Genomic DNA, 57248 nt, shown 5'->3' with positions numbered 1-57248 from the left:
CGCGCATGTTTGAAAATCTGACTGACCGTCTCTCGCAGACGCTGCGCCATGTCACTGGCAAGGCCAAGCTGACCGAGGACAATATTAAAGACACCCTGCGCGAAGTGCGCATGGCGTTGCTGGAAGCCGACGTCGCCTTGCCGGTGGTGAAGGACTTCGTCAACTCGGTCAAAGAGCGCGCGGTGGGCACCGAAGTGTCCCGCAGCCTGACCCCGGGCCAGGCGTTTGTGAAGATCGTCCAGGCCGAACTCGAAAGCCTGATGGGCGCGGCCAACGAAGATTTGAACCTCAGCGCCGTGCCGCCGGCCGTCGTATTGATGGCCGGTCTGCAAGGTGCGGGTAAGACCACTACCGCTGGCAAGCTGGCGCGCTTCCTTAAAGAACGCAAGAAGAAGTCCGTGATGGTGGTGTCGGCCGACGTGTACCGCCCGGCCGCTATCAAACAGCTGGAAATGCTCGCCGGCGAAGTGGGCGTAACCTTCTTCCCGTCCGACCTGAGCCAGAAGCCGGTCGACATCGCCAACGCGGCTATTAAAGAAGCCAAGCTGAAGTTCATCGACGTGGTCATCGTCGATACCGCCGGTCGCCTGCACATCGACGAAGAGATGATGGGCGAGATCAAGGCGTTGCATGCCGCGATCAACCCGGTCGAGACGCTGTTCGTGGTCGACGCCATGACCGGCCAGGATGCGGCCAACACCGCCAAGGCCTTCGGTGATGCACTGCCACTGACCGGCGTGATCCTGACCAAGGTCGACGGTGACGCCCGTGGCGGTGCTGCGCTGTCGGTACGTGCCATCACCGGCAAGCCGATCAAGTTCATCGGTATGGGCGAGAAGAGCGAAGCGCTCGAGCCGTTCCACCCGGAGCGTATCGCCTCGCGCATCCTCGGCATGGGCGACGTGCTCAGCCTGATCGAACAGGCCGAAGCCACGCTCGACAAGGACAAGGCCGATAAGCTGGCCAAAAAGCTAAAGAAGGGCAAGGGCTTCGACCTCGAAGACTTCCGCGACCAGCTGCAACAAATGAAGAACATGGGCGGCCTCGGCGGCCTGATGGACAAGCTGCCGAACATCGGCGGTGTGAACCTGGCGCAGATGGGCAATGCCCAGGGTGCGGCAGAGAAGCAGTTCAAGCAGATGGAAGCCATCATCAACTCCATGACCCCGGCTGAGCGCCGCGACCCTGAGCTGATCAGCGGTTCGCGTAAACGTCGGATCGCCATGGGTTCCGGCACCCAGGTGCAGGACATCGGTCGCTTGATCAAGCAGCACAAGCAGATGCAGAAGATGATGAAGAAATTCTCCGCAAAAGGCGGAATGGCCAAGATGATGCGCGGCATGGGCGGTATGTTGCCCGGCGGCGGCATGCCCAAAATGTAAAGAATTCGAGCAAAAGCCCGCTTTTGCTCCGACCCACAAGGACGTGGGATCTCCAGCAAACCCGCCGTTGGCGGGCGCTGACTCGCCGTTTTAACCGACGGCTCTATAGCAGATCTGAGTGGCACGCTGATAGGCGCCAGAAAAAGACATTTGCAAAAGTCCGGATATTCCTTAGAATATGCGGCCTTTCGGGCACCTATGCCCGCTGTGCATTTAGATTTGCAGCACCGACTACAGGAACGATGTTCACATGCTAACAATCCGTCTTGCCCTTGGCGGCTCCAAAAAGCGCCCGTTTTACCACTTGACCGTAACCGACAGCCGCAACCCGCGTGACGGTTCGCACAAGGAACAGGTTGGTTTCTTCAACCCTGTTGCTCGTGGTCAAGAAGTTCGTCTGTCCGTGAACCAAGAGCGCGTAGCCTACTGGCTGAGCGTGGGTGCACAGCCATCCGAGCGCGTTGCAAAACTGTTGAAGGACTCGGCTAAGGCCGCAGCCTGAGCAATATGAACGCGACGCCAGCTGTTGCTGATGATTTGATCGTTATCGGCAAGATTTACTCTGTTCATGGCGTTCGCGGCGAAGTGAAGGTGTATTCCTTTACTGATCCGACTGAAAACCTGTTGCAGTACAAGACCTGGACGCTCAAGCGCGAAGGGAGTGTGAAGCAGGTTGAGCTGGTCAGTGGACGCGGGAGCGATAAGTTCCTGGTCGCAAAGCTCAAGGGTCTTGATGACCGTGAAGAAGCTCGTCTTCTGGCCGGTTATGAGATCTGCGTGCCGCGCAACCTGTTCCCTGAATTGACCGACGGCGAGTACTACTGGTACCAGCTGGAAGGTCTGAAGGTTATTGATCAACTCGGGCAATTGTTCGGGAAAATCGATCATCTTCTGGAAACCGGCGCCAATGATGTAATGGTGGTCAAGCCTTGCGCTGGCAGCCTGGATGATCGCGAACGCCTGTTGCCCTATACGGCGCAATGCGTGTTGGCCGTCGACCTGGTCGCGGGCGAGATGAAGGTGGAATGGGACGCGGACTTCTAAGCGTGGCTAATTTGCGCATTGAAGTGATCAGTTTGTTTCCCGAGATGTTTTCCGCCATCAGCGAGTACGGCATCACCAGTCGGGCGGTGAAACAGGGGCTGTTGCAGCTCACCTGTTGGAACCCGCGAGACTACACGACGGATCGACATCACACTGTAGACGATCGCCCATTTGGCGGTGGTCCGGGCATGGTGATGAAGATCAAGCCCCTGGAAGACGCGTTGGTTCAGGCCAAGGCCGCCGCCGGGGAGAAGGCGAAGGTAATTTACCTGTCCCCTCAAGGCCGTCAGCTGAAACAGGCTGGGGTCCGCGAACTGGCGAATGAGGAAGCACTGATCCTGATTGCCGGTCGCTATGAAGGCATTGACGAGCGGTTTATTGAAGCTCATGTCGATGAAGAGTGGTCGATTGGGGACTATGTCCTGTCTGGCGGCGAGCTGCCGGCGATGGTCCTGATAGATGCGGTTACACGACTGCTGCCTGGAGCTTTAGGGCATGCGGACTCCGCGGAGGAAGATTCCTTCACGGATGGTTTGCTGGATTGCCCGCACTACACCCGACCGGAGGTGTATGCGGATCAGCGTGTTCCCGACGTATTGCTAAGTGGCAATCACGCACACATCCGGCGTTGGCGTTTACAGCAGTCCCTTGGTCGGACCTATGAACGACGCGCCGATCTTCTGGAAAGCCGCTCGCTTTCTGGAGAAGAGAAGAAGCTGCTCGAGGAATACATCCTCGCGCGGGACGATAGTTAACAACGTATCGATGGTAGGTCCATTGACTTACCTTAGGAGCACAGCATGACTAACAAAATCATCCTTGCACTCGAAGCAGAGCAGATGACCAAAGAGATCCCTACCTTTGCCCCGGGCGACACCATTGTCGTTCAGGTGAAAGTGAAGGAAGGCGACCGTTCGCGTCTGCAAGCGTTCGAAGGCGTGGTAATCGCCAAGCGTAACCGTGGTGTGAACAGTGCTTTCACTGTTCGTAAAATCTCCAACGGTGTTGGCGTAGAGCGTACTTTCCAGACCTACAGCCCGCAAATCGACAGCATGGCCGTCAAGCGTCGCGGTGACGTACGTAAAGCCAAGCTGTACTACCTGCGTGACCTGTCCGGTAAAGCAGCTCGCATCAAGGAAAAACTGGCTTAAGTCCAGCTTCCCGATGCAGAAAAAAGCAGCCTACGGGCTGCTTTTTTGTGCCTGAAATTTGTCTATCTGCCGGTATTTGTCCATGACCACCCGCCTCGAAGAAATCCAGCGCCGCACCGACCTGTCCGTGACCCACGTGACCAAGGCCGTGTTCCCGCCGACCACCAACCACCACAACACCTTGTTTGGCGGCACTGCCTTGGCCTGGATGGATGAAGTGTCGTTCATCACGGCCACCCGTTTCTGCCGCCTGCCGCTGGTGACGGTCTCCACCGACCGCATCGACTTCAACCACGCGATCCCGGCCGGCTCCATCGTTGAGTTGATCGGCCGCGTGATCAAGGTGGGTAACACCAGCCTCAAGGTTGAAGTGGAAGTGTTCGTCGAAAGCATGAGCGCCGACGGCCGCGAGAAGGCGATCCAAGGTGTGTTCAGTTTTGTGGCGATTGATGCCGATAAGCGTCCGGTGCCTGTGCTGCCTGGGTTTGTAGACTGATCCTGGACCGAGCCGCGGCCATCGCAGGCAAGCCAGCTCCCACATTTGATCGGTGGAGGGTACAAATCAGTGACCCGACACAAAACCCCTGTGGGAGCTGGCTTGCCTGCGATAGGATCTAACAGACACTACAGTAATCCGCCTGAGCCCCCATGCCCGCCATCGACAACCCTCTGATCGACCGCTTCCTTGACGCACTGTGGCTGGAAAAAGGCCTGTCAGACAACACGCGCCAGGCCTACCGCAGCGACCTGGCGCTGTTCAACGGCTGGCTACAGGAAAAAAACCTCGAATTGATCAACGCCGGCCGCGAGCTGATCCTCGATCACCTGGCCTGGCGACTGGAGCAGAACTACAAGCCACGCTCCACCGCGCGATTCCTTTCCGGTGTGCGTGGGTTTTATCGCTATCTGCTGCGGGAAAAGCTGATCGCCCTCGATCCCACCCTGCAAGTCGACATGCCACAACTCGGCAGGCCATTGCCCAAATCCCTGTCGGAAGCCGACGTGGAGGCCTTGCTCGCCGCGCCGGATTTAAGTGAGGCCATCGGCCAGCGCGACCGTGCCATGCTGGAGGTGTTGTATGCCTGCGGCCTGCGGGTGACCGAGTTGATCAGTCTGACCCTGGAGCAAGTCAATCTGCGCCAGGGCGTGCTGCGGGTGATGGGAAAGGGCAGCAAGGAACGGCTGGTGCCCATGGGCGAGGAGGCGATTGTGTGGGTCGAGCGTTACATGCGTGATGCCCGCAGCGAGCTGCTGGGCGGACGGCCCAGCGACGTACTGTTTCCCAGCCTGCGCGGCGAGCAGATGACCCGGCAAACGTTCTGGCATCGCATCAAGCACCAGGCCAAGGTCGCCGGGATCGGCAAGACCCTGTCGCCGCACACCTTGCGCCATGCCTTTGCCACACATTTGCTCAACCACGGTGCGGATTTGCGCGTGGTGCAGATGCTGCTCGGCCACAGCGACTTATCCACAACCCAGATCTACACCCATGTCGCGCGCGCACGTTTGCAGGATATGCACGCCAAGCACCACCCACGGGGCTGAAAACCGCCAATTTATCCCACCACGGGCTGCCCTGCGGCCCAACTGTGGTAGGCTTTGCCGGTTAGCAAAGGGGACGGCCCATGCCCGAGTTTCCACATCGGTGCTACTGCTCCCGTCCCTGCATCTGCCTTCAGGAGTTCCCATGCGCTTGACCCAGATTATTGCCGCCGCAGCCATTGCGTTGGTTTCCACCTTTGCGTTCGCCGATGACGCTGCCGAGCAGACCATCCGCAAGAGCTTGGCCAACCTGCAACTCGATACCCCGATCGAAAGCATCAGCGCCAGCCCGATGGCCGGCCTGTATGAAGTCAAGCTCAAGGGCAGTCGCGTGCTGTACGCCAGTGCCGACGGCCAGTACATCGTCCAGGGTTACCTGTTCCAGTTGAAGGACGGCAAGCCGGTCAACCTCACCGAGAAAGCCGAGCGCCTGGGTGTGTCCAAGCTGATCAATGGCATTCCGGTAGCCGAAACCGTGGTTTACCCGGCCATTGGCGAGACCAAGACCCACATCACCGTGTTCACCGACACCACCTGCCCGTACTGCCACAAGCTGCACGCTGAAGTGCCGGCATTGAACAAGCTGGGTGTGGAAGTGCGCTATGTCGCGTTCCCGCGCCAGGGCCTGGGTTCGCCGGGTGACGAGCAGTTGCAAGCCGTGTGGTGCTCGGCCGACAAGAAAGCCGCCATGGACAAGATGGTCGATGGCAAGGAAATCAAAGCGGCCAAATGTGCCAACCCGGTTTCCAAGCAGTTCGCCCTGGGTCAGTCCATCGGCGTGAACGGTACACCGGCCATCGTTTTGGCTGACGGCCAAGTAATTCCGGGCTACCAGCCGGCACCACAAGTTGCCAAACTGGCGCTCAGTGCCAAATAAACCAGTATCGTCGAAACGTCGACGATCAAGGCTCGCTGACACGTCGGCGGGTCGTTAATTGCAAGCCGCAGTCGTGCGGCTGTTTTCCACGGCCGACCTAGCGTCGGCCGTTTCATGGGGAGTTCTTCAGTGAAACCGGTCAAAGTAGGCATCTGTGGGTTAGGGACCGTCGGTGGCGGCACCTTCAACGTACTTCAGCGTAATGCTGAAGAAATTTCCCGCCGTGCAGGCCGCGGGATTGAAGTGGCGCAAATTGCCACGCGTTCGCCAAAGCCTCAGTTCGAAACGACCGGTATTGCGATTACCAACGATGTCTTCGCTGTTGCCACCAACCCTGAAATCGATATCGTCATCGAGCTGGTCGGCGGCTACACCGTGGCCCGTGAGCTGGTGCTCAAGGCCATCGAGAACGGCAAGCACGTGGTCACCGCCAACAAGGCGCTGATCGCCGTGCACGGCAACGAGATCTTCGCCAAGGCGCGCGAGAAGGGTGTGATCGTCGCGTTCGAAGCCGCCGTGGCCGGTGGCATCCCGGTAATCAAGGCGATCCGTGAAGGCCTGTCCGCCAATCGCATCAACTGGGTGGCCGGTATCATCAACGGTACCGGTAACTTCATCCTCACCGAAATGCGCGAGAAGGGCCGTACCTTCGAAGACGTGCTGGCCGAAGCCCAGGCCCTGGGTTACGCCGAAGCCGACCCGACCTTCGACGTGGAAGGTATCGATGCGGCGCACAAGCTGACCATCCTGGCCTCCATCGCCTTTGGTATCCCGCTGCAGTTCGACAAGGCCTACACCGAAGGCATCACCAAGCTGACCACCGCCGACGTGAACTACGCCGAAGCCCTGGGCTACCGCATCAAGCACCTCGGCGTGGCGCGTAGCACACCGGCCGGTATCGAGTTGCGTGTGCACCCGACGCTGATCCCGGCCGACCGCCTGATCGCCAACGTCAATGGCGTGATGAACGCGGTGATGGTCAACGGTGATGCGGCCGGTTCGACCCTGTTCTACGGCGCCGGCGCCGGCATGGAGCCCACCGCCTCGTCGGTGATCGCCGACCTGGTGGACGTGGTCCGCGCCATGACCAGCGACCCGGAAAACCGTGTGCCGCACCTGGCCTTCCAGCCGGATTCGCTGTCGGCCCACCCGATCCTGCCGATCGAAGCCTGCGAAAGCGCCTACTACCTGCGCATTCAGGCCCAGGACCATCCAGGCGTGTTGGCCCAGGTTGCGAGCATCCTGTCGGAGCGCGGTATCAACATCGAATCGATCATGCAGAAGGAAGTCGAGGAGCAAAACGGCCAGGTGCCGATGATCCTGCTGACTCATCGCGTGCTCGAACAGCACATCAATGATGCCATCGCCGCCCTGGAAGCCCTGCAAGGCGTGGTCGGCCCGGTGGTGCGGATCCGCGTCGAACACCTGAACTAATGGTTTTGCTGCAAGGGCCCCGCAGGTTCGGCGGCCCTTGTTCAAGAATGCTCTAGAGGAGCCAGTCATGCGTTATATCAGTACCCGCGGCCAGGCACCGGCCCTGAATTTCGAAGACGTCCTGCTGGCAGGCCTTGCCACTGACGGCGGCCTGTACGTGCCGGAAAACCTGCCACGCTTCACCCAGGAAGAAATCGCTTCCTGGGCTGGCCTGCCGTACCACGAGCTGGCGTTCCGTGTGATGCGCCCGTTCGTCACCGGCAGTATTCCGGATGCGGATTTCAAGAAGATTCTGGAAGAGACCTATGGCGTGTTTTCCCACAACGCCATCGCCCCTCTGCGCCAGTTGAACGGCAACGAATGGGTACTGGAGCTGTTCCACGGCCCGACACTGGCGTTCAAGGATTTCGCCCTGCAACTGCTGGGTCGCCTGCTCGACTACGTGCTGCAGAAGCGTGGCGAGCGCGTGGTGATCATCGGCGCCACCTCCGGTGATACCGGCTCGGCGGCCATCGAAGGCTGCAAGCACTGCGAAAACGTCGACATCTTCATCCTGCACCCGCACCAGCGCGTGTCGGAAGTGCAGCGTCGCCAGATGACCACCATCTTTGGTGAGAACATCCACAACATCGCCATCGAAGGCAATTTCGATGACTGCCAGGAAATGGTCAAGAACAGCTTCGCTGACCAGAGCTTCCTGAAGGGCACGCGCCTGGTGGCCGTAAACTCGATCAACTGGGCACGGATCATGGCCCAGATCGTTTACTACTTCCACGCGTCCCTGCAGTTGGGCGGCCCGGCGCGTTCGGTATCGTTCTCGGTGCCGACCGGCAACTTCGGCGACATCTTCGCCGGTTACCTGGCGCGCAACATGGGCCTGCCGATCAACCAGTTGATCGTCGCCACCAACCGCAACGACATCCTGCACCGCTTCATGAGCGGCAACCAGTACGTCAAGGAAACCCTGCACGCTACCTTGTCGCCGTCCATGGACATCATGGTCTCGTCGAACTTCGAGCGCCTGCTGTTCGACATGCACGGTCGTAACGGCGCAGCGATTGCCGGCCTGATGGACACCTTCAAGAGCGGTGGCGGTTTCAGCGTGGAAGAAGAGCGCTGGACCGAAACCCGCAAGCTGTTCGATTCCCTGGCGGTGGACGACGCGCAGACCTGCGAAACCATCGCTGAAGTCTACGCCCAGACCGGCGAGCTGCTGGACCCGCACACCGCTATCGGTGTGAAGGCCGCCCGCGAATGCCGTCGCAGCCTGGACATCCCGATGGTGATCCTGGGCACCGCCCACCCGGTCAAATTCCCGGAAGCGGTCGAGAAGGCGGGTGTTGGCAAGGCGCTGGAGCTGCCGGTGCACTTGGCAGACCTGTTCGAGCGTGAAGAGCGTTGCACCGTGTTGGCCAATGACCTGAAGGCTGTGCAGGCGTTTGTGAGCCAGCACGGCAATCGTGGCAAGCCGCTCTGATTCAACGGCTTCGCGAGGTTGCTCAAGCCCGTCTTCGTGACGGGCTTTTTCATTGGGGCAAGCCATACTCCAACGGGCAACCGACAACAAAAAACAAGGAAACCAATACGGTGCGTTTATTGAGCCGAAGATGCAGGTGGCTGGTGTGTCTGCTCTTGTTCGGTCATCTGTCGGCAAGCCTGGCAGCCGTTAGCCTGCCCTTCAAACTGGTCCCGGCATTTACGCCTCTGGCACCCTTGCCTTTGACGGCGGCCGAGCAGCAATGGCTGGCGACTCATCGAACGCTGAAGGTCGGTATCTCCATTGATGATTACCAGCCGATTGATATTACCCGCGACCATAATCGCTACCAGGGCATCAGCGCTGACTACCTGAGCCTGATCGGCGCGCGCCTCGATGTGCCCATGCAGGTGATGGGCTTCGCTGAGCGGGCGCAAGCGGTGGAAGCCTTGCGCAGTGGGGCGATTGATATTCTGACCAGCGCCAATGGCTATGAGCGGGATGTGCCTGGGTTGCGGTTTACCCGCGACTACATGCCGGATCGTTCGGTGGTTGTCGTGCGCCGCGACGACGCTACGCAGAACGAGGACCTCGCGGACAAGAAGGTGGTCTTGCTGGAGGGATATGCCAATGTCGGCAATGTGCATCGGGCCTATCCCGCCAGCCATATCATGCTGGCTCCGAACCTTTACAGTGGCTTGGAGGCGTTGAACCAAGGGGATGCCGATGCCTTTATCGGCAATGAAGTGATCGTGCGTGCCTACAAGTCGCTGCGTCCTTACCTGGGTTTACAGATAAAAGTGGAGAGCCGGCTGGCGCCGATTGGCTTTGCCTTTGCCTCCCGCGCGGCGGACCCTTTGTTGGGGGGCATGCTGGACCGTGCCTTGTCGAGTATCGACGAGTCGATACAGCGTGAAATCCTGGCGCGCTGGACCACCGGCCTGGGGGTGGGCATCGCCGCAGACCGCATTGTGTTGTCGGCCCAGGAGCAAGCGTGGCTGTTGCACCATCCTCATGTGGTGGTGGCGTCCCAGCAACAGTCGCCGTACATCTTCAAAGACAAGGATGACCAATGGGTCGGCCTGAACGTCGATCTGCTAAACCGGATTTCACGCATGACGGGCTTGCAGTTCGTGATGGAGGAGGTGTCGTCAACCGCGCAGACCCTGGAGTTACTGGCAGCGGGCAGGGCGGATATGAACACCACGCTGGCCGAGAATCAGGAACGCCGGCAATTCCTGGATTTCAGCCATGGTTTTGGTGGCGCCGGGTGGGTGTTTATCCAGCGCAGCGACACGCCATTACTGGTCAGTTTGAGTGAACTGTCCGGCAAAGTATTGGCGTTGCCGGCACGCCATGTACTGGAAAACTTTATTCGTCGTGAACACCCAGACATCGAAATTCTCTCTGTCGATAACTATACCCAGGCCCGTGATCAAGTGATCCAGGGGCATGCGGCGGCAACTATCCAAAATGAGGTGGAGGTGCAGAGTTACCCGTCCGACGGCTTGCGCATCGGGCGCAGTGTCGAGGGCAAGTGGTCGTCCAGTAGCCTTGTGGTGCGCAAGGATCAGCCCGAGCTGCTGAGTATTGTGAACAAGGCCTTGGAAGCGATGCCGGTGGCAGAGTTGAGCGCGTTGCGCTTGCGCTGGCTGGGCGCGGTGCCCATCCCTACATCGGCGTGGCAGCGTGTGCCGCCATGGGCCTATTGGACGGTCGCCATGGCGCTGTTGTGTGTGTTGCTATCGCTGGCCTGGAATAGCCGGCTCAAGCGTCAGATCCAGCAGCGCTTGGTCGCCGAGCAACGACTGAGCGATCAGTTGGCCTTCAAGCGTGCCCTGCTCGATGGCATGCCCAACCCGGTCTTCGTGCGTGACCTGGCTGGGCGGCTGGTGACCTGTAACACCAGCTATGAGCAGCAGTTGGCCACGCGGCGGGAGCACATCCAGGGCCTGACCTTGATGGAGAGTGGCTTGATGCCAGAGGCTACTGCCGCACGCCTGCATGCAGGGCACATGGAGCAATTGGCAACGCAGCGATCGTTATTTGTTGATCGCCAGTTGGAGTTCAACGGCGGCACTTTCCACGTTTATCAATGGACGGTGCCGTTTTTCGACGCGCGCGGCCAATTACAGGGGTTACTCGGAGGGTGGATCGACATCAACGAGCGCAAAGTCCTGGAACATCAGTTGATGGACGCACGCCAGGCTGCTGACGAAGCGAATTACGCAAAAAGTGCGTTTCTCTCGACACTCAGCCACGAAATTCGTACACCGATGACCGCCATCATCGGCTTGCTTGAGTTGGAGCAAGAGCGGGCCTTGGCTGAGGGCAAGCGCGTGTCCGAAGCGTTGCAGGTGGCCCATCGTTCGGCACGAGAGCTGATTGAGTTGATGGGCGATAGCCTGGACCTGGCCAAGATCGAAGCAGGCCATTTGCAACTGGCGCCGCAGACCACCGACCTGAAGAGTTTTTTCGAAGGAATCCAGCGCCTGTTCGAGGCCATGGCGCGTAAAAAAGGCCTGCATTTGACCCTGGCATTTGACCCGGCGGCGCAAGGCAGTTATTGGTTCGACCCGCTGCGCTTGCGGCAGGTCATGCATAACCTGCTGGGCAATGCGTTGAAGTTTACCGAGCAGGGTGAGGTTCGCCTCAGCGTCGTCACCCAGTGCGATGGATCCGGTACGGAGTTCCTGCACCTGTGTGTCGAAGACACTGGGCCGGGGATTGGCATTGAACAACAGGCTCGGGTATTCAAGCCTTTTGTGCAGGTCAGCCCGTTGACAGCCGCCCAATATGGCGGGACGGGACTGGGCTTGAGCATTTGTCAGCAACTGGTGGAGTTGATGGGCGGCACGATCTCCCTGAGCAGCGCGGCGGGCGAGGGCACGACGGTGTGCATTGACCTGTATCTGGAACGGGTCAGTGGTGAAGACATGCCTGTTGTGCCTGCGCTGGCCCTGCCGACTGTCGGTCGGCGTTTGTCGGTGCTGGTCGTGGATGACCTGCCTGCCAATCGTCTGGTGCTGGCTCAGCAGCTTCAGTTCCTCGGTCATCGGGTGGTGGCCCTCGACTCGGCTGAGTTGGCCTTGCAGCATTGGCGAGATGACGCCTTTGACGTGCTGGTGACCGATTGCAACATGCCGGGTATGTCCGGCTACGCCTTGAGCGAAGCGGTCCGCGGGATTGAAGCGCAGGAGCGACGACCGCGCTGTGCGTTGGTGGGTTGTACCGCCAATGCCATGGAGGATGAGCACCGGCGTTGTCTTGAGGTCGGCATGGATGAACTGTTGGTCAAGCCGGTTACCCTTGAACACTGGGCCAGGGTACTCGCCCGCGTGGCGCCGTTGCGCACCTTCAATATCCAGACCTTGCATGCGATGACCCAGGCCGATGGGCCGGTGCTGCAGCGAATGCTGGAGGAGTTGGCAAAGAACCTTGAGCATGAGCACGACGCGATCAGGGCGGCGTTGGCGGAACAGGATTTTCCCCGGGTGATGGCCTCGCTGCATCGCCTCAAGGGCATTTGCTGCCTGGTGGATGCGCTGCCCCTTGCCAAGGCGTGTGTAGGGCTTGAAAGCTGCCTGCGTGAGCAGCGTATTGAAGAAGTTCAACCCCTGTGGTTCGTGCTGAATGAAGCGTTGGCAGAGTTTAGAGTTGAGCTGGGGGCTCATTTGAATCCGCAAGAATAGGACGTGTCCTATGGGGTGCGCAGGGCCTTTTGAGTAGCCTGCGCCACCTCGCTTTTACGCCGTAGAGTTTGCCATGCGCTCCCTCAATGTCTTGATCCTCGAAGATAACCCGTTCCAACTGATGGCCCTGCACCAGATGCTCAATGCCAATGGTGTATTCAATGTAATGACGGCCGAAACAGTAGAGGCCGCCCGGCAGTCGCTGGCGTGCAAGGGGCCGGTGGACATTGCTATTTGCGACCTCTATCTGGAGCAAGGCGATGCCCTTGAACTGATTCGCGAATTGGGTGAGCTGAGGCAAACGCAGGTGCTGATTCTGTTAAGCAATGCTGAGCCCAACGTATTGGAAGGGGTCGCCAGCATGGCGCGTCAGGCCGGGTTGAATGTGCTTAGGTGTTTGCCCAAACCCGCCTCGGCACAGCTGATCGGGCAACTGCTGACGATTTGCCAGCAACACTTACGGCCAGGGCCGCAGGTAGTGTCCTGGGCGAGGGTACGCCAACTGTTGGGGGTGAATGAACAGGATAAATTGCCGCCTTCGGTGGATGCCTGTCAGGAAGCCATCTCGCGCTACGCCAGCGCCAGCTTTCAGCCTATCGTTTGCCAGGCAGGCGTATTGCAAGGGGTTGAGGTGCTGGCGAGGTGGTACCTACCAGAGGGAGAAGTGTTGCTACCGCATGAATTCCTGCCGGTGCTGGAGTTTGCCGGTATGGAGGAGGCATTTACCTGGCATGTGTTGGAAGAGGCCCTAGGCCTTGTCAGCCAGATAGCGTGGGATACGGGCGAGATCTTGCCAGTGGCGGTGAACGTTCCCGGGCGGATGCTGGAGCATGCGCATTTTCCCCAGAGGCTGCAGCGCCTGCTGCAACGCTATGCCGTGCCCGCCCATAGCCTGACGCTGGAACTGGTCGAAACCACCCGCTTGAACACCGACAGTGCGCATGTCAGCAGCTTGCTGCGTTTGCGGATGATCGGTTGCAAGTTGTCTATCGGTGACTTCGGCGTCGGCGGTACCAGTTTGCAGCGTTTGCTGGAACTGCCTTTCACCGAGCTGAAAATACCACCGGCCTTTGCCTGTGGAATGGCGGGTGATGAGCGCAAAATGGCCGTGGTTGCAGGCGCCATGAGTATGGCCAGCCGTATGGGCATGAACGTGGTGATGGCGGGCATTGAAACGACAGCCGATCGTGATGCGGCTTGTGCACTGGGCCCTGCCTGGTTGCAAGGCCGCCTGATTGCGTCGCCGATGGATGCTCAGGCACTGAAACAGTGGATCGGTTGTGAGGCTAGGCCAATCCATGCTCCTGCACGTAGATAAACAGTGATGCGTCGGTACTGAGCCCGAGCTTGCGCATGGCGCTCACTTTTTGCGCACTGACTGTCTGCTTGCTGCGATGCAGATGTGCCGCGATCTCGCCAACGGTCAGCCCTCTTGCCAACAGGCGAATCACTTCCAGCTCGCGGGGCGACAGCTGCTCGTGGGACTGCAATCGGTCAGTGCCCATGGCGCTCAGCGACTGGCGAATGGTGTGGGCTACATAGCATCGCTGCTGGCGTACCCGCCGTACGGCTTCAGGCAACTCATTCGCGAGGCTGGCTTTGCTCAGCAGACCCATGACACCCAGCTCCAGAATGGCGTGAAACAACCCCGCGTTGTTGAGCATGGTCACCACGACGATGGGCAGCCTCGGGTGGTGCCGGCGCAGTTGCTCGATCAGTCTCAAGCCGTCGGCCTGGGGTTCGGCGGGCATCATGAAGTCGGTGATCAACAGGTCGCAGGCACAGTGTTGCAGCAATTGGGTTAGGGATTGGGGTGAGTTGGCTTCGCCGACAATTTCCAGCTGTTCATCGCGCTCCAGGACTGCTCGCAGACCAATCAGGAAAATAGGATGGTCGTCGGCAAGGATGATGCGCAATGGTTTTTCAGGAGCGCTTCTCAAGATAGGTTCCCCGGACAATTCGGGGATTCTAGCCTGTTAACCCAGTGATGGTTGAAAGTGGCGGTTCACGGCGCTCAAAAACGCCGCTTTCCCTTCCTTGGGTCAGCGGCGTTTTTTGTTTCTGGAAGGCCCGGCAGGAAGTGGCTTAGGTCAGCAGCTTCTGCGCCAGCGCCATTACCGTACCAACAGCGGTAAAGAAACCTATCGCGATGCCTACGGGATACCAGAAGACCTCACGGGTTATCTTGTGGACTTCAGCGTTGAACTTGCGCTGCTCGGCATAAATGCGTGATATGTCGGCGTGAATTTTTTCAATCGATGCCTGCTGTTCATTGTGTTCCAACATCGTGTTCATCCTTTGCAATAAGGGCCTTTTGACATGCGCTTGCGCCTACACGGCAGAGTGATCGGCGCTCACCGAGTATAGGGTTCACCTTTGGTCTCAGCCCTCGGTCAACCCCAAAACAGCCGCCCATTGCGTAAGCAGTTATGTGCCGCCGTTTTTTCCCTGTCATGTTGCAAGCGCATGCTGGAATCCGTCACCCCCTGACGGCCCCATAAAGACGATAAAGCGAACTTTCCTACGTCACAAACAGTCACTTAGGATAGATGCAGCTCCCGTTGAAACGATTGTTCCCGAACTATTGAGTGGTGATCGAGATGGAAAGTATCAGCCTATTGCTCGAAGAAGCACTGAGCCCTTATCAGGTTACGCTGACCACCTCTGGTGTGCAGGACGAGTGCCTGGTAACCGTGAAGAATCCTGCTGGCGCCATCGTGGTCGAACGTGAAGTCGACCGCGCCCAATTGATGGACAAGCGCGTGCTGGTGGATGTGGTGGACTGTCTGCTACGCGACATTAAAATCGCTGAAGGGCGTCTGGAACCCTCGGTCATCGCGGCCTTGCGTAATGCCGCCCAGACCCGTAACGCTACAGCCGCATGAAGAATTGTTTAGCTGTGGAAACTTCCTACACCGTGGCCGGTCAGATTTCGTAACAGCAAGAGCAAACATTGTGCTCCGGTGTTTGTGCCTTGTTGTACTGGTCTTTGTAGGCCACGTTTAACCCCGAAGTGTCTCCCCACGCTTCGGGGTTTCTTTTTGCCCGTGATTTGTCAGGGCTCCGGCGAGTCCCGGAAAAAGTTTGGGTTATCCCGCAGATACTGTTCACGCATGACCGGGTCCAGCCATGAGGCATACGACTGCTGCACCTGTTCCAGGGGAAGATCGTGCAGTGCCTGATTGATCCGCTCGATAGCCAGGTGCCCTTGGGGCGTGTCCGAGCAACCGATATGGATACGCTGATACGGCGCCGAATCTTTGATCGGATAGAAGACCAGATCGTCCGAGGCGATGCCCTGTTGCATCGCGTGATAACGGATTTCCGGCCAATAACCCAGCACCGCCTCCAATCTACCCAGACGTTGCATTTGCAACAGGCTACCCAGCGCGTCATTGCCGTAATGCAGTGCGAGCTTGTGCGCATCGGCATGTTTGAGCCGCTCATCGATGACAGGTCCGTAACTGCGCTCTGCCACGGCACCCACCCTTGCCCTATGAGCATCGAAGAACGCCTGCAGGTCAAACTGGCCTTCTCTGATGTAGGCTGCCAAACCCTCCTGCGTGTCGCGCCGGATCGTGATGCCATTGCTGGCGACCACAAACGCCTGGCTGGAAAATACGACGTACTTGGCCCGCTCTGCCGTCCATAGCAATGACGGATCACAGGTGAACGTGGGCTCGCGCAGCATTTGCATGCCCCGTGCGCGATTGACGTGCAGCACCTGGTGCCGGTACTCCGGCAGGTGTTCGATGAGGATCGGCAGTAACTGGTCCAGTGCACCCTGACCTTTGCGTGGGCCTTCGAAAATGGTCAGGGGAGGCAAGTCACGGAGTAGCCAGACCAGCGTGTCTTCAGCGTTGGCGGTCGAGCCCCAGGCGAGCATGACGCTGAGGCAAAGCTGAGCAAGCCTGCGAACCATCAGATCGCGCCTTCCTCACGTAAACGCACAATGGCGGCAGCGTCGTAACCCAGTCCGCCCAGCACCACGCTGTTATGTTCACCCAGTTGCGGTCCGACCCATTCGCAGCTGCCCGGCGTGTCCGACAACTTGGGCACGATACCCGGCATCTTGAAGTCCTTGCCGTCGGGAAGCTGGGCCTTGAGAAACATCTCCCTGGCCAGGAATTGCGGGTCGCCCAGCATGTCTTCGGCGCTGTAGATGCGGCTCGCGGGCACTTCGGCTTTATTCAGAATCTCTACAACCTGATCCAGCGGCAGTGAATTCACCCACCGATCAATCACCCCATACAGCTCATCACGGCGGCTATCGCGACCATCATTGCTGGCGAGTGCAGGATCGTTGGCCAGGTCCTCGCGGCCGATGGCGGACATGAAGCGCTTGAAGATCGCATCGCCGTTGGCGCCAATCTGTACATGCTTGCCATCGGCGCTGGTGTGGATCGAGGAGGGCGTGATACCGGGCATGATGTTGCCGGTGCGTTCGCGAATAAAGCCAAACACGTCGAACTCCGGGATCATGCTCTCCATCATGGCGAAGATGGCTTCGTACAGCGCCACATCCACCACTTGTCCCAGGCCGCCGTTGACTTCGCGGTGACGCAGCGCCATCAACGCACCAATCACCGCCCACAACGCGGCAATCGAGTCGCCGATGGAAATGCCGGTGCGTACCGGCGGGCGGTCTTCAAAGCCGGTGATGTAGCGCAGGCCGCCCATGGATTCGCCCACGGCACCAAACCCTGGCTGGTCTTTCATCGGTCCCGTCTGGCCAAAGCCGGAGAGGCGCACCATCACCAGCTTGGGGTTGAGGGCGTGCAGGGTTTCCCAGCTCAGGCCGAGTTTCTCCAGCACGCCGGGGCGGAAATTCTCGATCAGGATGTCGGCGTCGGCCAGCAACTGCTTGAGGATGGCCAGGCCGGCCGGGTGCTTGAGGTTCAGCGTCAGCGACTGCTTGTTGCGCGCCTGTACGAACCACCACAGCGACGTGCCCTCGTACAGCTTGCGCCATTTGCGCAGGGGGTCGCCGCCGTCGGGAGATTCGACCTTGATCACTTCGGCGCCGAACTCCGCGCAGATACGGGCGGCAAACGGGCCGGCGATCAGGGTGCCGAGTTCGATGACTTTCAGTCCGGCAAGCGGTTTGGCGTTGAACGACATGAGGTTCCTTGTCTGCGCAGGGCGTTGGTGTGATGCCTTTTAACATAGGCGCGTAGCCCAGGGCAGCGCAGGATTCGTTGAATCGCCTCGCCATCGGTTAGACTGGCCGCCTTTCCCTGTCTCTAGAAGCCCGTTCATGGCCCAGCCGTCCACGACCTACAAATTCGAACTCAACCTCACCGACCTCGATCGTTCGGTGTACGAGAGCGTCAAACAGACCATCGCCCGCCACCCGTCGGAAACCGAAGAGCGCATGACCGTGCGTCTGCTGGCCTACGCCCTCTGGTACAACGAGCAGCTGTCGTTCGGGCGTGGCCTGTCAGATGTAGACGAGCCAGCCCTGTGGGAAAAAAGCCTGGATGATCGTGTTCTGCACTGGATCGAAGTCGGCCAGCCCGATGCCGACCGCCTCACCTGGTGCTCGCGCCGCACCGAGCGCACCAGCCTGCTGGCCTACGGCAGCTTGCGCGTGTGGGAAGGCAAGGTGGTGCCGGTGGCGAATAACCTGAAAAACGTACATATCGCTGCCGTGCCCCAGGAAGTCCTAGAGACCCTGGCCAAGGACATGCCCCGCGTCATAAAGTGGGACGTGATGATCAGCGAAGGCACGATGTTCGTCACCGACGACCGTGGCCAACATGAAGTGCAGTTGCAGTGGTTGGTCGGCGAACGCGGTTGAAAATGTGGGAGCTGGCTTGCCTGCGATAGCGGTGGGTCAGTTTGTACTGCTGTAACTGATAAACCGCTATCGCAGGCAAGCCAGCTCCCACATTTGATCTGTGTCGCTTTTAGCATTGCTAACTAACCGTCGTATTGAAGAGAAGTCTCCGTCACCCCATGCGTATTGATCCTCGCCCGTTACCTGCCGTCCTGCCGTTTCTCGGTGAACTGCCACCGCTGTTGACCCGTCTCTACGCCGCGCGCGGGGTGCAGTCCGAGGCCGAGCTGGATAAAAGCCTGGCGCGGTTGATTCCCTACCAGCAGCTCAAGGGTATCGACGCGGCGGTGGACTTGCTGGTGACCGCGCTGGAGCAGCGCCAGCGCATCCTTATCGTGGGTGACTTTGACGCCGATGGCGCCACGGCCAGCACCGTGGGCACCCTGGGCCTGCGTTTGCTCGGTGCGGCCCATGTTGACTACCTGGTGCCCAATCGTTTCGAGTACGGCTACGGCCTGACCCCGGAAATTGTCGCTGTGGCACTGCAGCGCGAGCCGCAGTTGCTGATTACCGTGGACAACGGCATTTCCAGCGTCGATGGCGTGGCGGCGGCGAAAGCGGCGGGGTTGCAGGTGTTGGTGACGGACCACCACTTGCCCGGCGATGAGTTGCCGGCGGCGGATGCCATCGTCAACCCGAACCAGCCTGGCTGCGAATTCCCCAGCAAAGCCCTGGCCGGCGTGGGCGTGATCTTTTATGTGCTGATGGCCCTGCGCGCGCGCCTGCGCAGCTTGGGCTGGTACGACAACAAGCCTCAACCCAACATCGGTGAATTGCTCGACCTGGTTGCCCTGGGCAGCGTCGCCGACGTGGTGCCCCTGGACGCCAACAACCGCATCCTGGTGCATCAAGGCCTGGAGCGTATCCGCGCCGGTCGCGCGCGGCCGGGGATCAAGGCGATTCTGGAAGTGGCCAAGCGCGATGCTGCGCGTATCACCTCCACCGACCTGGGTTTTATCCTCGGGCCACGCCTGAACGCCGCTGGGCGTCTGGATGACATGAGCCTAGGCATCGAATGCCTGCTCACTACCGACGTTGTCGCCGCGCGGGAAATGGCCGCGCAGCTGGACGGCATGAACCAGGACCGCAAATCCATCGAGCAAGGCATGCAGCGCGAGGCCCTGGCCCAGCTCAAGGACTTGCCGGTGGAGTCGATGCCTTACGGTTTGTGCCTGTTTGATCCGGAATGGCACCAGGGTGTGATCGGTATCCTGGCGTCGCGTATGAAGGAGCGCTACTTTCGCCCGACCATCGCCTTCGCCGACGCCGGTGATGGTCTGCTCAAGGGCTCAGGGCGCTCCGTGCAGGGGTTTCATATCCGTGATGCGCTGGCGGTGGTTGCGAGCCAGCATCCCAACCTGATCGCCAAGTACGGCGGCCACGCCATGGCGGCGGGGCTGACGTTGCCCGAAGAAAACTTCCCGCTGTTTGCCGAAGCTTTCGATGCCGAAGTGCGTCGCCAACTGCGTGAAGAAGACTTGACTGGTCGTCTGCTGTCAGACGGCACCCTGGCGGTGGAAGAGTTTCACCTGGAACTGGCCCGCGCGCTGCGGCATGCCGGGCCGTGGGGGCAGCACTTTCCCGAGCCGGTCTTTCACGGTGTATTCCAGTTGGTGGAGCAGCGCGTGGTGGGTGAGCGGCACCTGAAGGTGGCGCTCAAGACTGAATGCGGGTCAGTGAAACTCGATGGCATTGCCTTTGGAGTGGACCGTGAGGTCTGGCCGAACCCGACCGTGCGTTGGGTGGAGTTGGCGTACAAGCTGGATGTGAACGAGTTTCGTGGGAATGAAACTGTGCAGTTGATGATTGCGCATATCGAACCGCGCTGAATCTCAGCGGTTTTTTTGTGGTGAGCGGGCTTGCCCCGCGTTGGGTGGCGAAGCCGCCCCAATAAGAACGCCGCATTCTGTCAGGCAGAATGCGGCGTTTGGTTTTAGGGCTGCTTCGCAGCCCAACGCGGGGCGAGCCCGCTCGCCACAACAAGCCTGCTCGTCAGATGGGAAGTTTATTCGGTTTTGGCTTGGTGTTTGACGATGATATCCACCAACCGCTTCGCCAGCGCCGGGTAGTTCTCATCGAAGTGATGCCCACCCGGCAACTTCAACGCTTCACCCACGGCTGTCTTGTCCGTGCAGCCGCTCTCGTCGACCTCTTCCGCTCCGTAGATGCACACCACTTTCTCAGGTGGCAGCTTGGCCATTTCCGGCCCGGTGGCGGCTTCCTTACCCGCGTTGCCCAACCAGCCTTCCACTTCAATCTCGAAGCTGCCCGTGCGCGCGAAAGCCAGCAGAATGATCGCGTCCACGCGCTGCTGCTCGTTTTCCGGCAGGCGGTTGTAGATGGCCGGCAATACATCGGCGCCGAACGAATAACCGGTCAGTACGAAGCGCTTGGTGCCCCATTTCTGACGGTAGTGCTGCATCAGTTCGGTGAGGTCCTTGGCGCTTTGTTCCGGGGTCTTGTGCTGCCAGTAATAACGCAGAGTATCGATACCGACCACCGGGTAGCCGATCTTGGCCATTTCACCCGCCACGTCACGGTCCAGGTCGCGCCATCCACCGTCACCGGAGAGGAACAGCGTGACGGTATCTTTCGCTTGGCCGGCCGGGACTTCAACCACCGGAATCGCCAGGCCGCCGTTGTCCGAACCTACCAGTTGCTTGCGCAGCTCGTTGTTCAGCACTTGCGGGTAGTGAATGTCGTAGTCGCTGATACTGGTGGTGGCGCGCGGGGTGTCACGTACGAAGCTGGCGCTTTCATCGTCAGGGTTGTCGTTCCAGGCCACCAGCCAATTGCCGTGTGCGGCTGTTTTTGGCAGTGGATCCTTGCAGCCTTCCTGTACCAAGGCGAAGCCGACGGAGATGGCGTTGGCCTTGTCGTCGTTCTGGGTGGCCAGCCAGCGCCAGGCGAGGGCGGCGCCAGGGCCGATGCCGCTGACCAGCGTCGCCGGGCCTTTCAGTTGGCCCAGGGCGCTTTGCAGCGCTTGTTCCTGCAGCTTGCAGTCGTCCTTGGGCAGGATCACCTGGACAATCTGCGCCTTGCCGCCTTGGCTCAAGGCGACCAGTTGGCTGTCGGTCAGGGTTTCATCGGGCATCACGGCCACGGCCACACGGGCTTTCGGCGTTCCGTACGGGGTTACCCGGGTCATCACCGAACCATCGGCCTGAGGCAGTTGCTCCAGGGTCGGCTGCGGGGCAGGGCGGTTCCAGTACCAATAGCCGCCACCCAGGACCAGGGCGAGCAGCACTACAAAGGCCAATACATACCGCCAGGAGCGTCGAATCATCAGCGTTTCACCAATCCAGTCAAGCCGCCCGCGATCAGGGCGGCGGTATCGGCCAGTGCCACCAGCGGATCAAGTCCTGCGGGCACGGCCATGTAACGGGGTTCCCAGTCAGGCTGGAACTTGTCTTTGAAGCGGCGCAAACCTTGGAAGTTATACAGTTGCTCGCCACGGCGGAACACCATCGAACCCAGGCGTTGGGTCAACGGGGCGCCGCGTCGTGGTTGCAGGCCCGACAACGGCACCATGCCGAGGCTGAAGCGGGCGTAGCCGTGACTCTTATAGTGTTGAATCAGGCCGACCATCATGAACTCCATGGTCAGCTTGGGCGCGTCCGGGTGGGCGCGCATCAGGTCGAGACTGGCCAGGTCGTGGTTGTAGGTCTCGAGCAGGTTGGCGAAGGCCACCGGGCGCCCTTCGAAGCGAATGATCGCAATGCGAAAGTGCTTGAGGTAGTCGTCGCTGAAGCGTCCCAGGGAAAAGCCTTTTTCCCGCACGTTCTTGCCGGTCAGCCAGGCATCGGAGATCACCTTCAGCTCGTCCATCGGCGCGGTGCCCGGTTCGCAGATCTCCAGGGACAGGCCGTCCCGCGAGCCACGGTTCCAGGTGTAGCGCAGGTCCTTCATCTCTTTGCCCTTGGCTTCCAGGTCAAAGCGTTTCAGGTCGACGCGGGCTTCTTCGCCCAGCTTGATGGCGGTGAGGCCGATGTCCATGTAGTACGGCAGGTTCTCGGCGCGGACCTGGTAGAACACCGGGCGCGCATGGTGAATGTCGCACAGGTCACGGAACTGCCAGATCATCTCGGCCCGTGGCTGGGTCGGGCCAATCGGGTCGTACAAGGCTACCAGGCTGCGGCCACGACGGGCGTACATGAGGAATGCTTCATCATTAGGGTGGAACAGCAGCGCTTTGTCACCGGTAAGCGCCAAGCCTCCGTCGGGCTGGGACGAGGCCATCAGGATCTTGCTGGCGCGCTCCAGTTCGTCCGGGGTTGGCAAGTGGATCACCGGGCGTGCGGTGCGCAGCAGCCAGGTCAGCGACACAACCACCAGCACCACAGCGGCACCCAACAGCGAACGCAGGCCGCGTGGGGCGTTGGCGTCCAGGGTGAACTGCCACCACAGCTGATGGCTGTACGGCACGTCTTGATAGGCGAACAGCAGCAGCCAGATCGAGGCACCCAACACGCAGACACTGGCCACCAGGTACAGCGGCGAGAAGGGCAGTTCGGTAAGGCGGCTGGCACGGTAGAAAGAGCGCCGGAAGATCGCCAGCAGGATCGCGGTCATGGTCATCAGGCTGGCTTCTTCCCAGTCGAAACCCTTGAGCAGCGAAAGCAGGGCGCCGACCAACAGCAGCACCATGGTCAGCATCCAGGCCGCCGACAAGCGTCGGCGCAGGCCCTGGGCCAACAACAGGCACAGCACGCCGATCAGGCTGGCGCCAAAGTGCGAGGCATCAATCAGGCGGTGTGGAATCAGGAAGCCGATGTTTTCCAGGCGTGAGTCGATTTCGGGCGTGGCGCCAGAGAACAGCAGGACCACGCCGGACAAAAAAACCAGTACGGCCAGCACTGGCGCGGCCAGCCCCGAGGCGACCCGCAGGCTTTGCTGGGTCTGGAACAGGCGCTGTGCTTCGTTGACCAGCAGGAACACGCAGGCGATCAGCAGCGGCAACACCACGTAGATCATGCGATACAGCAGCAGGGCGGCGGCTAATGGCGCGGCCCCGAGTTTGTCGGCGAAGGCCGCCAGCAGGATCGCTTCGAATACGCCCACACCGCCCGGCACATGGCTGAGCACACCAGCGGCCAGGGCTAGCAGGTACACCAGCAGGAAGGGACCGAACGGGGGCGCTTCCGGCAGCAGCATATAAAGGACAGTGGCGGCAGCGGCCACGTCCAGCGCGGTAATGATCAGTTGCAGGAAGGTCAGGCGGCGACCCGGCAGGCGCAGGGTACGACGACCGGCTTTTACCAGCAGGTTATCCGCGTAGGGTTGTTCCGGCAGGCGACGGCGATAAATGCCGATGCACAACACCGCCGACAACAGCAGCACCGCGCCAGCAATACCGCCCAACACAGCCTGTGGCAAATGCAGGTAGGTCGATGCGGCGGGTAGGTTGCTCAGTGTCGCCAATGCAGCCAGTGGCGGCAGTGCGGTGCCGAGCGCCAGGCTGGCGAACACCGTCATATGGGCGACTTCCGAAGCCCCGATGCCATGGCGTGCATATAAACGGTAACGCACTGAACCACCGGAGAGCATCGACAGGCCAATCGCATTGCCGATGGCGAAGGCGGTAAAGCCACCGAGGGCCAGGGTTTTGGCGGGCAGGTTCACGCCTGCATATCGGGCGCCGGAGAATTCATAGCCCAATAGAATGACGAAACCGGCGACGGCCGCCGCAAACGCGCCGAGCAAGGCGGGCTTGGGCACTTCCAGGATCGAATCGTGGAGGGCGTAGAGGTCCAGCTCCAGCAGCAGGTGGCGGCAGGCGATCAGGGCGATGGCGAACAACAACAGGGTGACGGCCAGCCCGATGGGTTGCCGGTACTTGCTCACCAGATCCAGCCAACGCAAACGGGTGGGTGTGATCGGTTGTTCTGCTGTGACAGTGTCTTGTGGTTCAGACGAGTTGGCGCGCATCAATCACCTCGTGGATTGTGCGCGACAGGATGGAGGTATCCAGCCAAGTTACCAATCCCTATGGACAAAATAATTACAAATATTAACGCGTATCACCGGGTGCGGCGACTGCGGCCATTGGTCGTAGAGGGTAGCGCTTGAGCATTGAGCATAGCTTGCAATGAGATGGACTCTACAAACCGCGAGCGGTTTCATGAAAGATGCCATGCCATTGTTTCAGAAGAACTTTTTCACCGGATACAAAAAAGGCCACTCTTTCGAGTAGCCTTTTTTGATGTTTGGTTGCGGGAGCCGGATTTGAACCGACGACCTTCGGGTTATGAGCCCGACGAGCTACCAGACTGCTCCATCCCGCGTCTGTGGGCGGCATTCTACAGCCCAACGGCGGGGTGTCAACCGTTAATGGGCCGATGGGTCAAATAAGTGCGAATTATTCTGAAATCAAAGCCTTGGCGACATTCCTGTAGGAGCGAGCTTGCTCGCGAAGAGCGTCAACCATGACGCGGGCAACCTGAATAATCGCGGTCCCTTTGGGTTTTTCGCGAGCAAGCTCGCTCCTACAGTGGAGGGGTAAAACAGGCGCGCACAAAAAAGGCCACTCTTTCGAGTAGCCTTTTTTGATGTTTGGTTGCGGGAGCCGGATTTGAACCGACGACCTTCGGGTTATGAGCCCGACGAGCTACCAGACTGCTCCATCCCGCGTCTGTGTGTCGGCATTCTACAGAGGAACGCAGGTGTGTCAACCCGTGAATAGAAGAAAAGCGCTTGTGGTTCAATCGGTTAGCTCTCCAAGGTGGCATCTCGATACCCCGCCAGCCCAGTCTGGCCGAGGGTTTCAGCTCTATCAACAGTCCAAATTCGATTGAGAAAATAAATTCATCCGGGATTTTTCCTACCGCTCAAGCGGAAGAATCAAACTACTGGTGCTATATACAGGTGTGAATGCGATACTGGCCACCCGTAGGTACACACCCCCGTTTATATGACGCAGCGCAAAATCATCCACGTCGACTGTGATTGCTTCTACGCCGCCATCGAGATGCGGGATGACCCGAGCCTGGCGCAAAAACCGCTGGCGGTGGGTGGCTCGGCCGACCGGCGTGGGGTGATCGCCACCTGCAACTACGAGGCGCGGGCCTATGGCGTGCGCTCGGCCATGTCGTCACGCCATGCCTTGAAGCTGTGCCCGGACCTGACCATCGTCAAGCCGCGTATGGATGCTTATAAAGAAGCGTCGAAGGAAATCCAGACGATCTTTCGCGACTACACCGACCTGATCGAGCCGTTGTCACTGGATGAAGCCTATCTGGACGTATCCGACAGCCCGCATTTCGGCGGCAGTGCCACGCGCATTGCCCAGGATATTCGTCGGCGTGTCTCCAACCAGTTGCACATCACCGTGTCCGCCGGCGTGGCGCCGAACAAGTTCCTGGCCAAGATCGCCAGCGATTGGAAAAAACCCAACGGATTGTTTGTGATCACCCCGGACCAGGTTGAAGACTTCGTCTCGCAATTGCGCGTGAGCAAGTTGCACGGTGTGGGCAAGGTCACGGCCGATAAACTGGCGCGCCTGGGAATCGAAGACTGCCTGCAGTTGCGCGAGTGGAACAAGCTGGCGTTGGTGCGCGAATTCGGCAGTTTTGGCGAGCGACTGTGGAGCCTGGCCCGTGGGATCGATGACCGCGTGGTGCAGAACGAGAGTCGCCGCCAGTCGATCAGTGTGGAAAATACCTACGACGTGGATTTGCCGGACCTCTCAAGCTGCCTGGCAAAACTCCCCGAGCTGATGGAAACCCTGGCCGGACGCATGGCGCGCATCGACAGCAGTTACCGGGCAGGCAAGCCGTTCGTTAAGGTGAAATTTCATGACTTTACCCAGACCACCTTGGAGCAGGCGGGGGCAGGGCGGGATCTGGAGAGTTATCAACAACTGCTGACGCAGGCGTTCAATCGCGGCGGGAAGCCAGTGCGGTTGCTGGGGATTGGGGTGCGGTTGCTGGATTTAAGCAATGGCAACGAGCAGCTCGAGTTCTCCTGGTAGAAACCGAGAACCACATGTGGGAGCGGGCTTGCTCGCGAATACGGAGTGTCAGTCACCAGATGCATTGACTGATCTACCGCATTCGCGAGCAAGCCCGCTCCCACATTAGATCTACAACATTTTTGAAGTCTTAGCGAGCTCCAGGATCCGCCACCAACCGCCCCGCATCCTTGGTCAGCGCTTGCAGGAATTCCTGCTGCAACTCGGGATCATTGCGGGTCAGTTCGATCAGGCTTTGCTCCAGCTCGCTGGCTTCCTCTTCCAGGCCAAGTTCAGACAAGCGCTTGACCCGGTGCACCCACTGGCTGACTTCGTCGTCTTCTAGGTCGTCGTAGATCAGGCCGTGGGCTTCGAGCAACTTGTTGCGCAAGGTGCTGCTGACCGCCAGCGTGGAGTCCGAATGTACGTCGTCCTGACCATCTTCCACACTGATCTTCAAGGTCGTGACGCGGTTCAGGTCCTGCTCGGCAAACGGGCTGTCCAACAGGTTCAGGCGCAATACGCCGTTACGGTCGGTGGTCAGCTCATGGACTTGCTTGCCGGCGGTGACTTGCACCGGGCGTTCGCTCCAGGGCAGGCTCGAATACTCCACGCGCTTGTCGCGCTGGACTTCATCGATCCCCGCCAGGTTCTGTTGCGCACGGCCATGGGACTGCACGTTCATGAACGGATTGAGGCCGTCCACGCCATAGATCAGCCAGTCACGCGTCACGCTGGTCGGCAGGTTGCCAAGGGCGAATACGTTCACCACATTGGCGCCCGCGCCGGCCACCAGGGCTACGGCACCCAACGGCATCTCATAGAGTTTGCGCCAGGGCTGGTAAGGGGTGTAGCGGTCGTAACGACGGGTGACTTCGAACTCGGTGACCTCGAAGGTCTTCTGTTCGTGAATGCGGACCCGGCGTTGCGGCAGCTCCAGCACTTTGGGTTCGCCTACATCGATCTGCAGGCTGTGGTCGAGCAACTTACGCTCGACCCGCTCCTCGTGCTCACTGCGTTGCGACATTTGGTTGGCGCAGCCGCTGACCAGCAGGGCGCCGCACAAGGCGGCGCCCCCCAGGGCTCTGGTGTTTCGCTTGAACATGACTTCTCTTGATCTGGTTTTCAGCGACGAATACGCGCCTGAAGGAAAGACAGCACGTCAGCCACCGGCAACGGTTGGGCTTCGGCTTCGGTCCGGCTCTTGTATTCCAGATTGCCATCGGCCAGGCCGCGGTCACTGACCACGATCCGGTGCGGGATGCCAATCAGTTCCATGTCGGCGAATTTGATGCCCGGGCTGGTTTTCTTGTCCCGGTCATCCAACAGCACTTCAAAACCGGCGGCCGTCAGATCGGCATACAGTTTGTCGGTGGCTTCGCGTACTTGTTCGGTCTCATAACGCAGTGGCACCAGTGCGATCTGGAACGGCGCCAAGGTGTCGCTCCAGATGATGCCGTTCGCGTCGTTGTTCTGCTCGATGGCAGCGGCAACCACCCGCGAAACGCCAATGCCGTAGCAACCCATTTCCAGGATTACCGGCTTGCCGTTCTCGCCCAGCACTTTGCAGTTCATCGCCTGGCTGTATTTGTTGCCCAGCTGGAAGATGTGCCCGACTTCGATGCCGCGCTTGATTTCCAGGGTGCCCTTGCCATCCGGGCTTGGGTCACCGGCGACCACGTTACGCAGGTCGGCCACGGTCGGAACCGGCAGGTCACGCTCCCAGTTCACGCCGAAGTAGTGCTTGTCGTCGATGTTCGCGCCGATGCCGAAGTCGCTCATCAGCTCGACCGAACGGTCGATGATGATCGGCAGCGGCAGGTTCAGTGGGCCGAGCGAACCGGCGCCGGCGCCAATGGCGTCACGCAGTTCGGCGTCGGTAGCCATGACCAGCGGGCTGGCCACGCCAGGCTGCTGGGCCGCCTTGATTTCGTTGAGTTCGTGGTCGCCACGGATCACCAGGGCGATCAGCTTGCCTTCTTCTTCGGCGCGCACGATCAGGGTCTTGATGGTCTTTTCAATCGGCAGATTGAATTTTTCCACCAGGGCCGCGATGGTCTTGGTCTCCGGTGTGTCCACCAGGCGCAGCTCTTCAGCCGGTGCTGGACGGGAGGTTTCCCGTGGCACGGCTTCGGCTTTCTCGATGTTCGCCGCGTAGTCGGAGCCGTTGCTGAACACGATATCGTCTTCGCCGGACTCGGCCAGCACGTGGAATTCGTGGGAGCCGGCGCCGCCGATGGAACCGTTGTCCGCTTCAACCGGGCGGAACTTCAGGCCCAGACGGGTGAACACGTTGCAGTAGGCCGTGTGCATGCGGTCGTAGGTGACCTGCAGCGACGCCTGGTCGGCATGGAACGAATACGCATCCTTCATGATGAATTCGCGGCCGCGCATCAAGCCGAAGCGTGGGCGGATTTCGTCACGGAATTTGGTCTGGATCTGATACAGGTTGAGCGGCAGCTGCTTGTAGCTGCTCAGCTCGTTGCGCATCAGGTCGGTGATCACTTCTTCGTGGGTCGGGCCGGCGCAGAAATCGCGGCCATGACGATCCTTGAAGCGCAGCAACTCAGGGCCGTACTCTTCCCAGCGCCCGGATTCCTGCCACAGTTCAGCCGGTTGGGTGCTCGGCATCAACACTTCCAGAGAGCCGGCGGCGTTCATTTCTTCACGAACGATGGCTTCGACCTTGCGCATCACCTTCAAGCCCATGGGCAGCCAGGTGTACAGGCCAGAGGCCAGTTTGCGGATCATACCGGCGCGCAGCATCAGCTGATGGCTGATCACGACCGCGTCGGAAGGCGTTTCTTTCTGTGTGGCGAGCAAATATTGACTGGTACGCATGGTAGGCCGTTGTCGGTTGCTTGGACTTGAAATGACTCTGGATTGTACGGGCGGTTGTCGCTCGCGTACAGGCATGAGCGCTGTAGGAGCGAGCTTGCTCGCGAAGATCGTCAACGATGACGTGGGAAACCGGGGAGAACGCGGCGTCTGCGAGTTCTTCGCGAGCAAGCTCGCTCCTACAAGGGATCCGTTTCTTCGGAGGGATTCAACCGAGCCCGCCGATTCTCTTGATACCAATGTAGCGCAATCAGCACCAGCGTCGGCACACCCAGCATGCAGGTGATCAGGAAGAAATTGTGATACCCGAACTTCTCCACCATCACCCCCGAATACCCGCCGATCAGGCGCGGCAGCAACAGCATGATCGAGCTGAGCAGCGCATATTGGGTGGCGGAGAACTTCAGGTTGGTCAGGCTCGAAAGGTAGGCCACGAATGCCGAGGTCGCCAGCCCCGAGCTGAAGTTATCCAGGGAAATGGTGAAGATCAGCATCTGCAGGTCCGGGCCCATGTCGGCGAGCATCACGAACAGCAGGTTGGTGCCGGCCGAGGCCACGCCGCCGATGAACAGGATCGGCAGGATGCCGAAGCGCACGATCAGCAAGCCGCCCATGCCAGCGCCGACCAGAGTCATGATCAGGCCGAAAATCTTGCTGACCCCGGCGATCTGGTCCTTGGTGAACCCCTGGTCGATGTAGAACACGTTGGCCATCACGCCCATCACGGTGTCGGACATGCGATAAGTGGCGATCAGCCCCAGCAGCAGCAACGCCTGCCAGCGGTAGCGCAGGATAAAGTCGTTGACCGGTGTCAGCACCGGCGCCAGGCCACGGCGGCCCATGGCCGAGAGACACAGGGAGGTCAGGGTGATATAGAGGATGGCGCGCAGGAATGCGCGGTCTTCCATCAGCAGGTCCCACAAGCTCATGCCATGGAACAGCACACTTTCGAAATCGGTGTTGAACAATTGGGTGAACATCGCCGGCACCGAGACCAGCAACACGATCAGCACAAATACAGAGACAAGTTGGTGCACGAAGCTGTAGCGCCCGGCCTGCAATTGAGTGCGCAGTGGCACATTCGGTTCGCGCATGAAGAAGGTGGTCAGCAGCGCCGGGACCATCAGGACGCCGAACAGCACATAGGTGCCGGTCCAGGCCGAGTGTTTATAGTTGAAGCCGGTGGAGCCGAAACCTTCGGCAAAAAACAGTGCGCCCGCTGTGGCGAGCAGGGCTGCAATGCGATAGCCGGACATGTAGCTGGCGGCCAGAGCAGCCTGGCGGCTGTCGTCGGCGATTTCCAGGCGATAGGCGTCGACCGCGATGTCTTGGGTCGCGGACGCGAAGGCGACGATGACCGCGATAGCGATCAGCCAGGACAAGTGTTTCTGCGGGTCGCAAAAACCCATGCCGATCAATCCGAGGATCACCAGCGACTGGGCCAGCACCAGCCAGGAACGACGGCGTCCGAGTTTGCCGAGCAGCGGCAGGCGCCATTGGTCGAGCAGCGGCGACCACACCCATTTAAAGGCATATGCCAAACCGATCAGGCTCGCATAGCCGATGGTCTCGCGCGCCACACCGGCTTCACGCAACCACACTGAAAGCGTCGAGAACACCAACATGTAAGGCAGGCCGGCGGCAAAGCCGAGCAACAACAGGACTAACGTCGAGGGGCTGGCATAGGCGGCGAGCGCGGCGCGCCAGGTTTTACGGGGCATGGGCTGGAGTCTGCCTCAGATTTGCGGAAACAAAGCGCGCACTCTAACCGCTGTGCTCTACCGGGCGCCAGCCATGGCGCTGAATATCCACGCGATTGTTGCGGACAGCGACGCCTTCATCGCGCAAACGCGCGCGTTGTTCGTCACCCGAGGCACTGCCCACCGGCAGACTTATCCGACCGCCGGCACCCAGCACGCGGTGCCAGGGCAGCTTGGTGTCTTCGGGAAGCTGGCTCAGGGTACGTCCCACCCAACGCGCCGCACGACCGAGGCCCGCCAAGTGAGCCAGCTCGCCGTAGCTCACCACGCAGCCTGCGGGCACTTGGGCCAGGGTCAGGTAGAGCGCCGTGCGGCGCATTTCGGCGGGGCTTTGTGGGGTTTCGGCGGGCTGATTCACGGTGGGCATATCCATTGATACCGACGGCACAATTGTAGGAAAGGTCTGTAAGTGTGTTGATGAGAATTGAACTCAACATAAATCCTTGAGTCAGTTCTAGCTATCTAACACGATAATCGCCCTTTTTCGCCAACCTTGAGCTCCCGATCCGCTTATGTTGTCCAGAACCCTGCTGTGCCTCGCTGTTTTCAGCGCCTCCACGCCCTTGCTCGCTGATACCGTCTGGTTGAAGAACGGTGACCGCCTGACCGGCAAGATCAAGGTCTTCGACGGTGGCAAGCTGCTGATCCAGACCGATTATGCAGGCGCCATCCCGGTGGACTGGAAACAGGTGAAAACCCTGGAGAGCGACCAGGAGCTGCTGGTCAAGCAGGACGCCTACACCGGCGAGAAGGCCAAGTCCCTGAAAGCGGCGGATGACGGCAAGGTGGTGCTGGCCAACGGCGAGGCGCCCAAGACCGTCGAATTGGCCAGCATCCAGCAGATCATCAAACCCAAGCCTGTGATTGAAGACCTGGTGTGGAAAGGCAACGTGGACATGGCGCTGGACTATAAACGCGCCGACAAAGATACCAACGACTACGACATCGACTTCAAGACCACCGCCCGCCATGGCCAATGGCGTCACACCGGGCAGGGCGAGTACAACCGCGAGTTCCAGGACGATGTCACCACCACCGACAACTGGGCCCTGGAATACGACCTCGACCGCTTCCTGACCGAGCATTGGTTCTGGCAAGGCCGCTTGACCTACAAGCGCGACAAGGTTGAAGACTTGTCCCGTCAGCGCACCGTCGGTACGGGCCCGGGCTATCAGTTCTGGGACGATGAGCTGGGCGCGTTCTCCCTGGGCTCGCTGGTCAACCGCACCGACTATGAATACGCCGACGGCGGCAAGGACAACTTCTATTCCCTGGCCATGAAGTGGAATTACAACCGCTACCTGGTGGGCAAGACCGTCGAGTTCTTCACCAACGGCGAAGTGGGCAAGCCTATCGGCGGGCCGGCGGAGTATTCGTTGGATGCAGAAATGGGCCTGCGCTACAAAGTCACCGAATGGGCCTCCCTCAACCTCAAGGCCGAGCGCGACATCATCAGTGGCGACTCCGACAGCAGCCTGAGCAAGACCCGCTACACCGCAGGCTTCGGCGTGGCCTGGTAACACGGCCGAACAAAACCTGCTTGGCAACCTTTGCCGATAATGATTACCTTGCGTTGAGATTCATTCCCATAGGCACCATAGGCCATGGGCGGCTGATTATCCGAGGAGTCATACGTTGAGCGCACAGGTTGCCAAGAACGCCCGAGAGCTGTTGCTCAAGGAATACCGTGGGGCTCTCTCCACACTGTCCAAAGCCATGCCCGGCTTCCCTTTTGGTTCGGTCGTGCCCTATTGCCTCGACGAACAGGGCCGTCCGCTGATCCTGATCAGTCGCATTGCCCAGCACACCCACAACCTGCAGAAAGACCCCAAGTGCTCGCTGCTGGTGGGTGAGCGCGAGGCGGATGACGTGCAGGCCGTCGGGCGCCTGACCTACCTGGCTGAAGCCGAAAAACTGGAGGAGGGCGCTGCCATCGAGGCGGCGGCTGAGCGTTATTACCGCTACTTCCCCGATTCAGCCAACTACCACAAGGCCCACGATTTCGACTTCTGGGTGCTCAAGCCAGTGCGTCACCGTTACATCGGCGGTTTTGGCGCGATTCACTGGGTCGATCAGTTGACCTTGGCCAACCCGTTTGCGGGCAAGGCCGAGCGCAGCATGATCGAACACATGAACAGCGATCACACCAAGGCCATTGCCCATTACGTCGACCTCACCGGTTTGCCGACTTCCGAGCCTGCCCAGTTGGCCGGCATCGACAGCGAAGGCATGCACTTGCGTATAGGCCAATCCTTATATTGGTTGCCGTTTGCGGAGTCTTGCAACACGCCGACACAAGTACGCGAAGCCCTGGTTTCATTGGCTCACGCGGATGTCTGGCCGAAAAAAGAAGCCGCTGACGCTTGAATTCACGAAACGGCGACGTCATCTAAGGTGGACTGGCAAGGCATTCTTGCGTTGAGGAACCATTTGATGCGCCCTTTTTTGTTGCTCTTTCTGCTGTTCCCGGTGTTGGAGCTGTTCGTATTCGTTCAAGTCAGCAGTGCGATCGGCTTTTTCCCGGCCCTGTTGCTGATCATTCTCGGCTCGATGCTCGGCGTCCTGGTGCTGCGCGTCGCCGGCCTGGCCACCGCGCTGCGTGCCCGTGAAAGCCTGAACCGTGGCGAACTGCCCGCCCAGACCATGCTCGAAGGCCTGATGATGGCCTTGGCCGGCGGCCTGTTGATCCTGCCTGGTTTTATCAGCGACGTGGTCGGCCTGGTCATGCTGCTGCCGTTCACCCGCAAACTGCTGGCCGGCAAGATGCGCCAGCGTGCCGAAGAGGCTGCGATTCGTCAGCGTGCGTTCGCCGACGACCTGCAACCCCGTGGCGGCCCGGCCCCGCGCCAGCCGTTGGGGCGTGAAGGTGATGTGATCGAAGGCGAGTTCGAACATCGCGACAGCAAATAAACGCTTCATTGGCACGGCACCTCAGGGTGCCGTGTTGCTTTCAGCCGTCGGCACACGCAAAAAATTTACGCCGAGGCCCCTTGTAATAAGCTTATGCGCCCTTATGTAACGGTCACCGCAAGGTTTCTGGTGGCGACACCAGACAGACTTCCGCGTCTTGCTTGGCGAGGCGCGACCGGCTCAGCCGGAATACAACCCGCCGGTATTGACACCGGCCGATGAAAAACACAATTAGGAGAGATCGACAATGAGCAAGCTTCGTCCTCTGCACGACCGCGTCGTAATCCGTCGTAGCGAAGAAGAAAAGAAAACCGCTGGCGGTATCGTTCTGCCAGGTTCGGCTGCTGAAAAAGCCAACCACGGTGTGATCGTCGCTGCGGGTCCAGGCAAAACCCTGGAAAACGGTGAAGTGCGTGCTCTGGCCGTTAAAGTCGGTGACAAGGTTGTATTCGGCCCTTACTCCGGCAGCAACACTGTGAAAGTTGACGGCGAAGACCTGCTGGTCATGGCTGAGAACGAGATTCTCGCCGTACTGGAAGCGTAATTTTCCCGCTCATTTTCCCGTTACTCCAAAGTATTTAAGGATTATCGATCATGGCTGCTAAAGAAGTTAAATTCGGCGATTCCGCCCGCAAGAAAATGCTCACCGGTGTCAACATCCTGGCTGACGCAGTAAAAGCGACCCTGGGCCCGAAAGGCCGTAACGTGATCATCGAGAAGAGCTTCGGCGCTCCGACCATCACCAAGGACGGCGTTTCCGTAGCCAAAGAAATCGAACTGGAAGACCGTTTCGAAAACATGGGCGCGCAGCTGGTCAAAGACGTTGCCTCCCGTGCCAACGATGACGCAGGCGACGGTACCACCACCGCTACCGTCCTGGCTCAATCGATCGTCAACGAAGGCCTGAAAGCCGTCGCTGCCGGCATGAACCCGATGGACCTGAAGCGCGGCATCGACAAGGCGACCATCGCTGTTGTTGCCGAGCTGAAAAACCTGTCCAAGCCATGCGCTGACACCAAGGCTATCGCTCAGGTAGGCACCATCTCCGCCAACTCCGACAGCTCCATCGGCGACATCATTGCCGAAGCCATGGAAAAAGTCGGCAAAGAAGGCGTGATCACCGTTGAAGAAGGCACTGGCCTGGAAAACGAGCTGTCGGTTGTAGAAGGCATGCAGTTCGACCGCGGCTACCTGTCCCCGTACTTCGTCAACAAGCCAGAAACCATGGTTGCCGAGCTGGAAAGCCCGCTGATCCTGCTGGTCGACAAAAAGATCTCCAACATCCGCGAAATGCTGCCAGTGCTGGAAGCCGTCGCCAAAGCCGGCCGCCCACTGCTGATCGTTTCCGAAGACGTTGAAGGCGAAGCCCTGGCGACGCTGGTAGTGAACAACATGCGTGGCATCGTGAAGGTTGCAGCCGTCAAGGCTCCAGGCTTCGGCGACCGTCGCAAGGCCATGCTGCAGGACATCGCTGTTCTGACTGGCGGTACCGTTATCTCCGAAGAGATCGGCCTGAGCCTGGAAAGCGCCACCCTGGAAAACCTGGGCAGTGCCAAGCGCGTGACCATCTCCAAAGAAAACACCATCATCGTTGACGGTGCTGGCGTAGAGCAGGACATCCAGGCTCGCATCACCCAGATCCGCGCCCAGGTTGCCGAGACTTCGTCCGACTACGACCGTGAAAAACTGCAAGAGCGCCTGGCCAAACTGTCCGGCGGCGTAGCAGTGATCAAGGTTGGCGCGGGTTCCGAAGTTGAAATGAAAGAGAAGAAAGCCCGCGTTGAAGACGCCCTGCACGCTACCCGTGCAGCCGTTGAAGAAGGCGTGGTACCTGGCGGTGGCGTTGCGCTGATCCGTGCTCTGGAAGCTCTGGTTGACCTCAAAGGCGACAATGCTGACCAGAACGTCGGTATCGCAGTTCTGCGTCGCGCCGTTGAATCCCCACTGCGCCAGATCGCTTCCAACAGCGGCGATGAGCCAAGTGTTGTGGTCAACGAAGTGAAGAACGGCAAAGGTAACTACGGTTACAACGCTGCCACCAGCGAATACGGCGACATGGTTGAGATGGGTATCCTGGACCCAACCAAAGTGACCCGTTCCGCGTTGCAGGCAGCTGCTTCGATCGCTGGTCTGCTGCTGACCACCGAAGTGGCCATCGCTGACAAGCCGAAGGCTGAAGGCTCGGCTGGCGGCGGTATGCCAGACATGGGCGGCATGGGTGGCATGGGCGGCATGATGTAAGCCAGCCTTACCCGGCTAACTGAAAAGCCCCGCCTGCAGTGATGCAGGCGGGGCTTTTTTGTGGGCGACTGTTACTCAGCCAATCGCGCGTCGACGCAACAGCTTCTTGAATGTCATCCCGCGGGCCAGTGTGGGTTGGCCGATAAAGAGCACGCGTGCAGCGGACCACGGTGCAGTCGTACTGTCGAGTGGCTCTTCGGTAGGCACATGTGCGGTTGTGCTGGGTATGGGCCGCCCCCAGTGGCAGGCCAGCAGTGAACTGGCGGCAATACACAGCGACAGCATCAACGTGGGCAAATGCTTCTTGGGGGGACGCATGAACGGGCTCTCCAACCGGATCCAAAGGATGGGACCCAGGGTGCAGGGGCTCTCCTGGATCAGGTGGCGAGGTTACGCAGAATGCCGGCGGTTCATTGTCACAGGCTGTAACACGCTGGTTATTGAGGGCGCAGGGGCAGGATCAGGGTCAGGCGCGCACCGCCCAAAGGGCTGCGCGTAACGGACAACTCACCGCGGTGCCATTGGGTCGCGCGCTTGGCCAGCGCCAGGCCGAGGCCGAAGCCGCCGGACTCATCGCCGCCCATGGCCAGCCGTACGAAAGGTTCGAATACCTTTTCGCGGTTTTCAGCGAGGATGCCGGGGCCGTCGTCGTCCACATGCAACACAAGATGCTGGTCATCCTGGCGAGCGGCGCTGACGCACACCTGGTCGCGGGCATAGGTGATGGCGTTGCTCAACAGGTTGCGCACGATCAAATGCAGCAAGGCGCGGTCGCCGATCAGTTGCAGATCCGCAGGCTCAGTGTCCAGGCTCAGGCGGCGATGGTGTCCGTCGAGCAAGGCGAACTCCTGATGCAGCCAGTCGCGGATAGGGATGGGTTCATGTTGCAGGTCGGTGGGCGCACCGGCCATCCGGGCAAAGGCGAGGCTGGCGCGGACCAGAGCTTCGAGTTCTTCCACATCGGTTTGCAGGCGTTCCTGCAAGCGGGTACGGGTGGGTAAATCGTCACTCTTGCCCAGCAGGGTCAAGGCGAAACGCATCCGTGCCAGAGGCGTGCGCAGTTCGTGGGAGACGGCTTGGGAAACCTCCCGGTGACGTTCGCTCATCGCCATAATGTCCTGCGCATGTTGTTGCACGGTTTGCAGCAGCGGCGTCCATTCCTTGCCCATGGCCGGCAACATTGCATTGGGCGTGCGAGCCAGGGTGCCCAGGCAGGCATTGAGTGCTTCCACCTCGGCGGTACGCTGACGGCGTGCACGCAGCCCCAGCCACATCCACAGCCCCAGAGGCAGGCCGGCCACGCACGCGGTGATCCCATAGACCGGGAATTTCAGCAGGTCCTTGACCTCGGCTGTTCCCCACATGGGCCCGAACTGAATCAACGTCTTGTCGTCGAGCGGGAAATAGCTAATGTCTTCATCGCTGTTTTGCGCCGGTTGCTGGTGTTTGAGCATGATCAGCGCCTCGGGCGGTAACTCGATCTCATCCAGGGTGACCAGGCTGATCGGGTACTGGAAGCGCGCACGCAGCGCCTCCATGCGCGCTTCACGCTGCTCGGCCGGCAAAGGCTTGAGCTGCTCCGCCACCAAGTAGCCCGGCCCGGCCATCAAGCGCAAAAAACTGTACTCGCCGACGAACACCGAAGCGTTGGCGCACAGCCACAACAAATAAAGCGTCAACGCGCCCCAACTGGTGCCCGCCACGATCGCCATCCAGGGCCGCACTTTAGAGAGCATGCCGAGCGCCTTGCGGGATTTCGACAAACAGATAGCCCTGGGCCGTGATGGTCTGGATGGTCACCGGGCAGTCCAGGCTCATCAGCTTCTTGCGCAAGCGTGAGACGCGCATGTCCACGGAGCGATTGATCCCGTCGTATTCCAGGCCACGCAGGCTTTGCAGGAGTTTTTCCCGGGTCAGCAACACCCCGCAATGGCGGGCGAAGATCGTGAGCAACTCGAACTCGGCCACCGAAAACTGCAAGGGCACCTCATCGAGCCAGGCGAAGTGGTTGTTGAGGTCCAATCGAAAGGTGCCCCACTGGTAATAGGCGCGGGGGGCTTGTGGATGGCGGCGCAGCAACGAGCGGATCCGGGCCAGCAACAGCAGCGGGTCGACGGGCTTGACCACATAGTCGTCCGCGCCGACGTTGAACCCGGTCAATTGCTCGGCGTTCTCGTCCAGCGCCGTCATCATCAGGATCAAGCCGGGGTACTGGTCGCGAATCTGTCGGCACAGCGTGAAGCCGTCAATGCCCGGCAACATCACATCCAGGATCAGCAGCGCCGGCTGTTCGTCACGGATACGCTGGGCTGCGCGATCGCCGCGGTGTTCCACCGCCACGGTAAACCCTTCGGCGCGCAGGAACTCGGCGGTCAGCGCGGCCAGAGGGAGGTCATCTTCGATCAGCAGCAGGGTGTCGGGCATGAAAGAGCGTCGTCGCCAGAGGATGGGCGCAAGTGTTACGCCCTTCAGGAGGGCAGGCAAGGGGCGTTCGTTTGGCGGCCATTTTTGCCTGGGGCCTGTCGTCGGTGTGTGAAGCTATAGTGAAAAACTCGTTGGTTGATCCAATCAGTTGAAAAGCGTAATCGCTGCGCCCTCCAGGTCTATCCCTGAGCCACACTTGGCCTTAAGCTGCGCGAGCCAACACGGCCGTTACCGCGTACGGAGACACTGCCCATGCGAATTTTATTGGTTGAAGACAACCGCGATATTCTGGCCAACCTGGCGGATTACCTGGGGCTGAAGGGCTATACCGTGGACTGTGCGCAGGACGGTTTGTCGGGCCTGCACCTGGCCGCCACCGAGCATTACGACCTGATCGTGCTCGACATCATGCTGCCCGGCATCGATGGCTACACCCTGTGCAAACGCCTGCGCGAAGATGCGCGCCGTGACACGCCGGTGATCATGCTCACCGCCCGCGACCAATTGGATGACCGGCTGCAGGGCTTCAAGTCCGGCGCCGATGACTACCTGCTTAAACCGTTTGCCCTGTCGGAGCTGGCCGCGCGTATCGAAGCCGTGCTGCGCCGTGCCCAAGGTGGCGGTCGTCGCGCCCTGCAAGTCGCCGACCTGCATTACGACCTCGACACCCTGGAGGTGACCCGCGAAGGCCGCTTGCTCAAGCTCAACCCGGTCGGCCTGAAGCTGCTGGCGGTGTTGATGCAGAAGAGCCCGCACGTGCTGCGCCGCGAAATTCTTGAAGAAGCCCTGTGGGGCGACGACTGCCCGGACAGCGACAGCCTGCGCAGCCACGTTCACCAATTGCGCCAAGTGATCGATAAACCGTTCGCCAAGCCGTTGCTGCAAACGGTGCACGGCGTCGGTTATCGCCTGGCTGAGGGTAGAGATGGAGTTTAAGCAAAGCCTTGCCCAGCGGATCATCATCGCCTTTGCGTTGATGAGTGCGTTGGTGGCGGGGGCCTTCGCCATGGGTATCGTCGCGACGGTGCACCTGGTGGAAGAGAAGCTGATCTCGGCAGGCTTGGGCGGTGACCTGCAACGCCTGTTGCTGATGGACACGGTCGAAGACTGGCGGCACCGGCCCGAGCCGGACCAGTTGTTTTACTTCAGCGGTGGCCCGGGCGATTTTGAGTTGCCCAAGGATCTGCGTCACCTCGAACCTGGCTTCCATGAAGTCTTCCGCGAAGCGTTGTCGTACCACGCCATGGTCGAAGTGGTCGACGGTCGGCGCTACGTGTTGCTGCAGGATCAGAGTGATTTTGAAGAGCGTGAGCGGGTGCTGTTTGCCGTGGTGCTGGTGGGTTTCGTACTCAGCCTGGCACTGGCGGTATTCCTCGGTTGGGTTCTGGCACGCAAAGTGATGGCGCCGGTCGTGCGCCTCGCCCGCCAGGTGCGTCACCGCGACCAATTGCTGGGTTTGGCGCCGCCGCTGGCACCGGACTATGCGGCCGACGAAGTGGGTGAGCTGGCGGTGGCGTTCGATGCCACCCTGGGGCGCCTGCGTCAGGCATTGTCCCGTGAGCAATTGTTTACCAGTGACGTCAGCCACGAATTACGCACGCCGTTGATGGTGCTGGCAAGCTCCTGTGAACTGCTGCTGGAAAACCCGGCCATTGATCAACGTGGGCGCAATCAAGTGCAACGCATTGCCCGCGCTTGTGAAGAAATGCGCGAGCTGGTGCAAACCTTCCTGATGCTGGCCCGTGCCCAGCACAATGACGCGGCGATGTCGCCCCAGGTGACGCTGGCGCAGGTGGCGGATGACTTGCTCGGTATCTGGCGTGACCCCATCGAGCGTAAAGGCCTGGAGCTGATCTACCAGCCTGGCAACCCCCTGGACACGCGGTACAACACCACCTTCCTGCACGCCGTCATGGGCAACCTGCTGCGTAACGCCCTGCACTACACCGAACACGGGTTTATCCGCCTGACCCTGGAGCCCGCAGGCTTTGTGGTGGAGGACAGTGGTGTGGGTATTCCCGAGGACAAGCGCGAAGCGATGTTCGAGCCGTTCGTGCGCGGCAGCGAGAAACGTGGTGACGGCCTGGGCCTGGGGTTGTCACTGGTCCAGCGCATCTGCGAAAACCAGGGCTGGACCGTGAGCCTCAGCACCATGGAGCCCAACGGCTGCCGCTTTCACGTGCAATTGAGTCAGGTCAACGCCTGACTCCACCCTCTGCCGCTATCCTGCCAGAGATCCCCGTCATTCGGCGAAGATGGCCCCATGCCATTGCTTGTGTCTGTAAAGTCTTGAAATGTATGGGGTTGGACAGGACAAGATTTTCACAACGGGTTGACCTGTTGATCACAGAGTGCTGCTTAAGGTTGTAGGCATCAGCAACTGGAGATCCGTCGATGTCTACCCCGATCAAGCTCGAATTTTCCGAAAAGTACGACGACGAACACGCCCACGAATATTTGCTCAAGCATCAGGACAATCTGGCGCGCCGGTTGTCCCACAAACGCGACGAGCAATTGGCCCGTGGCGCGCTGGCGATGGCCGGTGAGCCTGGCCTGGTATTGGACCTGCCGTGCGGCGCAGGGCGTTTCTGGCCGCTGCTGGCGGAAAAGCCCAACCGCGTCATTATCGGTGCCGACAATTCGGCGTCGATGTTGAAGGTGGCAACGGTCGCCCAGCCCGCCGATGTGGTGAAACGGGTACGACCCTTGCAGACATCTGCCTTTGATATCGATCTGCCGGATAACTCGGTCGACAGTATTTTCTGTATGCGCCTGTTGCACCACATTGGTGATCCGACGCACCGACTGGCGATATTGCGGGAGTTTCAGCGCGTTACCCGTGACAGCGTCATTGTTTCGCTGTGGGTCGATGGCAATTTCAAAGCCTGGAAACGCAAGCGTCTCGAAAGCCAGCGTCGCAAGAAAGGTGAGCAGGAAGGTTACCAAAACAGGTTTGTGTTACCGGCTGCTACTGTTGAAGCAGAATTCGAAGAAGCCGGTTTTCGTGTTCAGGAATCCCTGGACTTCATACCGCTCTACGCCATGTGGCGAGTGTATGTATTGCGCAAGAGGTAACAGGATGGCAGTTGAGTGCGTAGCAGGCAGTCATGTAAAGCCCGAAGAACGATTCGATTATTTCTGGCGCCAGCAAGGCGAGTGGGTCGAAGAGCCCAATCGCCGGCGCGGGGGTGAGAGTGGTGTGCAACGCGTAATGAGCGCCAATGGACGCCTGCTCTACAGCAAGCGCCAGACCGGGCACATCTACCGCAGTTGGCTGCATCCTTTTGGCCGCCCCACGGTATTGCGTGAGCGAGATGCGATCAAGGGCCTGCGCCTGTTGGACGTACGCGTGCCGGAAATGGTCTTTTGCGAGGCACGCCGGGACCCCGAGCACCACTGGCAGGCTCTGCTGGTGACCGCAGCCCTCGACGGCTTCGACGAAATCGAAAACTGGTACGCCGCCGGTGGCCGCGAGCAGTACGGCGAGTTAGTGCATGAGCGCGTGCTCAAGGAGCTTGCCGGCACCTTGGCGCGCATGCACCGTGGGCGCTGGCAGCATGGCTGCCTGTACATCAAGCACATTTTTGTAAGGGTGACCGGCCAGGGCGACTCGGCCAACGTCGAGGTGGCACTGCTGGATTTCGAGAAATGCCGCCAACGCTTGACCGCTTATCGGGCCGCTTCCCACGACATGCTGCAACTGCGCCGCCATTCGTCGTGGAATGACACGGACTGGAAGAAACTCAGCTACTTTTACGAGACGGCGTTTGGCAGCGCTATCAAGGGTTTAACCAGATGAAGCTAGAAATAGCACGAGGTTTGTTCCTGGTCGGGGCGTTGGGCGTTGCAGCCTTGGCGCTGGCGGCCTGGGAACAGCCTCGCACACAGGTGCTCAGTGCAACGCAGGGTGGCGCGCAATGCCTGTTGCCGCGCGTCGCCAAGGCGAGCACCGCGGCCAAGCCTGATCATGAGTTGTTGCTGTTCATGTTCGGCATGTCTCAAGGGATGAGGCCACAGAGTTGAAACGATTCAAACCCCCAGGAAAGGGCCTTGCGATGCGAGGCCCTTTTTTTTGCTGTGCGCCAGCTCAGATCAGATGCAGGTGGTTATCCCAGAGCCCGGCGGGCAATTCCAACGGCTTTGCCACCAACGGTTTCTGACGACAATCGTAGAACCGGCAACGACCTTGGCCCGAGGTCACGACAAAGCCATCCTCGACGGCCCCGACACCGGCACAGTCGGGCAATGGTCCATCCAGACGCAGCTCGCCACTGTCCATGTCCCAGATAAAGAAGCGATTGCCACGCGGTGCAGTCAACGCCACCAGGCGCAACTCGCTGTGCACTGCGACGCTGGCGGTGTAGTGCCCCATCGCCTGCAACTGCTCATCCGCCACCGGGAACGCCACGAACGGCTGGCCCGGTCGCTTGATCGCCAGCAACTCGGAACGCTCCTGTGACGCCCCCATGAACTGCTGCCCGGTGAGGATGGTGCCATCGCTGGCAATCCCCATATGGCGCACGCTGTTCATCTGCTGGCCGAGGGTTTCTTTGCTGATCAAGGTGCCGTCGCGCTGCATCAGCACTAGGCTCGGCTCCATGGCGTTTAGGTTCATCTCCACGCGGCTTTCGGCTTCGGTGCGAATGCCACCATTGGCCACTACCAGGGTTTCCCCGTCGGGCATCCACGACACCTGATGCGGGCCGATGCCGTGGGTGGCAATCTCGCCGGTATGCACCAGCCGCTCACCTTCGAACTTATACACACCGAGTAGGCCGCGGCCGGGGTCGGTCGTGTCGTTCTCGGTGGCGTACAACCAGTCGCCGCTCTTGTGGATGACCGCGTGGCCATAGAAGTGGCGATTCGCCTTGGAGGTGATGGTTTGCAGCAGCGCACCATCACGCAGGTCGATCAGGTAACTCTCGGTGCCCGGGCGACGGGCGACAAACAGCGCGATCGGCAGCGTCGGGTGGTTGATGATGTCGTGGCAGCGTTGGCCGACCTGGGTGGCAAACACTGGCTTGCCGTCCAGGCGATAGCCCACGGCGTAGTGCTTGCCGTCTGCATCATCCCGCGCTGACAGCAGCAGCGGGCCTTTATCCTTGCCTTTGAACAGCGTCCAGCCGCCCAACGTGAACGCACTGAGCAGCACGCTGCCAACCGCCAAAGCCTGTCGCCTGAGCATCATCAGTCACCGTCGTTGGCGTTAAAGCCCAGTTGAATGCCCAGCGCCTTGGCCAACTCGCCTTCGTGCAGGCGGTGGACGACGTTGAGGCTGTCGTAGATATCGTTGAGCTGCTGGCGCCCGGCGTCGTCGGCCAGCAGTTCATTGAGGGTGCGTTGGTTGCTGGCGAACAGTTTGAGGGACGCGGCATAGGCGGCGTCGATCTTGTCGGCCAACGGCTTCTGTTCGGACGGCAGCAGGCCACGCAGGCCTTTGTTGTCGACGCCAACCCATACGGTCTGGGCGGCGGCGAGGCTGGCTTCGAGGCTTTGCAGGGACGACTGGCTGCGCCATGCATCGGCCTGGAATGGCTGCGGGATGCCCTTGGTCTGGCGACCCATCGGCGTGCCGAGTTTTTTCTTCAGGGTGTCCAGTGCGGTCACTTGGACGCGCAGCAGATCGGCAATGGCTTCGTGGGAATCGGCGTAGCGCTGGTTCGGAAACTTGGTCATCTGCGCCAGCATGCCATCGGTGCTGTTCCAACTGGCCAGGATTTCTTCGGCCAGGGCCTTCTGACGGTCGCCGATGGCCACCAGCAGTGGGCAGTAACGGGCCTTTTGCGCGTCGTCGGCAATGTCGGTCTTGGCGTCGTAGAGGATGTATTCGTAGGCCGACAGGCCTTGCACCACCACGCTGGACTTGGCCAGGGCGGCGCCATCGATCTGCGGCTGGCTGGCGACCAACTGCTCGACCTGGCGGCCGACCAGATTCTTCTTGTCTGGCCAGAACTGTACCTGCCACGAACGGTTGCCTTCAGCCAAGGGGCCGATCAACAACGGTTGCAGCTCGGCCCAGGCCTTTTGTGCGTGCAGGAAGTCGGCACGGGCGGTGTCCAGGCTCTCTTTGCCCTGGCAGTAGGCCAGGGCGCTGACGGCCAGTTGGCGGTCGGCTTCGACCCAACGGCTGTAGGTCGGCAGGATCACTTGCTTGGCGATGGCCGCCGAGGTCACCGCTTGCGGGTCTTGCGGTGAGCAGGCGCCGAGGGCGAGGGCGGCCAGGCTGGTGAACAACAACTTGGGACGGAACATGTCGAGCTCCCTTCTGTAATTGGGGCGAAGCTTATAAAGAATTCAGGAACGCCAGCAACGCAGCGCGCTGCTCGGCATTAAAGGACAACACATGCTGCTGCGCCGCTTTTGCTTCACCGCCGTGCCACAGCACGGCCTCCAGCAGGTTGCGGGCGCGACCGTCATGCAAGAACTGGGTGTGGCCACTCACGGTTTGTGTCAGGCCAATGCCCCACAACGGCGGCGTGCGCCAGTCGCGGCCACCGGCCTTGAATTCGCTGCGGTTGTCGGCCAGGCCTTCGCCCATGTCGTGCAACAGCAGGTCGCTGTACGGACGAATCACTTGGTTGGCCAGCTCAGGTTCAGCGGCATTGGCCGCCGTGGTGAACGCGGGTTTGTGGCAACCCTGGCAACCGGCCTGGTAGAACAGGTTTTTGCCGGCCAGCACCTGCGGCGTGTTGACGCCACGGCGCGCCGGCACGGCGAGGTTGCGGGTGTAGAACAGCACCAGGCGCAGGATGTTGTCGCTGACTTCCGGCTCGCCATCGGGGCCATTGCCGTTGGGGGCTTGTTTGCAGGCGACTTGGGCATCGGTGCAGTCATCGAAGGGTCTCAAAGAGGTAGTGAGGCCCATATCACCAGAAAACGCGTGAACATTTTGTTGATTGAGGTTGGGTTGCCCAGCCTTCCAGCCAAAACGCCCGAGCACGGTTTTTTGCTGGGCGTCGTCCCAGACCCAATTGGCACGGCCGACGATGGCTTCTTTGTCGGCGGTCTTCGGGTCGGTGTTGCGCAGGATATCGGCGTCACTGATGGCTTCGAGCAGGCCCAGGCCGATCATCGGTGGGGCGATGCGGGCGGAGAAGCGCGTATCCGGGTGCATCGGGCCGTAGCCGAGCTGGGTGATCTGCAGGTCCGGCTTGCGCAGCTCGACCACTGTGCCGTCCTTGAAGGTCACGTGGACGGGTGTGTAGTCGACCCGCACCTTGCCTTCAGGCAGCACGCCTGGCACGGCCATGTCCTGCAGTTGCCCACCGTAGACCGGCTCGGGCACCACGCCGACCTGTTCGATGAGCTTTGCATACGGCGCTGCATCCGGAATCGACAGGCGCACCAGCATCGACACCGCATTCGGTGCGTCGGGTAACGGCGGGTGCCCACGGCCATCTTTTATATGGCAATTCTGGCAGGCATTGGTGTTGAACAGCGGGCCGAGACCGTCACGCGCCGTGGTGGTAGAGGGCGCGATCACCCAAGGGCTGCGAAAAAAGCTGTTGCCGACGCTGAAATCCAGGCGACGGGTGGGCGACAGGTTGGCCGACGGCAGGGAAAATGCGTTCTGGTCACGCTTGTTCACCGTCGCCGCGCCGCCCGCCCGTGATTCACCCGGCTCGGCCTTGGTGAAACGTGGCGCGTCATCGCAGGCAGTCAGGCTCAGGGCCATCAATGCGGCGGACAGGCAAAGAAGCGGACGGAACATCGAGTTTCCTGACGCGAAGGCTGAAAATAAGGTCGCAAAGTCTAACAGGGCAGGGCCGAATGAATAAGAGCAATTATCGTTTGGTGGAGGGCGATGCATTCCCGCTAGAATGGCCGCACATTTTTCTCTGGAGGTGGCCAATGCAGGCTCTCGACGCTTTGCTCAACCGTGTTTCCGTGCCGCGTCTGCTGGAACCGGCGCCGACCCAGGAGCAGCGCGACGTGCTGTTCGCCGCCGCCATGCGCGCGCCCGACCACGGGCAATTGCGCCCTTGGCGCTTTCTGACCGTTGAAGGTGCCGCCCGTGAACAGATGGGCACGTTGCTGGCTGAAGCTGCACGCCTGCAAGACGCCGATGCGCCACAAGCCGCCATCGACAAGGCCCAGAACGGCCCATTGCGCGCGCCGTTGGTGGTGGTGGTGATTGCCCGTTTGCAGGAACATTTCAAGGTGCCGAAATCCGAGCAATTGCTGGCCGCCGCCTGTGCGGCCCACGGCATCCTGCTGGCGGCGTATGCCCAGGGGATTGGCGCCGTGTGGCGCACCGGTGAACTGTCCTACTCGGCCCACGTTGCCAAAGGCCTGGGCCTTACGGCTGACGAGGAAGTGATTGGCTTCCTCTACCTGGGCACGCCGCAGAACCCGCCGCGTACCGCGCCGAAAGAAGACGTGGCGGCGTTTGTCAGCGCCTGGACCGGCGTTTAAACCCTGAACTGATCCATCAACTTCATCTGCTGAGTAGCCAACGCATTGAGTTGGCTGCTGATGGCCGCCGACTCGGTGGCCTGGCCGGTGAGGGTTTCGGTCACGGTGCGGATCGCCGAGACGTTGCGGTTGACCTCTTCGGCCACCGCGCTCTGTTGTTCGGCGGCGCTGGCGATTTGCAGGTTCATGTCGCTGATCACGGTCACCGCATCGCTGATCTTGCCCAAGGCCTGCACCGCTTGATGGATCTGCCCGGCATTGCTCTGGGCTTGGCTCTGGCTTGAATGCATAGTGGCCACCACGCCACGGGTGCCGCTCTGGATGCGTTCGATCACCAGGCGGATTTCCTCCACGGAGTCCTGGGTGCGCTTGGCCAGGTTGCGCACTTCGTCGGCCACCACCGCAAAGCCACGGCCGCTTTCCCCGGCGCGCGCGGCTTCGATGGCGGCGTTCAGCGCCAGCAGGTTGGTCTGCTCGGCGATGCTGCGGATCACTTCCAGCACCGAACCGATCTGTTCGCTGTTGACCGCCAAGGCTTCGACTTCGCCCACGGCCTTGCTGACTTCTTCGGCCAGGGTGGTGATGTCGCGAGTGCTCTGCTCGATGATCGACATGCCTTCGCGCGCCGACTGATCAGCCCCGCGTGCCGCGCTGGCGGCGTTGGAGGCGCTGTTGGCGACGTCGTGGGCGGTGGCGCTCATCTCGTTGGACGCGGTAGCCACTTGGTCGATTTCGCGGAACTGCACTTGCATGCCTTCGCTGGTCTGGCGCGCGATGGCCGATGACTGATCGGCGGTGCCACGGGCTTCGGTGATGCTTTGCTTGATCTGGGCAATGGTCGGTTGCAGCTTGTCGAGGAAGCGGTTGAACCAGTTGACCAGTTCTCCGAGTTCATCCTTCTTGGTGTAGGCCAGGCGTTGAGTGAGGTCACCGTCGCCGCTGGCGATGTCTTTGAGCATGGCGGCCACGCTATTGATTGGGCGAGTTACGCCGGTGGCGGTCAGCCAGATCAGCAGCAAACCTAGCAGCGCAGCGGCGGCGCCGACCAGCAAGGCCTTGAGCGTACCGGCGGCCTGGGCTTTGTCGAGCACGTCTTGCAGCTTCAAGGTGTCGGCCAGCATCACGTTCTTGGGCAGCTTGATCACCACGCCCCAGGATTTTGCGTCGGCAATCGGCTTGACCGGGAAGACGGCGCGGATGGTGTCGTCCTGCTCGCGGATCATCGGTGACTCGCTGGCCAGCAGTTGCACGATTTCCTTGCCTTCGGCGCCGATAATGTCGATCAGGTTTTTGCCGACCTTGTCCGGCTGGCCGCTATACGCCGCGATCAGGCCGGTACTGGACAGGATCTCCAGATGCGCCGCGCCGTCGAACAGTTCTTTTTGCGCCGCGTCCGTCACTGCTTGCAGGGTGTTGAGGGCGATGTCGATACCGACCACGCCGATGACTTTGCCGTCCACGATCAGCGGCAAGGCAATGGTGGTCATCAGCATCTGCTTGCCGGCCACTTCATCGGCATAGGGATCCAGCAGGCAAACCTTGCGCGTGTCCCGTGGGCAGGTGTACCAGATGTTGTAGGGCGTGCCGCTGAGGTTGGGGGTGGTCTTGGTCAGGTCTTCTTCCACCATGATGGTATTCAGCCCTTCACCGCCGGCGCGGCTCCAGTAGCTGGAGAAACGGCCTTTTTCGTTGGACACGCGGGCCTTGTCGTCGACGAATTCGTTGTCCTTGCCATCCAGTCCATTGGGCTCGAACGACAGCCAGATACCCAGCACTTTGCTGTTGCGCTCAAAGGTGGTCTTGAGGCTCTGGTTGAGTTCTTCCCGCAGTGCGCCAGGTTCCATGGAGCGCTTGGCTGCCAGGGCGCGCAGGTCCTTGACCTGGTCGGCGAGGGCCGTCACCACCAACAGGTTTTCGCCAAAGGTTTTCTGCAATTGCACGGCCTGTTCGGCGGCTTTGGATTGCAGCAGGTTCTGCACGCTGTTGGTGAGCATTCGCGAGCTTGAATCGCTGATCAGCTGATCGTTCTGATTGGTTTCGTAGAGATTGATGCTGATGATCAGTGCGATGACCCCCAAGAGGCAAAGGCCTGACAGCAGCACGATTTTCAAGCGAATGGAGAGGGTGTCGAACATAGGTTCACTCACGAATGGACTTGTTGGAAAGCACGCAGTGCAGGCCAAGTCCATTCAGCGCTATGTCTGAAACATCGGCGTCATGAAGCAATTCATGAGAGAGAGGCGATGAGCGGTAGGAAAAACCCTACACGCTACGTTATACGGGCGCTGCAAGCCGCTCCGGACGTGACCAGATCCACAGATTGCCCAGGCTCATCCCGGCAATCGCCAGGTAGATCGGCCAACCGTGGTCGAGCATCACCAGCATCAGCATGGCGCACAGCAGCATGCTCACGGTGGCGCTGACTTTGGCCCGGCGGGCGATGATCTTGCCGTTGCGCCAGTTGAACAGGATCGGCCCGAACAGCCGGTGGTTTTCCAGCCAGGCGCTCAGGCGCGGTGAGCTTTTGGTGGCGGCCCAGGCGGCCAGCAGGATGAATTCGGTGGTGGGCAACCCCGGCACGACAATCGCTATCAACCCGATGCCCAGGCTGACGTAGGCCAGCAGGCCGAAGAGGATTCGGGCGATTTTCGAGGTGGATTGGGTTTTGCCGGTCATAGGTAGAGATATCACAGAGAATCAATATGAAATGAGATCTAAATGTGGGAGCGGGCTTGCTCGCGAATGCAATGTGTCAGCCAACACATCTCTGACTGATCTACCGCATTCGCGAGCAAGCCCGCTCCCACATTTTTATCGCATTCCAGCCAAGAGTCAGGCCAGTTCAGGGGCGCTAGCGTACGCTTGTTCCAGCAAAACGGTGAAGCGTACAAACGCGTCGATTGCGCCTTTTTCCACCGCAGCCTCTTCTTCAGCGTTGAATTCCAGGGCATCGAGCGTACGCGTGAAGCTTTTCCAGCCTTCAGCGCGGCCACCGGCCGGCTCACCCAGGTGACGGGCACCGAAGGTTTCGCTCAGGCCCAGGCCCACGGCGCGCTTGATCAGGAACGCAGCGCCCAGTTTGGAGCCTTCGGACACGAACAGCCAGCCCAAGGCTTCGGCCTTGCTCGGGTTCTTCACGGCGCCAGCGACCGGTGCAGGCACTTCGGTGTCGAGGTCGCCCAGGTCCAGCTTGGCAGCTTCGGCGCGGCAACGTGCGGCCAGGTCCGGTACGATCTTGATCAGTTCGGCATCGTTGTACAGCGCTACCAGCTCCGACTGGAACAGGTACTGCGCCACTACAAAACGCGCGAAGTTGGCCTGGGTTTCAAACGGGGCGTGGGCTTTGACCAGGGCGTCGAGCTTGGTATGCGGCTCGTTGGTGATCTGGTTCAGGCGCTGGGAGCGTAGGCTTGGGCGTTCTGCGGTTGGAGAAGCGGTCATGAAAAAATCCTTGAGAAGGGGAGCGCCTGGGTGCCCTAAAGAGAGCTGTTATCAACTAGACGAACAAGAAGACGCGGCACAGTAAAAAATCCTCACCTCGTCGATAACATTTCGACGAGGTGAGTGGGGCGGATCAGATGTCCCAGATCACGTTGATCGCAAAGTTGCGACCCGGCTGGGTCAGGCGGTCGAGGTTGGCCGGGGAGGTCACGCCAGCTTCGCCGACGCCGTCGTAGCTGCGTACGTCGTCCCAGTTCCAGTACTTCTTGTCGGTCAGGTTGTAGAGGCCGCCATTGATGGTCACGTCGTTGGTGACTTTGTAGAAGGCCGTCAGGTCCAGGACGCCAAAGCCCGGTGTCTTGAAGGGCGCGCCGGTGCTGCCGTCGGGCGCGTGGAAGGTGGTGCTGTCGACGCGGTCCTGTTTCTTGACCAGGGTCCAGCTGACCAGACCGCCGTACTGTTCCTGCTCATAACCCAGGCCGAATACGCCCTTGAGCGGGTTGACGCTGTTGAGCGGCTCGCCCGTGTCGTCGTTACGACCGTAGGTGTAAGCCACCGAACCCAGGGTGTACAGGCCTTGCGGCGCGCCGAAGGCGTCCAGATTCAGGCGACCCTTGGCTTCAACCCCCTTGATGGTGGCGTGCTTGATATTTTTTGCCTGGAATTGCTCGACGGTACTGCCTGCAGCTACTGAGTCTTCGTCGATGAAATCACGGTATTTGTTGTAGTACACCGCCACATCAAACGAGCCGGAATCAAAGTTGCCACGAATCCCGGTTTCAATGCCTTTGCTGCTTTCCGGCTTGAGGTCCGGGTTGGGTGCAACGGTATAACCCTGTTGGATGTTTTCGAAACGACCGAACAATGCCTTCGCGGACGGCGTACGGAAACCTTCGGCGTATTGGCCGAACCAGGTGTAGTTATCGGTCAGCGCGTAAGTCAGGCCGAATTTTGGCGTGACACGGTGCCAGGTCTTTTCAGAATCGCTGTGATCGTAGATCCGTGTTGGGTCGACGGTATTGAGGAAGTCTTGGGTCAGCTTGGGCTTGAGTTGGGTGTAGTCATAACGGACGGCGGGCAGGAAGGTCCATTTATCCCAGGCAATCTGGTCCTGGGCGAACAGCGAGTAGGTGTTGATGGTCGGATCCGGGAAGTCGCTGGCGCGGACTACCCGGTCATTGATATTGGTACTGGGCGCGCCAACGGCGGTACAGCCCGTGCCACCCACTGCCAGGCAGGTGGCGCCACCGTCACGGGAGCCGGTGACCTTGGCTTGCTTGAGCGTCGTGCCGTAGGTCACCAGGTGGTCGGTGTCGCCGATCGCGAAGGCTTTATCGAGCTGTGCGTCAAAGACCCACTGCTTTTCCTGATACAGCGTCTCACGGTCACGCAACACGCGGCGGCCACCGGACACGTAGACTTCTTCGGTGGTCTGGTCGGTCTTGGCGATCTGGTAGTTGAGGCTGGTCTTGATGTGATCGGCAATCGGCGAGTCGAGGGCGAAGCGGTTTTCGATGCCGAAACGCTCACGGGTAATGGTGTCGTTGCCGCTGCGTGCGCGGTACAGGTTGCTGACGAAGGGGCCTGCGTTGAAGGGGCCACCGACGGCACTTTTCTGGTTGGTGTCGCGATCGTCCTTGTACTTCTCGTAAGTTAGGCCGAGGCGATTGTCTTCACCATAATTCCAGCCCAGCTTGGCCAGGATGTTGGTGGTGCGCGCATCTTCCGGGTTGGCGCCGGTGCGGGCCAGGCCGGTGGCGTTGTTGCCGTCGTAGGACTCCATTTCATGACCGTTGCGCTGGCTCAGGTGCAGCAAACCGTCGAAGTCCTGCACGCGGCCAGCGAAGGTGCCAGAGGTCAGCCAGCTTTCATCGGCGGAGCTGTAGCCGGTCTTGAGGCGGGCGCCAACGTCCTTGCCGGGCTTGATGATGTCGTCAGGGTCGAGGGTGAAGTAACTCACCGCGCCGCCAATGGCGCTGCTGCCGTACAGGGCCGAGGCCGGGCCGCGCAGGATTTCGACGCGCTTGACGATCTCCGGGTCGACGTAGTTGCGACGGGTCTTGGCGTAGGGGCCGTTGAAGAAGTTGTCCGGCACTTCCACACCATCGACCTGAGTGAGGATACGGTCACCGTCGATGCCGCGGATGTTGTAGCCGGCATTGCTGGAGCGGTTGCCGGCGCCACCGACCGAGACGCCGGGCTCGTAGCGCACCAGCTCGCGGATGGTATTCACGTTCTGGCGGTCCAGCTCTTCGCGATCATGCACGCTGACGGTGCTCGGTACGCTGCTCACGTCCTGCTCATTGCGGGTGGCGCTGATGGTCACCTGTTGCAGGTTGAGGGTGCTGCCCGCTGCGCGTTTTTCCAGGACGATATTGTTGCTGCCCAGTTTGCGATAGCTCAGGTTGGTCCCCACCAACAGCCGGTCCAGGGCTTTTTCCGGCGGCAGCGGGCCGCGCACGCCAGGCGACGACACACCCTGGCCCAATTCTGCGGGCAGGCCGACTTGCCAGCCGGTCACCGCGGTAAAGGCGTTGAGGGCCGAGACCAGCGACTGCTGCTCGATGCTGAAGTTGTAGTTGCCGTGACTGCGTGCAGCAGGTTCGGCGGCGGTGGCGGTCATTACTGGCGCACCGGCCAGCAGAATGGCGGCCGTCAGCAAGGACAGGACGGGCGAAGAGGACCGGCGGTTGAAACAAGAGGACATCGAGAGCGCTCCGGGGTACGAATCTTATAGTTGCGAACTGAAACAAATAGGAATCAGTTGCATTGGCTAAGACGAGACGTACCACCCTCAGCTATCGAGTAAAAATAATTCTCATTTAGTTCAAGATCACCAGCGCCGGGTATTCCGACAGCTTGGCCGAGGTGATGTGGGCCAGGGAGCGCACCACGTCCAAGGGCTGGTCGAGGCGGTAATTGCCGGTAACGGCGACACTGGCCAGTTGGTCATTGGTGTTGACGATCCAACCAGGGTAATAGCGACGCAGCTCGGCGAGCACTTCGCTCATCGGGCAGTTTTCGAAGATCAGCCGGCCTTGCACCCAGGCCAAGTCCTTGTTGGCGTCCAACTTGGCCGGCTGGCCGAAGCCCTTGGGCCCGATGCGGATACTTTCCCCGGCGCGCAGGCGCACGCGGGCATCATCGAAAGTGTTGCTCAGGTCCACATCGCCGCGTTGCACCTGCACTTGGGCTTCGCCATTCAGGTAACGCACGGCGAAGGCGGTGTCGCGCACGCTGGCGCGCACGGGGCCGGCGTCGATTTCCAGGGGCAGGCCGTGGCTGGGCACGATTTCGAAAAACGCCTCGCCCTGGTACAGGCGGGCGATGCGCTGGTGGTCCTTGATGCTGCTGGAAAACGCTGAGTTGGTGTTCAGCAGCACCTTGGAGCCGTCGTCCAGTTGCACGCGCTGGCGTTCGCCCACCACGGTGAGGTGGTCGGCCTGCAGGCGTACCGGCAGGTTGCTGAAGCTGAACAGGCCGATCAGCAGCACGGCGGCGGTAGCCAGCGGTTTCCAATGCGGTTTGATTCGACGCCAGGCGCTGGGCTTGCGCGGTACGGCCAGTGCGACGGCGGCGCTGTGCACCGGCGCTCCACCCCAGGCGGCCTGGGCCTTGGCAAAGGCATGAATGTGGGCGGGATCGCTGGCCAGCCACGCTTCGAATTCGGCTTGCTGCCCGGGTTGCGGGCACTGCAAGGCGATCAGCCAGTCGAGGGCTTGGTCCATAGCCGTGTCTTGCAACACCTCATGAGCCAGCTCATGGGGGCGCAGTTTATTCGGGTCCGTCACGGTGTTCCTCGGGTCTTCGCCACGTTCTATTCAACTTTCCTACAGCCTGGATCGACGCTTCTGTCGGGTGAAGCTTAAGGCCGATCCAGCCGTTCGGCCACACCTACGCAGATGGCCATAATCAATTTGAGTTCCTTTTGCACGGTGCTCAAGGACACTTCCAACTGATCGGCGATCTCCTGGTAACTGCAACCATGCAGGCGACTGAGGATGAAGATCTGCTGTTGGCGGGCGCTCAACTGGCCCAGGCTGACGCTCAAGGCTTCAAGCATTTGCTCGGCCTGGGTGGCATCTTCGGGTGTGCTGATGGGGGCAGCGACGCTTTGCAGGACATCCAGCGGAACATCTTCCTGCAGCGTGCGGGCCTGGATCCTGCGCGCACGCAGGTGATCCAGCGCCAGGTTGCGCGCCGTCTGATACACGAAAGGTTCAAGGTGATCGATCGGCCGCTCGCTCAGGGCCCGAGTGACGCGCAGGTAGGTTTCCTGCAGCAGGTCCTCGGCGGTGCTGTGGTTATTCACCATCCGCTGCAAGGTGCGAAGCAGAATCACCCGTTGGGTGAGAAAGACGTGGTTGAAGCGAGATTGGCTCACAGTGATACCAGACCGGTTTGCAGTTAATGATAATGCTTATCATCAACGCAAATGGCAAGTAGCACGTTTAACTGTAGGAGCGAGCTTGCTCGCGAAAGTCGTCAACGATAACGCTGACAACCTGGATGAACGCGGTGACGGTGCGTTTTTCGCGAGCAAGCTCGCTCCTACAGGAGGTTGGGGATTATTCCGCGTTGCAGAGCGCCAGGCAGTTATCCAGCATACGGTTGGAGAAGCCCCACTCGTTGTCATACCACGCCAGCACTTTCAGCAACTTGCCACTGACTTTGGTGTGATTGGCATCGAAGATCGACGACAACGGGTTGTGGTTGAAGTCGCTGGAAACCAGCGGCAAGGTGTTGTAACCCAGAATCTTCGAATGCTGGCTGGCATCCTTGAGCAGCGCGTTGACCTGTTCGGCAGTGGCTTCTTTCTTCAACTGCACGGTGAGGTCCACCAGCGACACGTTGATCACCGGTACACGCACCGCCATGCCGGTCAGCTTGCCCGCCAGTTCCGGCAGTACCAGGCCGACGGCTTCAGCGGCGCCGGTCTTGCTCGGGATCATGTTCTGGGTGGCCGAACGCGCGCGGTACGGGTCGGTGTGGTAGACGTCGGTCAGGTTCTGGTCGTTGGTGTAGGCGTGGATCGTAGTCATCAGGCCACTTTCGATGCCCAACTCGCGGTGCAGCACCTGAGCCACAGGCGCCAGGCAGTTGGTGGTGCACGAGGCGTTGGAGATGATCTGGTGGGATTGGCGCAGAATGTCATGGTTCACGCCGTAGACCACGGTAGCGTCCGCGCCCTTGGCCGGTGCGGAAATGATCACCTTGCGCGCGCCAGCGGTAATATGGGCAGCCGCCTTGTCACGGTCAGTGAACAGGCCGGTGCATTCAAACACCACGTCGATCTTGTGCGCAGCCCACGGCAGGTCGGCTGGGTTGCGAATGGCACTGACGGCAATCCGGTCACCGTTGACGGTCAGGCTTTCCTGATCGTGGGCGACCTCTGCTTCGAAAGTGCCATGCACGGTGTCGTATTTGAGCAGGTGGGCATTGATCGAACTGTCGCCCAGATCGTTGATGGCGACGATCTGCAAATCCTGGCGGTAGCCTTGGGTATACAGTGCGCGCAGGACATTACGGCCGATACGGCCAAAACCATTGATTGCGATACGAAGAGTCATTGGAGAGTGCCTGTCGTCGATTTGTTGTAAGAATTACAAGATTATTCGCATAAAAATAGAAAACAAGCCTTTTTAGTGGCAATATTTTGTTCAATCTACAACGAGTGACCTGAATCAACTGGTCCGATGATCCAAACGACTCCCTGCCATCCCATGCGCTGCGGGCGTTTGATCAGCATAGACACTCAGGTCGCCACATCCGTTAGCCTGGAGTTCTACACATGCATCCCCGCGTTCTTGAGGTCACCGAACGGCTTATCGCCCGTAGCCGCGCCACCCGCCAGGCCTACCTTGCGCTCATTCGCGGTGCAGCCACCGACGGTCCGATGCGCGGCAAGCTGCAATGCGCCAACTTCGCCCACGGCGTGGCCGGTTGCGGCACTGAAGATAAAAATAGTCTGCGCATGATGAATGCCGCCAACGTGGCAATTGTTTCGTCATATAACGACATGCTCTCGGCGCACCAGCCGTACGAACATTTCCCTGAACAAATCAAGAAAGCCCTGCGCGAAGTCGGCTCGGTCGGCCAGTTCGCCGGCGGCACCCCTGCCATGTGTGACGGCGTGACCCAGGGCGAGCCTGGCATGGAGCTGAGCCTGCTCAGCCGTGAAGTCATTGCCATGTCCACGGCGGTAGCGCTGTCCCACAACATGTTCGATGCCGCGCTGATGCTGGGCATTTGCGACAAAATCGTCCCCGGCCTGATGATGGGCGCGCTGCGCTACGGCCACCTGCCGATGATCTTCGTGCCGGGCGGCCCGATGCCGTCGGGCATCTCCAACAAGCAGAAAGCCGACGTGCGTCAGCGCTACGCCGAAGGCAAGGCCACCCGCGAAGAGTTGTTGGAATCGGAGATGAAGTCCTACCACAGCCCTGGCACCTGCACCTTCTACGGCACCGCCAACACCAACCAGTTGCTGATGGAAGTGATGGGCCTGCACTTGCCGGGCGCCTCGTTCGTCAACCCGTACACGCCGCTGCGCGATGCACTGACCCGCGAAGCCGCGCACCAGGTCACGCGCCTGACCAAGGCCAACGGCAGCTTCATGCCGATCGGCGAGATCGTCGACGAGAAATCCATCGTCAACTCCATCATCGCCCTCAACGCCACCGGTGGTTCGACCAACCACACCCTGCACATGCCGGCGATCGCCATGTCGGCGGGCATTATTCTCACCTGGGACGATATGGCTGACCTCTCCGAGGTGGTGCCGACCCTGTCCCACGTGTATCCGAACGGCAAGGCCGACATCAACCACTTCC

51 protein-coding genes, 2 tRNA genes and 1 pseudogene (1 of these 54 cut by a window edge) are annotated in these 57248 nt (G+C 60.2%); 28 read left to right on the top strand and 26 right to left on the bottom strand.

What is annotated here, in order from left to right:
* Positions 1-5: 5 nt before the first annotated feature.
* The 12 genes from ffh (at position 6) to HX793_RS03030 (ending at position 13917) form a co-directional block, all read left to right on the top strand.
* Positions 6-1382 (top strand): signal recognition particle protein, encoded by a 1377-nt coding sequence (ffh, locus tag HX793_RS03085; RefSeq protein WP_003193965.1) that lies wholly within the window; start codon positions 6-8, stop codon positions 1380-1382.
* 250 nt (positions 1383-1632) lie between these two features.
* Positions 1633-1884: a 30S ribosomal protein S16 gene (gene rpsP / locus HX793_RS03080; RefSeq protein WP_003175899.1), complete on the top strand. Its 252-nt coding sequence runs from the start codon at positions 1633-1635 to the stop codon at positions 1882-1884.
* A 5-nt stretch (positions 1885-1889) separates the two neighbouring features.
* Positions 1890-2426, top strand: a complete 537-nt coding sequence (gene rimM, locus HX793_RS03075; protein WP_016977713.1) for a ribosome maturation factor RimM — start codon at positions 1890-1892, stop codon at positions 2424-2426.
* Positions 2408-3181, top strand: coding sequence for a tRNA (guanosine(37)-N1)-methyltransferase TrmD (gene trmD, locus HX793_RS03070; protein WP_016977714.1), 774 nt, complete (start codon positions 2408-2410; stop codon positions 3179-3181). Before rimM ends, trmD begins: the two co-directional genes overlap by 19 nt.
* A 45-nt stretch (positions 3182-3226) precedes the next feature.
* Positions 3227-3577 (top strand): 50S ribosomal protein L19, encoded by a 351-nt coding sequence (rplS, locus tag HX793_RS03065; RefSeq protein WP_003175895.1) that lies wholly within the window; start codon positions 3227-3229, stop codon positions 3575-3577.
* Between the two features lie 82 nt (positions 3578-3659).
* Positions 3660-4073 carry an acyl-CoA thioesterase gene (locus HX793_RS03060; RefSeq protein WP_003193963.1) on the top strand — a complete coding sequence of 138 codons (414 nt, stop codon included), beginning with the start codon at positions 3660-3662 and terminating at the stop codon, positions 4071-4073.
* Between the two features lie 152 nt (positions 4074-4225).
* Positions 4226-5122, top strand: coding sequence for a site-specific tyrosine recombinase XerD (xerD, locus tag HX793_RS03055; RefSeq protein WP_177053413.1), 897 nt, complete (start codon positions 4226-4228; stop codon positions 5120-5122).
* Between the two features lie 142 nt (positions 5123-5264).
* The gene (locus HX793_RS03050; RefSeq protein WP_010207987.1) at positions 5265-5996 is read left to right on the top strand and encodes a thioredoxin fold domain-containing protein; all 732 of its coding nucleotides are present in this window, start codon (positions 5265-5267) and stop codon (positions 5994-5996) included.
* 129 nt (positions 5997-6125) lie between these two features.
* Positions 6126-7430 carry a homoserine dehydrogenase gene (locus HX793_RS03045; protein ID WP_010207988.1) on the top strand — a complete coding sequence of 435 codons (1305 nt, stop codon included), beginning with the start codon at positions 6126-6128 and terminating at the stop codon, positions 7428-7430.
* 67 nt (positions 7431-7497) lie between these two features.
* Positions 7498-8907 carry a threonine synthase gene (gene thrC / locus HX793_RS03040; protein WP_016977718.1) on the top strand — a complete coding sequence of 470 codons (1410 nt, stop codon included), beginning with the start codon at positions 7498-7500 and terminating at the stop codon, positions 8905-8907.
* A 143-nt stretch (positions 8908-9050) separates the two neighbouring features.
* On the top strand, positions 9051-12599 hold the full coding sequence (locus HX793_RS03035) for a transporter substrate-binding domain-containing protein (RefSeq protein WP_438810832.1): 3549 nt from the start codon (positions 9051-9053) through the stop codon (positions 12597-12599).
* Between the two features lie 73 nt (positions 12600-12672).
* Positions 12673-13917 carry an EAL domain-containing response regulator gene (locus tag HX793_RS03030; protein ID WP_016977720.1) on the top strand — a complete coding sequence of 415 codons (1245 nt, stop codon included), beginning with the start codon at positions 12673-12675 and terminating at the stop codon, positions 13915-13917.
* Here the strand turns inward: HX793_RS03030 and HX793_RS03025 are convergent.
* Positions 13886-14539, bottom strand: coding sequence for a response regulator (locus tag HX793_RS03025; protein ID WP_177059643.1), 654 nt, complete (start codon positions 14537-14539; stop codon positions 13886-13888). The two genes, HX793_RS03030 and HX793_RS03025, sit on opposite strands and share 32 nt — an antisense overlap.
* Before the next feature lie 145 nt (positions 14540-14684).
* A complete protein-coding gene (locus tag HX793_RS03020; protein ID WP_016977722.1) occupies positions 14685-14885 on the bottom strand; it encodes a hypothetical protein in 201 nt (66 codons plus the stop codon).
* A gap of 314 nt (positions 14886-15199) precedes the next feature.
* Here HX793_RS03020 and HX793_RS03015 point away from each other — a divergent pair, with 314 nt between their 5' ends.
* Positions 15200-15484: a DUF3509 domain-containing protein gene (locus tag HX793_RS03015; RefSeq protein ID WP_020372646.1), complete on the top strand. Its 285-nt coding sequence runs from the start codon at positions 15200-15202 to the stop codon at positions 15482-15484.
* A gap of 170 nt (positions 15485-15654) precedes the next feature.
* Here the strand turns inward: HX793_RS03015 and HX793_RS03010 are convergent, their stop codons facing one another.
* Complete coding sequence (locus tag HX793_RS03010; RefSeq protein ID WP_016977725.1) at positions 15655-16521, bottom strand: TIGR02285 family protein; 867 nt, start codon at positions 16519-16521, stop codon at positions 15655-15657.
* The gene (locus HX793_RS03005) at positions 16521-17720 is read right to left on the bottom strand and encodes a CaiB/BaiF CoA transferase family protein (protein WP_016977726.1); all 1200 of its coding nucleotides are present in this window, start codon (positions 17718-17720) and stop codon (positions 16521-16523) included. Before HX793_RS03005 ends, HX793_RS03010 begins: the two co-directional genes overlap by 1 nt.
* A 136-nt stretch (positions 17721-17856) precedes the next feature.
* Between HX793_RS03005 and HX793_RS03000 the strand changes: the two genes are divergently transcribed.
* Complete coding sequence (locus HX793_RS03000) at positions 17857-18399, top strand: YaeQ family protein (protein ID WP_016977727.1); 543 nt, start codon at positions 17857-17859, stop codon at positions 18397-18399.
* Positions 18400-18557: 158 nt separating this feature from the next.
* Complete coding sequence (gene recJ / locus HX793_RS02995; RefSeq protein ID WP_177094124.1) at positions 18558-20267, top strand: single-stranded-DNA-specific exonuclease RecJ; 1710 nt, start codon at positions 18558-18560, stop codon at positions 20265-20267.
* Positions 20268-20443: 176 nt separating this feature from the next.
* Here the strand turns inward: recJ and HX793_RS02990 are convergent, their stop codons facing one another.
* From HX793_RS02990 to HX793_RS02975, 4 genes are all read right to left on the bottom strand, one after another.
* On the bottom strand, positions 20444-21724 hold the full coding sequence (locus HX793_RS02990; protein WP_177094126.1) for a virulence factor family protein: 1281 nt from the start codon (positions 21722-21724) through the stop codon (positions 20444-20446).
* Positions 21724-24366 carry a bifunctional lysylphosphatidylglycerol flippase/synthetase MprF gene (gene mprF, locus HX793_RS02985; protein ID WP_177094128.1) on the bottom strand — a complete coding sequence of 881 codons (2643 nt, stop codon included), beginning with the start codon at positions 24364-24366 and terminating at the stop codon, positions 21724-21726. Before mprF ends, HX793_RS02990 begins: the two co-directional genes overlap by 1 nt.
* A 279-nt stretch (positions 24367-24645) precedes the next feature.
* A tRNA-Met gene (locus HX793_RS02980) sits at positions 24646-24722 on the bottom strand.
* Positions 24723-24991: 269 nt separating this feature from the next.
* A tRNA-Met gene (locus HX793_RS02975) sits at positions 24992-25068 on the bottom strand.
* Between the two features lie 280 nt (positions 25069-25348).
* On the opposite strand from HX793_RS02975, the gene dinB reads away from it, so the two are divergent.
* Complete coding sequence (gene dinB / locus HX793_RS02970) at positions 25349-26407, top strand: DNA polymerase IV (RefSeq protein WP_177053408.1); 1059 nt, start codon at positions 25349-25351, stop codon at positions 26405-26407.
* 130 nt (positions 26408-26537) lie between these two features.
* Here the strand turns inward: dinB and HX793_RS02965 are convergent, their stop codons facing one another.
* The 4 genes from HX793_RS02965 to HX793_RS02950 form a co-directional block, all read right to left on the bottom strand.
* Positions 26538-27491, bottom strand: coding sequence for a hypothetical protein (locus HX793_RS02965; protein WP_028617799.1), 954 nt, complete (start codon positions 27489-27491; stop codon positions 26538-26540).
* 20 nt (positions 27492-27511) lie between these two features.
* Positions 27512-29227, bottom strand: a complete 1716-nt coding sequence (locus tag HX793_RS02960; RefSeq protein WP_016975522.1) for a proline--tRNA ligase — start codon at positions 29225-29227, stop codon at positions 27512-27514.
* 176 nt (positions 29228-29403) lie between these two features.
* A complete protein-coding gene (locus HX793_RS02955) occupies positions 29404-30945 on the bottom strand; it encodes an AmpG family muropeptide MFS transporter (RefSeq protein ID WP_016975521.1) in 1542 nt (513 codons plus the stop codon).
* Positions 30946-30988: 43 nt separating this feature from the next.
* On the bottom strand, positions 30989-31351 hold the full coding sequence (locus HX793_RS02950; protein WP_177004730.1) for an MGMT family protein: 363 nt from the start codon (positions 31349-31351) through the stop codon (positions 30989-30991).
* A gap of 145 nt (positions 31352-31496) precedes the next feature.
* On the opposite strand from HX793_RS02950, the gene HX793_RS02945 reads away from it, so the two are divergent.
* The 5 genes from HX793_RS02945 (at position 31497) to groL (ending at position 36135) form a co-directional block, all read left to right on the top strand.
* Complete coding sequence (locus tag HX793_RS02945) at positions 31497-32504, top strand: DUF481 domain-containing protein (RefSeq protein WP_016975519.1); 1008 nt, start codon at positions 31497-31499, stop codon at positions 32502-32504.
* A gap of 115 nt (positions 32505-32619) precedes the next feature.
* Positions 32620-33351: a HugZ family pyridoxamine 5'-phosphate oxidase gene (locus HX793_RS02940; RefSeq protein WP_016975518.1), complete on the top strand. Its 732-nt coding sequence runs from the start codon at positions 32620-32622 to the stop codon at positions 33349-33351.
* Between the two features lie 66 nt (positions 33352-33417).
* Positions 33418-33894, top strand: a complete 477-nt coding sequence (locus HX793_RS02935; RefSeq protein ID WP_016975517.1) for an FxsA family protein — start codon at positions 33418-33420, stop codon at positions 33892-33894.
* Positions 33895-34141: 247 nt separating this feature from the next.
* Entirely contained in the window at positions 34142-34438 is a 297-nt protein-coding gene (locus HX793_RS02930) for a co-chaperone GroES (protein ID WP_016975516.1), read from the top strand.
* A 50-nt stretch (positions 34439-34488) separates the two neighbouring features.
* Entirely contained in the window at positions 34489-36135 is a 1647-nt protein-coding gene (gene groL, locus HX793_RS02925; RefSeq protein ID WP_016975515.1) for a chaperonin GroEL, read from the top strand.
* A 75-nt stretch (positions 36136-36210) separates the two neighbouring features.
* Here the strand turns inward: groL and HX793_RS02920 are convergent, their stop codons facing one another.
* From HX793_RS02920 to HX793_RS02910, 3 genes are all read right to left on the bottom strand, one after another.
* Positions 36211-36453, bottom strand: coding sequence for a hypothetical protein (locus HX793_RS02920; RefSeq protein ID WP_157742090.1), 243 nt, complete (start codon positions 36451-36453; stop codon positions 36211-36213).
* A 119-nt stretch (positions 36454-36572) separates the two neighbouring features.
* A complete protein-coding gene (locus HX793_RS02915; protein ID WP_177094130.1) occupies positions 36573-37871 on the bottom strand; it encodes a sensor histidine kinase in 1299 nt (432 codons plus the stop codon).
* Entirely contained in the window at positions 37861-38559 is a 699-nt protein-coding gene (locus tag HX793_RS02910) for a response regulator (RefSeq protein WP_016975513.1), read from the bottom strand. Before HX793_RS02910 ends, HX793_RS02915 begins: the two co-directional genes overlap by 11 nt.
* Before the next feature lie 252 nt (positions 38560-38811).
* On the opposite strand from HX793_RS02910, the gene colR reads away from it, so the two are divergent.
* The 5 genes from colR to HX793_RS02885 all read left to right on the top strand — a co-directional run bounded on the left by colR (position 38812) and on the right by HX793_RS02885 (position 42582).
* Positions 38812-39495, top strand: a complete 684-nt coding sequence (gene colR / locus HX793_RS02905; protein WP_016975511.1) for a two-component system response regulator ColR — start codon at positions 38812-38814, stop codon at positions 39493-39495.
* Positions 39485-40765 (top strand): sensor histidine kinase, encoded by a 1281-nt coding sequence (locus HX793_RS02900; protein ID WP_016975510.1) that lies wholly within the window; start codon positions 39485-39487, stop codon positions 40763-40765. Before colR ends, HX793_RS02900 begins: the two co-directional genes overlap by 11 nt.
* A 188-nt stretch (positions 40766-40953) precedes the next feature.
* Complete coding sequence (locus HX793_RS02895) at positions 40954-41634, top strand: class I SAM-dependent methyltransferase (protein WP_177053405.1); 681 nt, start codon at positions 40954-40956, stop codon at positions 41632-41634.
* 4 nt (positions 41635-41638) lie between these two features.
* Positions 41639-42358, top strand: a complete 720-nt coding sequence (locus HX793_RS02890; protein WP_016975508.1) for a lipopolysaccharide kinase InaA family protein — start codon at positions 41639-41641, stop codon at positions 42356-42358.
* Positions 42355-42582, top strand: coding sequence for a hypothetical protein (locus tag HX793_RS02885; RefSeq protein WP_028617789.1), 228 nt, complete (start codon positions 42355-42357; stop codon positions 42580-42582). Before HX793_RS02890 ends, HX793_RS02885 begins: the two co-directional genes overlap by 4 nt.
* Positions 42583-42646: 64 nt before the next feature.
* Here HX793_RS02885 and HX793_RS02880 read toward each other — a convergent pair whose 3' ends face one another.
* The 3 genes from HX793_RS02880 to HX793_RS02870 are packed head-to-tail and all read right to left on the bottom strand — an operon-like array spanning position 42647 to position 46270.
* Positions 42647-43744 carry a DUF1513 domain-containing protein gene (locus HX793_RS02880; RefSeq protein ID WP_177053443.1) on the bottom strand — a complete coding sequence of 366 codons (1098 nt, stop codon included), beginning with the start codon at positions 43742-43744 and terminating at the stop codon, positions 42647-42649.
* A gap of 2 nt (positions 43745-43746) precedes the next feature.
* Positions 43747-44811 carry an imelysin family protein gene (locus HX793_RS02875; protein WP_016975505.1) on the bottom strand — a complete coding sequence of 355 codons (1065 nt, stop codon included), beginning with the start codon at positions 44809-44811 and terminating at the stop codon, positions 43747-43749.
* 31 nt (positions 44812-44842) lie between these two features.
* Entirely contained in the window at positions 44843-46270 is a 1428-nt protein-coding gene (locus HX793_RS02870; protein ID WP_177053404.1) for a di-heme oxidoreductase family protein, read from the bottom strand.
* Between the two features lie 140 nt (positions 46271-46410).
* On the opposite strand from HX793_RS02870, the gene HX793_RS02865 reads away from it, so the two are divergent.
* A complete protein-coding gene (locus HX793_RS02865) occupies positions 46411-46974 on the top strand; it encodes an NAD(P)H nitroreductase (protein ID WP_016975503.1) in 564 nt (187 codons plus the stop codon).
* Here HX793_RS02865 and HX793_RS31945 read toward each other — a convergent pair.
* The 8 genes and pseudogenes from HX793_RS31945 to gap all read right to left on the bottom strand — a co-directional run bounded on the left by HX793_RS31945 (position 46971) and on the right by gap (position 55985).
* Positions 46971-47726 carry a methyl-accepting chemotaxis protein gene (locus HX793_RS31945; protein WP_406598664.1) on the bottom strand — a complete coding sequence of 252 codons (756 nt, stop codon included), beginning with the start codon at positions 47724-47726 and terminating at the stop codon, positions 46971-46973. The genes HX793_RS02865 and HX793_RS31945 overlap by 4 nt on opposite strands.
* Before the next feature lie 102 nt (positions 47727-47828).
* Positions 47829-48818: pseudogene (locus HX793_RS31940) on the bottom strand (methyl-accepting chemotaxis protein); the annotation flags it as partial.
* A 430-nt stretch (positions 48819-49248) separates the two neighbouring features.
* Positions 49249-49650, bottom strand: a complete 402-nt coding sequence (locus HX793_RS02855; protein ID WP_016975501.1) for a YbaN family protein — start codon at positions 49648-49650, stop codon at positions 49249-49251.
* 156 nt (positions 49651-49806) lie between these two features.
* The gene (locus HX793_RS02850) at positions 49807-50415 is read right to left on the bottom strand and encodes a biliverdin-producing heme oxygenase (RefSeq protein ID WP_028617783.1); all 609 of its coding nucleotides are present in this window, start codon (positions 50413-50415) and stop codon (positions 49807-49809) included.
* Between the two features lie 133 nt (positions 50416-50548).
* The gene (locus HX793_RS02845; RefSeq protein WP_177094132.1) at positions 50549-53122 is read right to left on the bottom strand and encodes a TonB-dependent receptor; all 2574 of its coding nucleotides are present in this window, start codon (positions 53120-53122) and stop codon (positions 50549-50551) included.
* Between the two features lie 115 nt (positions 53123-53237).
* On the bottom strand, positions 53238-54206 hold the full coding sequence (locus HX793_RS02840; protein WP_177094134.1) for a FecR family protein: 969 nt from the start codon (positions 54204-54206) through the stop codon (positions 53238-53240).
* Between the two features lie 74 nt (positions 54207-54280).
* Complete coding sequence (locus tag HX793_RS02835) at positions 54281-54799, bottom strand: RNA polymerase sigma factor (protein ID WP_016975497.1); 519 nt, start codon at positions 54797-54799, stop codon at positions 54281-54283.
* Positions 54800-54983: 184 nt separating this feature from the next.
* Entirely contained in the window at positions 54984-55985 is a 1002-nt protein-coding gene (gene gap, locus HX793_RS02830) for a type I glyceraldehyde-3-phosphate dehydrogenase (protein ID WP_016975496.1), read from the bottom strand.
* A 221-nt stretch (positions 55986-56206) separates the two neighbouring features.
* Here gap and edd point away from each other — a divergent pair, with 221 nt between their 5' ends.
* Positions 56207-57248: the 5' portion of a phosphogluconate dehydratase gene (gene edd / locus HX793_RS02825; RefSeq protein WP_177094137.1), read on the top strand. The gene runs 785 nt beyond the window's last position; the window shows 1042 of its 1827 coding nt (coding positions 1-1042); the start codon lies at positions 56207-56209; the stop codon falls past the right edge of the window.

The organism is Pseudomonas reactans (assembly GCF_013387025.1).
GTDB classification, from domain to species: domain Bacteria; phylum Pseudomonadota; class Gammaproteobacteria; order Pseudomonadales; family Pseudomonadaceae; genus Aquipseudomonas; species Aquipseudomonas reactans.
The sequence above is the reverse complement of the archived record's forward strand: the minus strand, read 5'-3'. Positions and strand labels throughout refer to the sequence as shown.

Bases quoted from the DNA above. Each gene is read 5' to 3' on its own strand.
- ffh (WP_003193965.1), top strand. From the start codon at position 6: ATGTTTGAAAATCTGACTGACCGTCTCTCGCAGACGCTGCGCCATGTC.
- rpsP (WP_003175899.1), top strand. From the start codon at position 1,633: ATGCTAACAATCCGTCTTGCCCTTGGCGGCTCCAAAAAGCGCCCGTTT.
- rimM (WP_016977713.1), top strand. From the start codon at position 1,890: ATGAACGCGACGCCAGCTGTTGCTGATGATTTGATCGTTATCGGCAAG.
- trmD (WP_016977714.1), top strand. From the start codon at position 2,408: ATGGGACGCGGACTTCTAAGCGTGGCTAATTTGCGCATTGAAGTGATC.
- rplS (WP_003175895.1), top strand. From the start codon at position 3,227: ATGACTAACAAAATCATCCTTGCACTCGAAGCAGAGCAGATGACCAAA.
- HX793_RS03060 (WP_003193963.1), top strand. From the start codon at position 3,660: ATGACCACCCGCCTCGAAGAAATCCAGCGCCGCACCGACCTGTCCGTG.
- xerD (WP_177053413.1), top strand. From the start codon at position 4,226: ATGCCCGCCATCGACAACCCTCTGATCGACCGCTTCCTTGACGCACTG.
- HX793_RS03050 (WP_010207987.1), top strand. From the start codon at position 5,265: ATGCGCTTGACCCAGATTATTGCCGCCGCAGCCATTGCGTTGGTTTCC.
- thrC (WP_016977718.1), top strand. From the start codon at position 7,498: ATGCGTTATATCAGTACCCGCGGCCAGGCACCGGCCCTGAATTTCGAA.
- HX793_RS03030 (WP_016977720.1), top strand. From the start codon at position 12,673: ATGCGCTCCCTCAATGTCTTGATCCTCGAAGATAACCCGTTCCAACTG.
- HX793_RS03020 (WP_016977722.1), bottom strand. From the start codon at position 14,885: ATGTTGGAACACAATGAACAGCAGGCATCGATTGAAAAAATTCACGCC.
- HX793_RS03015 (WP_020372646.1), top strand. From the start codon at position 15,200: ATGGAAAGTATCAGCCTATTGCTCGAAGAAGCACTGAGCCCTTATCAG.
- HX793_RS03010 (WP_016977725.1), bottom strand. From the start codon at position 16,521: ATGGTTCGCAGGCTTGCTCAGCTTTGCCTCAGCGTCATGCTCGCCTGG.
- HX793_RS03005 (WP_016977726.1), bottom strand. From the start codon at position 17,720: ATGTCGTTCAACGCCAAACCGCTTGCCGGACTGAAAGTCATCGAACTC.
- HX793_RS03000 (WP_016977727.1), top strand. From the start codon at position 17,857: ATGGCCCAGCCGTCCACGACCTACAAATTCGAACTCAACCTCACCGAC.
- recJ (WP_177094124.1), top strand. From the start codon at position 18,558: ATGCGTATTGATCCTCGCCCGTTACCTGCCGTCCTGCCGTTTCTCGGT.
- HX793_RS02990 (WP_177094126.1), bottom strand. From the start codon at position 21,724: ATGATTCGACGCTCCTGGCGGTATGTATTGGCCTTTGTAGTGCTGCTC.
- mprF (WP_177094128.1), bottom strand. From the start codon at position 24,366: ATGCGCGCCAACTCGTCTGAACCACAAGACACTGTCACAGCAGAACAA.
- dinB (WP_177053408.1), top strand. From the start codon at position 25,349: ATGACGCAGCGCAAAATCATCCACGTCGACTGTGATTGCTTCTACGCC.
- HX793_RS02965 (WP_028617799.1), bottom strand. From the start codon at position 27,491: ATGTTCAAGCGAAACACCAGAGCCCTGGGGGGCGCCGCCTTGTGCGGC.
- HX793_RS02960 (WP_016975522.1), bottom strand. From the start codon at position 29,227: ATGCGTACCAGTCAATATTTGCTCGCCACACAGAAAGAAACGCCTTCC.
- HX793_RS02955 (WP_016975521.1), bottom strand. From the start codon at position 30,945: ATGCCCCGTAAAACCTGGCGCGCCGCGCTCGCCGCCTATGCCAGCCCC.
- HX793_RS02950 (WP_177004730.1), bottom strand. From the start codon at position 31,351: ATGCCCACCGTGAATCAGCCCGCCGAAACCCCACAAAGCCCCGCCGAA.
- HX793_RS02945 (WP_016975519.1), top strand. From the start codon at position 31,497: ATGTTGTCCAGAACCCTGCTGTGCCTCGCTGTTTTCAGCGCCTCCACG.
- HX793_RS02935 (WP_016975517.1), top strand. From the start codon at position 33,418: ATGCGCCCTTTTTTGTTGCTCTTTCTGCTGTTCCCGGTGTTGGAGCTG.
- HX793_RS02930 (WP_016975516.1), top strand. From the start codon at position 34,142: ATGAGCAAGCTTCGTCCTCTGCACGACCGCGTCGTAATCCGTCGTAGC.
- groL (WP_016975515.1), top strand. From the start codon at position 34,489: ATGGCTGCTAAAGAAGTTAAATTCGGCGATTCCGCCCGCAAGAAAATG.
- HX793_RS02920 (WP_157742090.1), bottom strand. From the start codon at position 36,453: ATGCGTCCCCCCAAGAAGCATTTGCCCACGTTGATGCTGTCGCTGTGT.
- HX793_RS02915 (WP_177094130.1), bottom strand. From the start codon at position 37,871: ATGCTCTCTAAAGTGCGGCCCTGGATGGCGATCGTGGCGGGCACCAGT.
- HX793_RS02910 (WP_016975513.1), bottom strand. From the start codon at position 38,559: ATGCCCGACACCCTGCTGCTGATCGAAGATGACCTCCCTCTGGCCGCG.
- colR (WP_016975511.1), top strand. From the start codon at position 38,812: ATGCGAATTTTATTGGTTGAAGACAACCGCGATATTCTGGCCAACCTG.
- HX793_RS02900 (WP_016975510.1), top strand. From the start codon at position 39,485: ATGGAGTTTAAGCAAAGCCTTGCCCAGCGGATCATCATCGCCTTTGCG.
- HX793_RS02895 (WP_177053405.1), top strand. From the start codon at position 40,954: ATGTCTACCCCGATCAAGCTCGAATTTTCCGAAAAGTACGACGACGAA.
- HX793_RS02890 (WP_016975508.1), top strand. From the start codon at position 41,639: ATGGCAGTTGAGTGCGTAGCAGGCAGTCATGTAAAGCCCGAAGAACGA.
- HX793_RS02885 (WP_028617789.1), top strand. From the start codon at position 42,355: ATGAAGCTAGAAATAGCACGAGGTTTGTTCCTGGTCGGGGCGTTGGGC.
- HX793_RS02880 (WP_177053443.1), bottom strand. From the start codon at position 43,744: ATGCTCAGGCGACAGGCTTTGGCGGTTGGCAGCGTGCTGCTCAGTGCG.
- HX793_RS02875 (WP_016975505.1), bottom strand. From the start codon at position 44,811: ATGTTCCGTCCCAAGTTGTTGTTCACCAGCCTGGCCGCCCTCGCCCTC.
- HX793_RS02870 (WP_177053404.1), bottom strand. From the start codon at position 46,270: ATGTTCCGTCCGCTTCTTTGCCTGTCCGCCGCATTGATGGCCCTGAGC.
- HX793_RS02865 (WP_016975503.1), top strand. From the start codon at position 46,411: ATGCAGGCTCTCGACGCTTTGCTCAACCGTGTTTCCGTGCCGCGTCTG.
- HX793_RS31945 (WP_406598664.1), bottom strand. From the start codon at position 47,726: ATGCAAGTGCAGTTCCGCGAAATCGACCAAGTGGCTACCGCGTCCAAC.
- HX793_RS02855 (WP_016975501.1), bottom strand. From the start codon at position 49,650: ATGACCGGCAAAACCCAATCCACCTCGAAAATCGCCCGAATCCTCTTC.
- HX793_RS02850 (WP_028617783.1), bottom strand. From the start codon at position 50,415: ATGACCGCTTCTCCAACCGCAGAACGCCCAAGCCTACGCTCCCAGCGC.
- HX793_RS02845 (WP_177094132.1), bottom strand. From the start codon at position 53,122: ATGTCCTCTTGTTTCAACCGCCGGTCCTCTTCGCCCGTCCTGTCCTTG.
- gap (WP_016975496.1), bottom strand. From the start codon at position 55,985: ATGACTCTTCGTATCGCAATCAATGGTTTTGGCCGTATCGGCCGTAAT.